The 57,671-nt window shown below is 38.6% G+C and carries 44 protein-coding genes, 1 rRNA gene and 4 pseudogenes (1 of these 49 running past the window's edge); 39 read left to right on the top strand and 10 right to left on the bottom strand.

Translation table 11 applies throughout. The annotated features are described in order from the left end of the window. The 6 genes from ACFFHF_RS08965 to eutH form a co-directional block, all read left to right on the top strand. Positions 1–622, top strand: partial view of a GAF domain-containing sensor histidine kinase gene (locus ACFFHF_RS08965; RefSeq protein WP_377057904.1) — the 3' portion only. 464 nt of this gene lie to the left of the window's left edge; only the last 622 of its 1,086 coding nucleotides appear in the window; its start codon lies off the left edge, out of view; it ends in the stop codon at positions 620–622. After that, the gene (locus tag ACFFHF_RS08960) at positions 619–1,191 is read left to right on the top strand and encodes an ANTAR domain-containing response regulator (RefSeq protein WP_340902508.1); all 573 of its coding nucleotides are present in this window, start codon (positions 619–621) and stop codon (positions 1,189–1,191) included. The genes ACFFHF_RS08965 and ACFFHF_RS08960 overlap by 4 nt, the downstream gene beginning before the upstream one ends. Before the next feature lie 97 nt (positions 1,192–1,288). Beyond that, positions 1,289–2,725: an ethanolamine ammonia-lyase reactivating factor EutA gene (locus ACFFHF_RS08955; RefSeq protein ID WP_340902509.1), complete on the top strand. Its 1,437-nt coding sequence runs from the start codon at positions 1,289–1,291 to the stop codon at positions 2,723–2,725. Positions 2,726–2,741: 16 nt separating this feature from the next. Then, positions 2,742–4,112 carry an ethanolamine ammonia-lyase subunit EutB gene (locus ACFFHF_RS08950; protein ID WP_340902510.1) on the top strand — a complete coding sequence of 457 codons (1,371 nt, stop codon included), beginning with the start codon at positions 2,742–2,744 and terminating at the stop codon, positions 4,110–4,112. A 17-nt stretch (positions 4,113–4,129) separates the two neighbouring features. Next, complete coding sequence (gene eutC, locus ACFFHF_RS08945) at positions 4,130–4,831, top strand: ethanolamine ammonia-lyase subunit EutC (RefSeq protein WP_340902511.1); 702 nt, start codon at positions 4,130–4,132, stop codon at positions 4,829–4,831. A gap of 30 nt (positions 4,832–4,861) precedes the next feature. Beyond that, on the top strand, positions 4,862–6,127 hold the full coding sequence (eutH, locus tag ACFFHF_RS08940) for an ethanolamine utilization protein EutH (protein ID WP_160547325.1): 1,266 nt from the start codon (positions 4,862–4,864) through the stop codon (positions 6,125–6,127). Positions 6,128–6,171: 44 nt separating this feature from the next. Here the strand turns inward: eutH and ACFFHF_RS08935 are convergent, their stop codons facing one another. Beyond that, entirely contained in the window at positions 6,172–6,891 is a 720-nt protein-coding gene (locus ACFFHF_RS08935) for a peptidoglycan recognition protein family protein (RefSeq protein ID WP_340902513.1), read from the bottom strand. Between the two features lie 264 nt (positions 6,892–7,155). Between ACFFHF_RS08935 and ACFFHF_RS08930 the strand changes: the two genes are divergently transcribed. From ACFFHF_RS08930 to ACFFHF_RS08910, 5 genes are all read left to right on the top strand, one after another. After that, positions 7,156–8,361 carry a hypothetical protein gene (locus ACFFHF_RS08930; protein WP_340902516.1) on the top strand — a complete coding sequence of 402 codons (1,206 nt, stop codon included), beginning with the start codon at positions 7,156–7,158 and terminating at the stop codon, positions 8,359–8,361. Positions 8,362–8,383: 22 nt separating this feature from the next. Then, the gene (locus tag ACFFHF_RS08925) at positions 8,384–9,610 is read left to right on the top strand and encodes a Zn-dependent hydrolase (RefSeq protein WP_340902518.1); all 1,227 of its coding nucleotides are present in this window, start codon (positions 8,384–8,386) and stop codon (positions 9,608–9,610) included. Next, the gene (locus tag ACFFHF_RS08920) at positions 9,610–10,788 is read left to right on the top strand and encodes a M20 family metallopeptidase (protein ID WP_340902520.1); all 1,179 of its coding nucleotides are present in this window, start codon (positions 9,610–9,612) and stop codon (positions 10,786–10,788) included. Before ACFFHF_RS08925 ends, ACFFHF_RS08920 begins: the two co-directional genes overlap by 1 nt. Before the next feature lie 147 nt (positions 10,789–10,935). Beyond that, entirely contained in the window at positions 10,936–12,399 is a 1,464-nt protein-coding gene (locus ACFFHF_RS08915) for a protein adenylyltransferase SelO (protein WP_340902521.1), read from the top strand. 195 nt (positions 12,400–12,594) lie between these two features. Then, a complete protein-coding gene (locus ACFFHF_RS08910; RefSeq protein WP_340902524.1) occupies positions 12,595–13,776 on the top strand; it encodes a NupC/NupG family nucleoside CNT transporter in 1,182 nt (393 codons plus the stop codon). A 46-nt stretch (positions 13,777–13,822) separates the two neighbouring features. On the opposite strand, the gene ACFFHF_RS08905 is transcribed toward ACFFHF_RS08910, so the two are convergent. Next, positions 13,823–14,635 (bottom strand): cobalamin-binding protein, encoded by an 813-nt coding sequence (locus tag ACFFHF_RS08905; RefSeq protein ID WP_340902526.1) that lies wholly within the window; start codon positions 14,633–14,635, stop codon positions 13,823–13,825. 87 nt (positions 14,636–14,722) lie between these two features. Between ACFFHF_RS08905 and ACFFHF_RS08900 the strand changes: the two genes are divergently transcribed. The 10 genes and pseudogenes from ACFFHF_RS08900 (at position 14,723) to ACFFHF_RS08855 (ending at position 29,666) form a co-directional block, all read left to right on the top strand. Continuing rightward, positions 14,723–14,893, top strand: a complete 171-nt coding sequence (locus ACFFHF_RS08900) for a hypothetical protein (protein ID WP_340902528.1) — start codon at positions 14,723–14,725, stop codon at positions 14,891–14,893. 484 nt (positions 14,894–15,377) lie between these two features. Beyond that, positions 15,378–16,439: a PQQ-dependent sugar dehydrogenase gene (locus ACFFHF_RS08895; RefSeq protein WP_340902530.1), complete on the top strand. Its 1,062-nt coding sequence runs from the start codon at positions 15,378–15,380 to the stop codon at positions 16,437–16,439. Positions 16,440–16,543: 104 nt separating this feature from the next. Continuing rightward, positions 16,544–19,720: a DEAD/DEAH box helicase gene (locus ACFFHF_RS08890; protein ID WP_340902531.1), complete on the top strand. Its 3,177-nt coding sequence runs from the start codon at positions 16,544–16,546 to the stop codon at positions 19,718–19,720. Positions 19,721–19,832: 112 nt separating this feature from the next. Further along, a complete protein-coding gene (locus ACFFHF_RS08885) occupies positions 19,833–20,444 on the top strand; it encodes a VTT domain-containing protein (protein ID WP_160547332.1) in 612 nt (203 codons plus the stop codon). A 411-nt stretch (positions 20,445–20,855) separates the two neighbouring features. Then, positions 20,856–22,139, top strand: coding sequence for an arabinogalactan oligomer ABC transporter substrate-binding protein GanS (gene ganS / locus ACFFHF_RS08880; protein ID WP_160547333.1), 1,284 nt, complete (start codon positions 20,856–20,858; stop codon positions 22,137–22,139). A gap of 99 nt (positions 22,140–22,238) precedes the next feature. Beyond that, positions 22,239–23,495, top strand: a pseudogene (gene ganP, locus ACFFHF_RS08875) (galactooligosaccharide ABC transporter permease GanP). 3 nt (positions 23,496–23,498) lie between these two features. After that, positions 23,499–24,350, top strand: coding sequence for a galactooligosaccharide ABC transporter permease GanQ (gene ganQ / locus ACFFHF_RS08870; protein ID WP_160547334.1), 852 nt, complete (start codon positions 23,499–23,501; stop codon positions 24,348–24,350). 35 nt (positions 24,351–24,385) lie between these two features. Next, positions 24,386–26,455 carry a beta-galactosidase GanA gene (gene ganA, locus ACFFHF_RS08865; RefSeq protein ID WP_340902535.1) on the top strand — a complete coding sequence of 690 codons (2,070 nt, stop codon included), beginning with the start codon at positions 24,386–24,388 and terminating at the stop codon, positions 26,453–26,455. A 135-nt stretch (positions 26,456–26,590) separates the two neighbouring features. Beyond that, on the top strand, positions 26,591–28,555 hold the full coding sequence (locus ACFFHF_RS08860; protein WP_160547335.1) for a glycosyl hydrolase 53 family protein: 1,965 nt from the start codon (positions 26,591–26,593) through the stop codon (positions 28,553–28,555). A gap of 121 nt (positions 28,556–28,676) precedes the next feature. Continuing rightward, positions 28,677–29,666, top strand: a complete 990-nt coding sequence (locus ACFFHF_RS08855) for a LacI family DNA-binding transcriptional regulator (protein ID WP_340902537.1) — start codon at positions 28,677–28,679, stop codon at positions 29,664–29,666. A gap of 68 nt (positions 29,667–29,734) precedes the next feature. Here ACFFHF_RS08855 and ACFFHF_RS08850 read toward each other — a convergent pair whose 3' ends face one another. Beyond that, positions 29,735–30,139: a MerR family transcriptional regulator gene (locus ACFFHF_RS08850; protein ID WP_340902538.1), complete on the bottom strand. Its 405-nt coding sequence runs from the start codon at positions 30,137–30,139 to the stop codon at positions 29,735–29,737. Between the two features lie 239 nt (positions 30,140–30,378). Here ACFFHF_RS08850 and ACFFHF_RS08845 point away from each other — a divergent pair, with 239 nt between their 5' ends. Continuing rightward, positions 30,379–31,419 (top strand): NAD(P)-dependent alcohol dehydrogenase, encoded by a 1,041-nt coding sequence (locus ACFFHF_RS08845; protein WP_340902539.1) that lies wholly within the window; start codon positions 30,379–30,381, stop codon positions 31,417–31,419. Positions 31,420–31,515: 96 nt separating this feature from the next. On the opposite strand, the gene ACFFHF_RS08840 is transcribed toward ACFFHF_RS08845, so the two are convergent. After that, positions 31,516–32,373: a dimethylarginine dimethylaminohydrolase family protein gene (locus ACFFHF_RS08840; protein WP_340902541.1), complete on the bottom strand. Its 858-nt coding sequence runs from the start codon at positions 32,371–32,373 to the stop codon at positions 31,516–31,518. A 188-nt stretch (positions 32,374–32,561) separates the two neighbouring features. Between ACFFHF_RS08840 and ACFFHF_RS08835 the strand changes: the two genes are divergently transcribed. Then, positions 32,562–33,356 carry a DUF2935 domain-containing protein gene (locus ACFFHF_RS08835; protein WP_340902544.1) on the top strand — a complete coding sequence of 265 codons (795 nt, stop codon included), beginning with the start codon at positions 32,562–32,564 and terminating at the stop codon, positions 33,354–33,356. A gap of 179 nt (positions 33,357–33,535) precedes the next feature. On the opposite strand, the pseudogene ACFFHF_RS08830 reads toward ACFFHF_RS08835, so the two are convergent. Further along, positions 33,536–34,539: pseudogene (locus tag ACFFHF_RS08830) on the bottom strand (DUF3231 family protein). Positions 34,540–34,781: 242 nt separating this feature from the next. On the opposite strand from ACFFHF_RS08830, the gene ACFFHF_RS08825 reads away from it, so the two are divergent. The 9 genes and pseudogenes from ACFFHF_RS08825 (at position 34,782) to ACFFHF_RS08785 (ending at position 45,473) form a co-directional block, all read left to right on the top strand. Then, complete coding sequence (locus ACFFHF_RS08825; RefSeq protein WP_340902548.1) at positions 34,782–35,966, top strand: galactokinase; 1,185 nt, start codon at positions 34,782–34,784, stop codon at positions 35,964–35,966. Then, positions 35,963–36,952, top strand: a complete 990-nt coding sequence (gene galE / locus ACFFHF_RS08820) for a UDP-glucose 4-epimerase GalE (protein ID WP_340902550.1) — start codon at positions 35,963–35,965, stop codon at positions 36,950–36,952. Before ACFFHF_RS08825 ends, galE begins: the two co-directional genes overlap by 4 nt. Positions 36,953–36,970: 18 nt before the next feature. Then, the gene (galT, locus tag ACFFHF_RS08815; RefSeq protein ID WP_340902551.1) at positions 36,971–38,458 is read left to right on the top strand and encodes a UDP-glucose--hexose-1-phosphate uridylyltransferase; all 1,488 of its coding nucleotides are present in this window, start codon (positions 36,971–36,973) and stop codon (positions 38,456–38,458) included. Between the two features lie 14 nt (positions 38,459–38,472). After that, positions 38,473–39,519 carry an aldose epimerase family protein gene (locus ACFFHF_RS08810; RefSeq protein WP_377057903.1) on the top strand — a complete coding sequence of 349 codons (1,047 nt, stop codon included), beginning with the start codon at positions 38,473–38,475 and terminating at the stop codon, positions 39,517–39,519. A gap of 154 nt (positions 39,520–39,673) precedes the next feature. Further along, the gene (locus ACFFHF_RS08805; RefSeq protein ID WP_340902554.1) at positions 39,674–40,651 is read left to right on the top strand and encodes a bile acid:sodium symporter family protein; all 978 of its coding nucleotides are present in this window, start codon (positions 39,674–39,676) and stop codon (positions 40,649–40,651) included. A 148-nt stretch (positions 40,652–40,799) separates the two neighbouring features. Beyond that, positions 40,800–41,226 (top strand): annotated as a pseudogene (locus ACFFHF_RS08800) (VOC family protein). 587 nt (positions 41,227–41,813) lie between these two features. Continuing rightward, positions 41,814–41,926, top strand: a 5S ribosomal RNA gene (gene rrf / locus ACFFHF_RS08795). 702 nt (positions 41,927–42,628) lie between these two features. Further along, positions 42,629–43,471 carry a tyrosine-type recombinase/integrase gene (locus ACFFHF_RS08790; RefSeq protein ID WP_160549929.1) on the top strand — a complete coding sequence of 281 codons (843 nt, stop codon included), beginning with the start codon at positions 42,629–42,631 and terminating at the stop codon, positions 43,469–43,471. A gap of 319 nt (positions 43,472–43,790) precedes the next feature. Then, on the top strand, positions 43,791–45,473 hold the full coding sequence (locus tag ACFFHF_RS08785) for an SWIM zinc finger family protein (protein WP_377057902.1): 1,683 nt from the start codon (positions 43,791–43,793) through the stop codon (positions 45,471–45,473). A gap of 33 nt (positions 45,474–45,506) precedes the next feature. Here ACFFHF_RS08785 and ACFFHF_RS08780 read toward each other — a convergent pair whose 3' ends face one another. Then, the gene (locus ACFFHF_RS08780; protein WP_160547346.1) at positions 45,507–45,806 is read right to left on the bottom strand and encodes a hypothetical protein; all 300 of its coding nucleotides are present in this window, start codon (positions 45,804–45,806) and stop codon (positions 45,507–45,509) included. A 279-nt stretch (positions 45,807–46,085) separates the two neighbouring features. Between ACFFHF_RS08780 and ACFFHF_RS08775 the strand changes: the two genes are divergently transcribed. After that, on the top strand, positions 46,086–48,458 hold the full coding sequence (locus ACFFHF_RS08775; RefSeq protein ID WP_160547347.1) for a polyprenyl synthetase family protein: 2,373 nt from the start codon (positions 46,086–46,088) through the stop codon (positions 48,456–48,458). 264 nt (positions 48,459–48,722) lie between these two features. Next, entirely contained in the window at positions 48,723–49,523 is an 801-nt protein-coding gene (gene zupT, locus ACFFHF_RS08770) for a zinc transporter ZupT (protein ID WP_160547348.1), read from the top strand. 41 nt (positions 49,524–49,564) lie between these two features. Here the strand turns inward: zupT and ACFFHF_RS08765 are convergent, their stop codons facing one another. After that, positions 49,565–49,990, bottom strand: coding sequence for an organic hydroperoxide resistance protein (locus tag ACFFHF_RS08765; RefSeq protein ID WP_119706840.1), 426 nt, complete (start codon positions 49,988–49,990; stop codon positions 49,565–49,567). A gap of 202 nt (positions 49,991–50,192) precedes the next feature. On the opposite strand from ACFFHF_RS08765, the gene ACFFHF_RS08760 reads away from it, so the two are divergent. Next, positions 50,193–50,642 (top strand): MarR family winged helix-turn-helix transcriptional regulator, encoded by a 450-nt coding sequence (locus tag ACFFHF_RS08760; protein ID WP_377057901.1) that lies wholly within the window; start codon positions 50,193–50,195, stop codon positions 50,640–50,642. A 158-nt stretch (positions 50,643–50,800) separates the two neighbouring features. Beyond that, on the top strand, positions 50,801–51,277 hold the full coding sequence (locus ACFFHF_RS08755; RefSeq protein ID WP_377057899.1) for a YhcN/YlaJ family sporulation lipoprotein: 477 nt from the start codon (positions 50,801–50,803) through the stop codon (positions 51,275–51,277). A 45-nt stretch (positions 51,278–51,322) separates the two neighbouring features. Here ACFFHF_RS08755 and ACFFHF_RS08750 read toward each other — a convergent pair whose 3' ends face one another. The 3 genes from ACFFHF_RS08750 to ACFFHF_RS08740 all read right to left on the bottom strand — a co-directional run bounded on the left by ACFFHF_RS08750 (position 51,323) and on the right by ACFFHF_RS08740 (position 53,599). Then, positions 51,323–52,240, bottom strand: a complete 918-nt coding sequence (locus tag ACFFHF_RS08750; protein WP_377057898.1) for an aldo/keto reductase — start codon at positions 52,238–52,240, stop codon at positions 51,323–51,325. A 271-nt stretch (positions 52,241–52,511) separates the two neighbouring features. Then, positions 52,512–53,294: a sensor histidine kinase gene (locus ACFFHF_RS08745; protein ID WP_377057896.1), complete on the bottom strand. Its 783-nt coding sequence runs from the start codon at positions 53,292–53,294 to the stop codon at positions 52,512–52,514. Continuing rightward, positions 53,291–53,599: a hypothetical protein gene (locus tag ACFFHF_RS08740; protein ID WP_377057895.1), complete on the bottom strand. Its 309-nt coding sequence runs from the start codon at positions 53,597–53,599 to the stop codon at positions 53,291–53,293. The genes ACFFHF_RS08745 and ACFFHF_RS08740 overlap by 4 nt, the downstream gene beginning before the upstream one ends. Positions 53,600–53,737: 138 nt before the next feature. Here ACFFHF_RS08740 and ACFFHF_RS08735 point away from each other — a divergent pair. The 3 genes and pseudogenes from ACFFHF_RS08735 (at position 53,738) to ACFFHF_RS08725 (ending at position 57,187) form a co-directional block, all read left to right on the top strand. Continuing rightward, a pseudogene (locus ACFFHF_RS08735) lies at positions 53,738–54,175 on the top strand (methylated-DNA--[protein]-cysteine S-methyltransferase). Between the two features lie 783 nt (positions 54,176–54,958). Next, positions 54,959–56,272, top strand: coding sequence for a S8 family serine peptidase (locus tag ACFFHF_RS08730; protein WP_160547355.1), 1,314 nt, complete (start codon positions 54,959–54,961; stop codon positions 56,270–56,272). Positions 56,273–56,719: 447 nt separating this feature from the next. Next, positions 56,720–57,187, top strand: a complete 468-nt coding sequence (locus tag ACFFHF_RS08725) for a flavodoxin (protein ID WP_340902572.1) — start codon at positions 56,720–56,722, stop codon at positions 57,185–57,187. The last annotated feature ends 484 nt before the right edge of the window (positions 57,188–57,671 follow it).

The following is a 57,671-nucleotide window of genomic DNA, read 5'->3' as shown; positions in this document are numbered from 1 at the left end:
GGTGCAGTCTCTTGTCGTGCAAGAAATTCACCATCGTGTAAAAAATAACTTACAGGTTATCTCAAGTCTACTACGACTACAAATGAGAAGATCTCCTTCACAAGAGGTAAGGGAAGTTTTTGAAGATAGTCTTTCGCGAATTGCAAGTATGGCGCTTGTTCACAATTATTTAGCAAAGGATGGCTTAGATGAAGTAGATGTCAAATTTGTAATGGGGCAAATTGCGACACTACTAGTCTCTTCATCATCTATTCCAGGACAGGATATTCAAGTTTCTGTTCAGGGAGAAACATTATTTTTACCATCAGACAAGGCTACGTCTCTTGCGCTTGTTGTTAATGAATTGATCCAGAATGGGTTAAAACATGCTTTCCATTCTCGTGAAAATGGAAAAATAGACATTTCCATTAATAGTAGAAAGCAAATGGTCTATATCATTGTATCTGATGATGGTTCGGGGATGGCAGAACAGTCCGATGATCAACCTTCATCCTCCTTGGGATTACAGTTGGTAAGAATGCTAGTTGAAGAGGAGTTAGAGGGAGTGATATCTTTCTTTCCTTCAACTCGAGGGACAAAAGTGTCGATTATGTTTCCAATCATAGATAGGGTGATAAAATGATTCAAGAAAAAATACTTGTAGTTGATGATGAACCCATTACGAGGATCGATATTAAAGAAATTCTTCAATGCAAAGGGTACGTGGTGGTTGGAGAAGCAAAAAATGGGGAAGAGGCGGTAGAGAAAGCATATGCTTTGGAACCAGACCTCATAATAATGGATGTGAAAATGCCGAAAATGGATGGAATCAAGGCTTCGTCTATTATAAAAGGATTCTCAAATACCTCCATTCTTCTTCTCACAGCCTTTAGTCATGATGAGCTTATTGATCAGGCGAAAGAGGTTGGCATAAATGCCTATATCGTCAAACCAATCACAGAAAAAGACCTTATCCCTGCTGTTGAAATTGCTCTGTTTCAGCGACAACAAAGCCTTCGCTTACATAACAAGATCGGGAAATTAGAGCAACAAATGAAGGATCGAAAACTGATTGAAAAGGCGAAAGGTAGTTTAATGGCACAATTAGAATGTACCGAGGAGCAAGCTTATCGCCATATGCAAAAAGAGAGCATGGAAAAACATATTCCGTTAGCTAAATTAGCTGAGAGCATGCTAGAGAAAAGTAAATAAACATCCAAAGCAACGGCGCTTTGAATTAATTTCACCATCTTTTTATTGGAGGGGAATTGATTTAAGGCGCTTTTTATTTTTCAGGGGGGTGGAGAAGTTGGGAAATTGGATCACAAGTATCGGACTAGATATTGGAACCAGCACCACAAAATTTATTGTAAGTCATCTATCAATTGCGGAACAAGGTAGTCCTTTTCATTTGCCAACCTCTCAAATTATTGACCGTACAGTTGTGTATGAAAGTTCCATCTACACAACCCCCTTAACATCCAATCAAGATATTGATATGCCAAGTTTGGCGACCATTCTTTCAAAGGAATATGAGCAATCTGGTATTCATTTTAAGGATGTTAAAGCGGGGGCCGTCATTATTACAGGTGAAACCGCGAGAAAAGAAAATGCGGAAAAAATTATTAACTATTTAGCTGACCGAGCGGGGGATTTTGTCGTTGCCACAGCAGGGGCAGACCTAGAAGGCATATTAGCTGGAAAGGGTTCTGGTGCAAAGGAGCGTTCAGAAGAAATTGAAGGAATTGTTGCCAATGTGGATATAGGGGGAGGAACGGCCAATGTTGTTCTGTTTGAAGCTGGTCGAACACTTCAAACCTTCACCTTTCATCTAGGCGGAAGACTAATCCGAATCAATGACCAAGAGGAAGTCGAGTACATTTCGGAATACCTAAGGCCCTGGCTGGAAGCGAACCACTTTTCCACTCAAACAGGTGGAGGCATTACATTTAATGAGCTGAAGAATATTTGTACACGTATGAATCAAAGCTTGATTTCCTTTCTCTCTGGTGAGCCAAAATATCATGCAGGTTTGTTGCTTCTTGAACCAATGAATCAACCACTCCCGCCAATAAATGAGGTGATTTTTTCCGGTGGGGTTGGACATATGATGGCTGAGAAAGAGCCCGTTCAGATGAGTGAGGTGACAACGTTTGGTGATATCGGTCCGTTACTTGCTTCCACACTATGGAAGGAAAGCAAGGTGTCGGGATTAAACATAACTGAGGCGAAGGAAACGACAAGAGCAACTGTCATTGGAGCAGGTATGCAAAATACGGAATTAAGTGGGGCGACGATCTATGTTCATGAAGACCTGTTACCCCTTAAAAATCTTCCAATCGTACGAGTCATGGTAGACACACTAGACTTCAATACCGTAGCTTTTTCCAACCAGCTAGATGATGTAATGAAACAAGCGAGAAAGCTTTATGAAGTGCAGGATCCACCATTAGCTCTAGGTTTATTAGGAAGAGAGTACTGCTCTTATCAAACGATGAAGTCTATGACCAATACCATTTATCAACTCTACCATCACCATTTCCCGAATGCTACTTGCCTTGTCGTCATTTGTGAAAGGGATATAGGAAAGGCGCTCGGTCAATCGTTAAAGAAGACGAGTCATGAAGGAATGCAAATTATTTGTATCGATCAGGTAGATTTTCTACACGGAGATTATATTGATTTGGGATTACGCATAGCGGGGGAAGCGATCTCTCTATCAGTGAAAACTCTAGCTTTTGGATAACGAGGAGGAACCTAGCATGTATAGAAAAACCACTTTATATGGACTCACCTATGAGTTTCATAGCTTAAAAGAAATCATGGCAAAAGCAAATGAGAGCCGCTCAGGGGATGATTTAGCGGGGATTAGTGCTGAAAATATGAAGGAAAGAATGGCTGCCAAGCTCGTGCTAGCTGATATTCTCCTCTCTGATATTCGGAATACACCCTTATTAGATCCTGACACCGATGATGTCTCACAGCTCATTGAAAACAATGTGAATGAAGAAGTTTATCAGTTGGTTAAGAATTGGACCGTAGCTGATTTACGAGAATATATTTTGAGTGATGAGCACACAGGCAAGGATTTGCTCACATTGGGCAGCGGGTTAACTAGTGAAATGATTGCTGCAGTAGCAAAAATCATGTCTAATCTAGATTTGGTTCAAGCGGCATCAAAAATAAAGATTATTACACATTGTCAAACAAAAATTGGCCAACAAGGTGTTCTTGCTTCAAGAGCACAGCCGAATCATCCATCCGATCACTTAAAGGGGATGACAGCATCCTTATATGAGGCTTTAAGCTTTGGGATTGGTGATGCGGTGATTGGAATTAATCCTGTTATTGATACCACGGAAAATATCTCTGCTTTATTACATGAAACAAAGAAAGTGATTGATCAATTTCAGATTCCGACCCAAAACTGTGTTTTATCCCATGTTACTAGTCAAATGCGTGCGATCGAAAAAGGAGCTCCGGCAGATTTAATTTTTCAAAGTCTGGCAGGTACTCAAGCAGGAAATGAGTCTTTTGGAATATCGCTCTCCATGCTAGAAGAGGCCACCACCATGATTAATGAAATAGGAACAGCAACGGGTCCGAACCGCTGGTATTTTGAATCGGGGCAAGGCTCAGAACTTTCGTCTGATGCTCACTTTGATATAGACCAGGTCACATTAGAAGCAAGGTGCTACGGCCTAGCAAGAAAGTTCAACCCTTTTATTGTGAATACAGTGGTTGGGTTCATTGGCCCCGAGTATTTATATGACAGCAAACAGGTGATACGTGCAGGGTTAGAGGATCATTTTATGGGAAAAATGCACGGTCTTCCAATGGGGGTAGACGTCTGCTATACGAACCATATGAATGCAGACCAAAATGATATGGATACATTAAGCACCTTATTAGGAACGGCTGGTGTGAACTTTGTCATTGGTGTTCCAATGGCTGATGATTGCATGCTTAATTACCAGTCCTTAAGCTATCACGATATTGCGACATTGCGAAGCGTTTTACGCTTAGAACCAGCTCCAGCATTTAAGGGATGGCTTGAGAGACTTGGACTAATGGAAAATGGGAGGCTAACCAAATTAGCGGGAGATCCGACCTTCTTCTTACAAAACGTTTAAAAATGAGGTGAACAGAAATGGAAAAACTTCAGCTGGAAGCTTTAAAGAAATTTACCCCTGCTCGTATCGGAGTAGGCCGAACCGGAACAAGGCCGTTAACCAAGGACTTTTTATCGTTTCGAATTGATCATGCGGCTGCTGTTGATGCCGTGTATGGAGAGGTTTCCTCCCAGTTATTAGAAGAATTTAATCTCTTTACAGTAGAAACACGCTATGAAACAAAGGAACAGTATTTAAAAAGGCCTGATAAAGGTAGGATCTTATCAGTAGAAGGGGAACAGCTTATTCGCGAAAGATGTATCCGTAATCCTCAAGTGCAGATCGTGATCTCTGATGGTTTAAGTGCTAGTGCGATCAATGAGAATGTACTAGATGTGTATCCAGCACTATTGGATTCTCTTTCTTTCTATCAAATCGATGTGGGAACCCCGTTTTTTGTAAAAGGGGGGAGGGTTGCTTGTATGGATGCCATAGGAGAAATTCTAAAACCGGAAGCCTTTATTTTATTAATAGGAGAAAGACCAGGCCTTGTATGCGCCCATTCACTTAGCGCATATATGTGCTATCGACCACGAAAAGGAATGAAGGAGTCAGAAAGAATGGTGATTTCCAATATCCATCGAAATGGGACACCACCGATTGAAGCGGCTGCTCATATCGGAACCTTGGTCAATAAAATGCTCGAGCAAAAAGCGAGTGGAGTCAGTCTAGTTGTGTAACTAAAAAACATCCATAAGGGGGAAAAAAGAATGGTCATGGTTGGTGAAATTGTTATTTATATTATTATGGCATGTGCAATATTAGGAGCCTTTGCCGCGATTAAAAACAGTGAGCAAGGATTAGGGCAACAATTTATGGAAGGCTTACATGCAGTTGGACATATTTTTGTCCCAGCAGCTGGTATTATGGCTTCTATACCATACCTTTCTTGGTTTATTAACAAGGTATGTGGTCCATTCTTTGCAACAATAGGAGCAGACCCAGCAATAGCCGCCACTGCGATTCTTGCGACTGACATGGGAGGATATCAATTAGCACAAGAGTTGGCCACTTCTTATGAAGGCTGGATTATGGCCATGATCGTTGGATTTATGGCAGGCGCTACCATTGTATTCTCAATTCCAATGGGCTTAGCTATGTTAGATAAACGTGATCATAAATATATGGCGTTAGGTGTGATGTCTGGGATTTTAACTATTCCGATAGGTGCATTTATATCAAGTGTGTTAGTCGTTGTAACAAATTCTAAAATAAGAGACGTAATTTCAACATCAACTGATTCTAGCTATGAATTTACGATTAGTTACTTAAAAATATTTGCGAACTTATCCCCACTTATTATTTTTGTTTTAGTATTAGCTGCTGGACTATACTTTTTACCAGATGTAATGATTAAAGGATTTATGTGGTTTGGAAAAATCATGGATGCAGGAATTAAACTGGTGTTAGTGTTCTCGATTGTAGAAATCTTTACCGGTCTTTTCTCAAAGTTGTTTGGTTCATGGGGGTTCCATCCCATTATGGCCGATGCAGATGACCAGTTTCGTGCACTTGAGACGGCAGGTTATATTGGTATTATGTTAGCTGGAGCGTTTCCGATGGTTTATTTATTACAAAAATATGCAGGGAAACAGTTGGAAGCAATGGGAAGAAAGATTGGGCTAAGTAAAGAAGGAAGTGCGGGATTGGTTGCGACCATTGCCAATATTTTAGCGATGTTCAAGCTAGTTCGTACGATGTCACCAAAGGACAAAGTCATCAATATATCGTTTGCTGTATGTGCAGCGTTTTTACTGGGAGATCACCTTTCATTCACTGCCAATTTCCAACCAACATTAATTCTCCCGATCATTATAGGGAAGCTAAGTGCAGGTGTAATTAGCATTGGATTAGCGTACTGGTTATCGGTACCGAAAGCTTTGGAATTAGAAAAGAAGGATCGGGAAGCAGGAATTATCGGAAAACATGAGTATAGAGAACAAGATGTAGAAATAAAGGAACAAGCCGTATCCTAAGATAACTAGTAGGTTGGTGGTATTCACCAACCTACTTTTTCTATTTATTTTAGCTCGGCCATTTTTCGTGACACTAAAGGATAAAAATACGTTTTAGCAGCAGTGGTCGTATTTCCTCCGAAAAAATTCGTTCCAGGACAAGGTTTCACTTCATAGCTTTTGGAATTATCTAGCACCCTTTGTTTGGTTTTGTAATTCCACCAGTGATGGTAGGTGATGGTATCTACTGATGGGGTGAGGTTAAATTTTAGGCAAAGCAAGGCGGTAATGTACACAATGGTTTCTTTTTGTTCAGCAGTCATGACATCTTGTCCTTTATCAAAATTACCTACATTTTCGATGGCGATGCCTACGGAATTAGCTTTTGCCCCAATCGAACCTTCAGGAGCCATATCAAATGGGCGAGATACAGCAATTTTTCCATCAGGGAAAGTTGTGATATTTTGTGCGATGGTCTTCCAGTGCATTTGATTTTTATGATAATTTTCCATGCCTTGAAGTAAACGAAAATGATTGGAACCATTGAATCGATTATAAGCTGGAGCCCAAGTATGATGCTGCTGAATAAGACTAATTTTCCGATGAACTTGACTATTTAATAACCAATCCTTGAATTGTTCCCTGGTCATCAGAATATGTTGGCCTTGCTTTTGAAGGGGAGTGCTTGCTTCTTCCACTTTTTCAGTGGCTAGTGCCAGTTGAAAAGTGAAAAACATTCCAATTAAAATCATGTTGAATATTAAAAATAGAACTTTTTTCATCATCCTTTTCCTTTCTGTTGCCTAAATAAATACGTACATAGTTTAATTAGTTTTGACTTAATTAACCCCTTTGAAATAAGAAGAGAGGTTTTTTAATATAATTTGATGCACAAATGTCTTATAAGGTATATATTGACAAAACCAGAATGAGAGCGGTTTTATTAAAATTTTAAATAATTTAAATTGACTGAAAAGTATAATTATACTATTATTAGGTAAATAATTTTCGTTTATCGAAATATAAAAAGAAAAAAGGAGGGAACTGCCGTGTCCCAAATGTTAGCTTTAGTTATTTTAGTACTTATTTTATTTATTGGAGATCTTGTTGCGGTTCGAACAAAGGCATGGGTGCCTTCCGTATTTGTCTGTGCAGTTCTATTTTTAATTGGGTATTGGACATTCTTTCCGCAGGACATAGTTGCTTTGGCAGGTGTGCCGTCCGTTGTAGCTGTAATGATGATGTATTTGTTAATTACGAATATGGGTACGTTGCTTTCAATAAAAGAACTGAAAGCTCAATGGAAAACGATAGTTATTGCTTTATCAGGAATTTTAGGAATTGTTGCTCTACTATTTGCAGTAGGTACATTTATTTTTGGATATGAAACGATTGTTGTTGCTATTCCTCCATTGGTAGGTGGAGTTGTGTCGGCGTTGATCATGTCTGAAGGAGCAAAGGAAGCCGGTTTAGCATCATTATCTGTTTTTGCAATTGTTATCTACGTTATGCAGGGATTTGCTGGATATCCAATTACATCAATTGTATTGAAAAAAGAAGGGAAAAAACTTCTCGAACAGTACCGAAATGGTCAACTTTCTTCGATCGATCAAACACTAGCGAAGGAGGAAACCGCAGCAACGGCAACTGCCCCTGCTCAAGAGCTTAAACTTTTTAAACATATGCCTGAGAAATACAATACGGATTTCTTTAAACTATTTAGATTAGCAGTTGTTTCATACTTGGCTTATCTTGTCTCCACATTATTAGCTTCTGTAGTTAGTGTAAGTCCATTTGTTCTTTGCTTATTGTTTGGGGTTATTGCTAAAAGTATCGGATTCCTTGAAACGCAAGCATTACAAAAAGCAAACGGATTTGGCTTTGCGATTATGGCGCTTATGTTGTTTATATTTGACGGGTTAAAACAGGCCACCCCAAGTATGATGCTAGAAATTATTTGGCCACTTGTTGGAACGATTGGTTTAGCTTTGATTGGAATGTACATTTTCTCATTCATTGCTGGAAAGCTTTTAAAAGTTAGCAAGAACATGGCTTTTGCAGTTTCTTTAACAGCTTTATATGGATTCCCAGCAGACTATATAATTACAAACGAAGTAATTAAGTCTTTAACAGAAAATGAAAAAGAAAGAGAAATGCTTACTAGTCACATGCTTCCACCGATGCTTGTTGGAGGATTTATTACCGTTACAATTGTATCAGTCGTATTAGCCGGGATTTTCGTTGGACTTTTATAGGGAAAGGACGGAAGAGAATAGAATGGTAGAAGTTAAAAGTAGAATTGAAAAGCATATTGATGTGTTAAGTGAATATACGGCAACACCTGGGTTTGGCACGACTCGGCTTACGTATAGCCAAGAGGATTTAAAAGCAAGGGACTATATTAAATTACAAATGAAAGAACTCGGTTTAGAGGTTACTGAAGATGGGTTTGGTAATATTTTTGGCAAACTTGAGGGTGAGTTAGAAGGACCTAGTGTGCTAGTAGGTTCTCATTTCGACTCAGTACCTAATGGTGGTTCGTATGATGGTCCAGCTGGAGTGGTAGCTGGACTTGAAGTGGCAGCTCTATTTGTAAAAAATAAATTAAAACCAAAATACCCGCTTGAAGTGGTTGCTTTAGTCGAAGAGGAAGGGTCAAGGTTTGGCGGCGGACTTTTGGGTTCAAGAGGAATTACTGGTTTGCTAAGTGAAGAAGACTTTTTCCAGCTAAAGGATTCAAACGGTATTTCCACGGTGGATGCGATGAAAAAGATTGGATTGGATCCGACCTTGCCAAAGAAAAGAAATCCAAGAACAATGAAAGCATTTCTTGAATTGCATATTGAACAAGGTCCTATCCTAGAAGAAAAAAAGATTCCAATTGGTATTGTTGAATCTATCGTCGGACTCACTCATTTAGAGGTAACGGTCAAAGGACAAGCCGGTCATGCAGGAACTACACCAATGGACCGACGCGCGGATGCGCTTGTTGTTGCAGCAAAGATTATTGCTCAATTACCTGAACTCGCAAAAGAGGAAGGAAATGGAACGGTGACGACAACAGGCCGTCTAAATGTATTCCCGAACGGAGCGAACGTCATCCCGGATAAGGTGGTATTCTCGGTTGATATTCGTTCAGGTAAGGAAGAACAAGTAGTAAGTGTGGTCGAAAAAGTGAAGGAACTGGTCTCCTCTTATCAAGGTGACGGAATACACATATCGGTGGAAGATCTCCTATATATGAAACCTAAGGCGATGAATCAAGAAATTGTTTCACTTTTAAAAGGGAAGAGTAGTAAATTAGACATTCCTTATTGTTCAATTAACAGTGGAGCAGGCCATGATGCGATGGTATTATCTGATTTTACCAATGTCGGTATGCTCTTTATTCCTAGTAAGGCTGGTTTGAGTCATTGTCCAGAAGAGTGGTCAGATTCAAAGGACATCGAAAAAGCTGTTCATATTTTTTACGAGGTTGCGAAAAAACTGACGGAGGCTCAATGATGATCCACTCTTACTTAAAGGAATTTATTCAAAACAATCAAGAAGAACTGATAGAAATTAGAAGAAGGTTTCATCAGGAACCTGAACTGCCATGGGAAGAAGAAAAAACCACAGCATTTATATGCGCATATTTAGATAATATGGGAGTGTCGTACCGGAGAACAGAACCCACTGGAGTCATTGCAACGATTGAAGGTGGAAAGCCTGGAAAAACAGTGGCTTTACGGGCAGATATGGATGCTTTACCGGTAGAGGAACTTAATAAGGATTTACCTTATGTTTCTAGTGTAAAAGGGAAAATGCATGCTTGTGGTCATGATGCTCACACGGCAATGCTTCTAATTGCGGCTAAAGCTTTAGTGGAAATAAGCCAAGAGCTGTCGGGAAAGGTTCGTCTTATTTTTCAACCGGCTGAAGAGATTGCGGAAGGGGCAAAAGCATTAATAAAGCAAGGAGCAATGGATGGGGTTGACAATGTTTTTGGTATTCATATTTGGTCGCAAATGCCAACTCATAAAATATCCTGTACCCCTGGTCCATCCTTTGCTTCAGCAGATATTTTTAGAGTAATTTTTAAGGGGAAAGGTGGTCACGGGGCCATGCCACATCAATGTGTCGATGCAGCCATTGTAGCTTCATCTTTTGTTATGAATGTTCAGTCGGTTGTCTCACGTACCATTGATCCTCTAAGACCGGCCGTTCTGACAGTCGGGAAGATGGACGTGGGCACAAGATTTAATGTTATCGCTGAAAATGCACGAATTGAAGGAACCGTTCGATGCTTCAATCCTCAAACAAGAGAACATATCCACGCTCAAATTGAGCATTATGCTGAACAGATTGCTTCTTTATATGGAGCAACTGCTGCAGTGGAATATATTCGAGGTACAGATGCTGTAACAAATGAAGAAACTTCTGCTAGGCTCGTACAGCAGGTAGCGAGGGAAGCTTTTGGGGAGCAGGTGATCTACCATGAGGAACCTACGATGGGCGGGGAGGATTTTAGCATGTACCTCGAACATGCCCCTGGAAGCTTTGCGCTAGTTGGAAGTGGGAATTCTGACAAGGATACCGAATGGGCCCATCATCATGGGCGGTTCAATATTGATGAAGATGCCCTTGTAACAGGAGCTGAATTGTATGCACAGTATGCATGGAGCTATTTGAAACAGTCTTAATCAAATTTTGAGCTAAGCAATGTGCTTAGCTCTTTTTGTATGAAAAGGTATAATTAATGAAGCAACGTTGGACTCTAAAAAGGGAAAAAACATGAGTCGATTTTAAGAATGAAAACTATATAAAAGCTGAAAGAAGTGAAAATTACGATGACAATAACAAATGAATTAGGATGGAACTTCGATAACAGCTATACCAGACTTCCAGAGACGTTTTATTCAAGTACCAATCCAACACCAGTACGGTCACCTGAGATAGTTAAGCTTAATGAATCATTGGCGGTGTCGCTTGGATTAGATTTAGAGGCTTTGCAATCTAAGGATGCAGCTCAAACTTTCGCTGGAAATGGCATTCCTGCAGGTGCCTCACCGATCGCTCAGGCGTATGCGGGCCATCAATTTGGTCATTTTACGATGCTAGGAGACGGAAGGGCTATTTTGCTCGGTGAACATATCACCCCTTCTGGTGAGCGATATGATATTCAGCTAAAGGGTCCAGGGAGGACACCATACTCGCGAGGGGGAGATGGTCGTGCGGCATTGGGTCCTATGCTCAGGGAGTATATTATTAGTGAGGCAATGTATGCCCTCGGGATACCTACAACCCGTAGCTTAGCAGTGGTATCAACAGGACAACCGGTTATTCGGGAAACCAACTTACCTGGTGCCATTTTGACCCGTGTGGCTTCCAGTCATATCCGTGTGGGTACTTTCCAGTATGCGGCGAAATGGGGCTCAGTTGAAGATACTCGAGCGTTAGCTGATTACACCATTAACCGACATTATCCGGAAATTGCTGATCAGGAGGATAAATATTTTTCCTTTTTAAAAGCGGTCATTAACCAGCAAGCAAAATTGATTTCCCAGTGGCAGCTTGTTGGATTTATTCATGGTGTAATGAATACAGACAATATGACGATCAGTGGGGAAACGATTGACTACGGTCCTTGTGCATTTATGGACAACTATGATCCGGAAACTGTTTTCAGCTCCATTGATGCGCAGGGGCGGTACGCTTATGGAAACCAACCTGGAATTGGAGGTTGGAACTTAGCTAGGTTTGCTGAAACATTATTGGATCTGCTTCATGACAACGATGAAGAAGCTGTAAAAATAGCTCAAGAGGCCATATCCGAATATCCGGAGCTCTCTCGCGGGTATTGGCTCGAAGGAATGAGAGCAAAACTTGGGATATTTAATGCAGAAGAGCAGGATGAAACGCTGATAAATGATCTTCTAAGCGTGATGAATCAATATAAAGCCGATTATACCAATACTTTTAGAGCATTAACACGTGAAGCGCATGAAGAATCGGTCCTTCAAGGAACAACAGAGTTCAACGACTGGTATAAGAGATGGCAGGAGAGATTCGGCAGGCAGGAACAATCAAAAGAAGATACATTAGAATTAATGAGAAAAAGCAACCCTTCCATCATCCCTAGAAATCATCGAGTGGAAGAAGCCTTGGATGCTGCCCAGCAAGAGGACTTTAGTGTCATGGATAAATTACTTCAAGCACTATCCAATCCATACGATTATACCTCAGTGCAAGAAGAATACTGTCAACTGCCAGAATCAACTGGGCTACCTTATCGAACCTATTGTGGAACATAAAAAAAGAGCAATGCTACCTGAGTTGCATGATTAATAATGCCACCTGAGTAGCATTGTTTTATTTTTGGGAAAATTATAAATACACGTAGGACACTAGAAAAGCAAAACTTAATTAGATAAAATGGAAAAGTTATTGTTTAAAGTAGGCATAATAGTAGAAAGTAACTTTGTACATGCATCTAAGGAGAGAACAGTATGAGTATCATTATCGGCATTTTAGGCATTATCCTTACCCTCGGATTGGCCTACCTTTTATCAAATGATAAGAAGGGGGTTAACTTTCGAGCGATTGTCATTATGTTTGCCCTTCAGCTTACCATTACCATTGTCATGTTTAAGACGGTTGTCGGCTTAAAGATTGTGGAAGTAGTATCCAATTTCGTCACGCAAGTATTAACTTATGGATATGAAGGGATTAACTTTGTCACAGGCGGATTAGTTCCTAAAGATACATCTGTATTTTTTATTAATGTTTTGATGTTGATTATCTTTACATCGACCCTATTATCGATTCTAACGCATATCAAGATTTTACCATTAGCAATCAAATACATAGGTGGGGCTATTTCAAAAATTACCGGCTTATCAAAGGTAGTGACGTTTAACTCCGTCAACTCTATTTTCTTTGGTCAAAGTGAATCATTATTGGCGATTAAAGCCCATTTAGATAAAATGAACGATAATAAATTGTTCATCGTATCTACGAGTGCCATGGCAAGTGTAAGTGCAAGTATTATGGGGGCTTACATGAGCATGATCCCAGCACAGTTTGTCTTAGTAGCCATGATTTTAAATGCTTTTTCGGCTTTAATTATTGCCACCATTGTAGCGCCTATTCGCTCAGGAGAAGATGAAGAAATTAATTTAAAAGAAGTTTCCCAATCAAAATCGATTTTTGAAGCGATCAGTGTGGGTGCAATAGATGGTGGAAGAGTTGCGTTAATTGTTGCGGCGATGTTAGTGGCCTATGTTGGTCTAATGGCTTTAATTAATGCGGCATTCGCAGGATTAATCGGCATTTCTCTAACTGAAATCTTAGGTTATGTGTTTGCACCGGTTGCCTTCATGATGGGAATTCCAGCTAGTGAAATTTTGACTTCAGGCTCTATCATGGGAATAAAACTTGCTACAAATGAGTTCGTTGCCATGCTCGAATTCCAACCATTGATTCCGGACTTGAGTGAACGTACGGTGGGAATTGTATCAACCTTCCTCGTTTCGTTTGCTAACTTTAGTTCGATTGGAATTATCTCTGGTTCCATTCAAGCGATTAATGGCGAAAAAGCGGGAGTTGTGGCTAAGTTTGGACTAAAAATGTTACTCGCGGCAACATTAGCTTCGATCTTAACCGGAACCACGGTTGGATTGTTTCTATAGTTAGTTTTTGTGAGACCATTGTCTGTTTTTAGACAATGGTCTTTTATTATCCTATTAGTTCATTGTTCTCATTGTAAACAGGATAAATGTCTGGATGTAGAAGGGAAGCAATTTTCGCCAAGCCTAGTAGTAACCTCGGGGAAGGTCTGCAAAACAATGGCTCATCCAGTATATATAGTTGCTGATTTTTAAAGGCATCCATCTGATCCCATTCAGGGCGTTTGAGGATAACCTTAAGGTTCACTTTCTCTTTTTGTACCCCGACCCAAACAACTGAGATGACATCAGGGTTTCTTCTACGTACATCTTCCCAATCGGTTTGAACACTCGCTTCCTCGCGGTCAGCAAAAATATTGTGTCCACCAGCAAGCTGACTGATTTCGGTTAGCCAATTGCTTGCCCCTGGGGTAAATACTGGTTTCGCCCACCACTCCCAGTAGATCGTTTTAGGAATTTCAACCTTCTTGCTTAGAGCCTTGTAGTCTCTAATTTTTGAAATGAACATCTCATAAGCTTTGGTTGCTATTTCAATGGAATTTGTAGCTTTTCCAACAAATAATAAAGAATCAGCTACCTCTTGTAGAGTTGTTGGATTAGGAACGATTACATAAGGGATGTTGCGTTTCTCTAACTCTTCAATATTACGTTCCATTCCAGGAACAGTGAGGGAGGCTAATACTAGATCAGGCTGTAATTCTTCGACCTTATCCATATTTATATGAAGATCCGGCCCTAATCTCGGTAACTCTTTAATCTCCTCGGGCCAGTCAGAATAATCATCAACTCCAATTAGTGAAGAAGTTAATCCTAAATAAGCCACAATTTCGGTGTTGCTTGGACAAATAGAAATGAGTTTCAACGGAAAAACACGCTCCTTTCTCTAGGATTCTACTGTAATTACACTTAATATTATAATAAAAGAATCCTTGATTAGGAGGAAAAATATGTGAAGAATTTCCATTGCTGTGCCTCATGTGTGAATTATGAAGTAAAAAAAGAGAATGGGAAAGTGACTTACCGATGCTCCCGACTAGGATTTGATACGAAACCAACCTATCAATTTAACTGTTGGGACCCGAAAGAAGTAGTGAAGAAGCTGATGGGGAAGAATGAATAAAGAGAATTTGTGATTTGGACAGAAACGGCTCGGCCATAGGTAACAGAGTCCGAATGAGCGAATGATTCGGACAGTCCCGGTATTGTGAGTGGGTTCAGAGTCCGAATGAGCGAATGATTCGGACAGCCCTGGTATTGTGAGTGGATACAGAGTCCGAATGAGCGAATGATTCGGACAGCCCCGGTATTGTGAGTGGGTTCAGAGTCCGAATGAGCGAATGATTCGGACAGCCCCGGTATTGTGAGTGGATTCAGAGTCCGAATGAGCGAATGATTCGGACAGCCCCGGTATTGTGAGAGGATACAGAGTCCGAATACGCCTTTGAATCGGACAGTCCCGGATTCAGGAGTCGTTTCAAAGTCCGAAAAAAGTGTAAACAAATGAAACCTTCTTTGAGTATTCTTTTTTTAGTAAGTAAGAATCATTTTATTATTGTAAACAAATGGCTAAACTTCTATCTAGAAAAAAAATCGAGGTGGTATCATTGAAAAAATACCTGATCACGTTAACGGCAATCTTCTTTGTTGCGGGTTGTGCAGGAGATGATGAATTATCGAATGAAAATGAAGCAAGTGAGGTCGTTGCAAGGCAAGCGGAGGTGATTGTGACGGATTTACAGATTCCTTGGAATATTACTAAACACAATCAAACCTTCTATTTGAGTCAACGTACGGGAAGTGTGATTAAAGTGGATGGTGGAAATGGCTCAAAAACGATGCAACAGGTGGATGTGACAAAAGACGTCCTTCATATCGGAGAAGGAGGGCTTTTGGGTTTCATACTTTCTCCAAATTTTGATAGCAATCAGGAAGCATATGCGTACCATACCTATGAAGAAAATGGAGAAGTGTTGAACCGTATTGTCGTTCTCCAACTTAATCAAAATACATGGCGGGAAACTTCCGTTATTCTTGAAGGAATTCCTGGTGGAAGAATTCACAATGGTGGACGAATCAAAATCGGACCTGACGGCAAATTGTATGCTACAGCTGGAGATGCTGGGAATCCTAATCATGCTCAAAACGTCAGTAGCTTAGCGGGTAAAATCTTGCGTTTGGAATTAGACGGCTCCATACCAGATGATAATCCAATTAAAAATTCATATGTGTATTCTTATGGACATAGAAACCCTCAAGGACTAGCATGGGATAATAATGGAAAGCTTTATAGCTCTGAGCATGGACAGTCGGCGCATGATGAGATTAATCAAATTGAAGCTGGGAAGAATTATGGCTGGCCTGTGATTCAGGGTGACGAAAAAGCTTCAAATATGGTAACTCCATTATTCCATACTGGAGAGGAAACTTGGGCTCCATCTGGAATTGAAATAAAAAACGGGAATATCTATGTAGCGACCTTACGTGGCGAAAGTATTCGAGTAGTCGACCTCACGGGTACGAAAGTGGAAACCATATTTGAAGGTGCGGGAAGAATGCGGGATATTCTAATTGAAGAAAATGCGCTATATTCCATCACCAATAATCGTGATGGAAGAGGCAATCCTCGGGAAGGTGACGATCGGTTATTTAAGCTAACTATACAATAGAAGAAAAAATGCCCAACGAGTTAATTGGGCATTTTTTGGTGTCTGCTAGTCTTTTGATGGTAAAATAATTGAGACAAATGATCCTCTAGAAAGGAGAGGCATACGTGAATATACGATTAAATCATAAAATCATAAAAGACATGTGTGGTACAGTCTCCTTTAAACGAGGAGATTCTTTTTATCGTGCGGATCGAGTAACATTCCAGAGTTATCATCCTCAAGGGTGTGAAGCAACGGTTACGGGCGCGGAGGAATTTCAAGTGAAAGTAGCCGTGGATCACGGTGATTTTCAAACGAACTGTAGCTGTCCTTCACTCCCTTCTTTTAAAAATGAATGTCAGCATATTGCTGCTGTGTTATTAGCCATTTATGACTATCAGAAAAAAGGGACGGTCCCTTTTATACCAAGCGAGCATCCTACAGCGAATCAGGAACTAACAGACGGGTTGTTAACCCTGTTTGCCAATCAACCCAAGAGGTCGAGTGGACATCAGCTCCATTTTGAAAATCGGCAAGTCGTAGAGGCTGCAATTACTTGCAAAATCATTTCCGTAATGGATAAAGAGATGCTAGGGGTAGAGCTTACTATTCAATCCATTTTAGTCCAAGATATACGAGATTTCCTAGAGAACATGAAAAAAGGGACACCCATAGCCCTTTCAGATACTTTTACTTTTGATCCGAGTGTTCATTGTTTCCAAAGAGAAACGGACGCGGTGATTTCACAGCTTGTTCAAGTGATCCATGATGAAAAGGTGCATGGTGTTGTACCAAACAGCCAAATGCTACTGATCACGCCAACATCTTGGGAAAGGCTACTCCCTTTTCTTGTAAAAGCACCACAAGTAAGTTTACAGGTTGATGAACTCACTTATAGCGGAATCCGACTTTCTAAAAATACGCTTCCTTTGCAATTTGAAGTAACAGACGTAAAGGGTGGAGGCTATCAACTGAAAGTTCAAGGCTTGGATCAAATCATCGTGATGGATTCATATGGACTTGTTTTGGCTAAAGGGGAGATATACCAAATTCCTTATGAAGATATGGACCGACTGGTTGAAATGAAACAGATGTTAGAAAATACGAAGGCAGGGAGTATTCCCATTCCAAAGGAACAATTTGACTTTTTCTTGGAAAAAGTGGTTCCAGGTTTAAAAAAGTTGGGAACCGTGCAAATATCATCTACCGTCTCCAATCAACTCTTTCACACGCCGCTCATAGCGAAGTTGTACCTTGATCGAGTAAGTAATCGGCTTCTCGCGGGATTGGAATTTCACTATGAAAATATAGTAATTAACCCACTAGAAAGTCATCAACAACAAGCAAGATTTATTGCAGCAAGGGATGTTGGGAAAGAGCAAGCGATCCTGAAGCTAATGGAGGAAAGTTCATTTGCAACGACGGACAGTGGATATGTTCTGCATAATGAGGAATTGGAGTATGAATTTTTATATCATGCTGTTCCGAAGCTAGAGAAGCTCGTGCAAATATATGCAACGACAGCTGTCAGAAACCGGTTGTTCAAGGAAAGTGCCCACCCTAAAATCCGGATTAAAATGAAAAAAGAACGAACCAATTGGCTTGAATTCAAGTTTGAAATGGAGGGCATGGCAGAGAAAGAGATTCGTGCCGTGCTAGCAGCGTTAGAGGAAAAGCGAAAATACTATCGTTTGAAAAATGGATCGCTGCTCTCGTTGGAAACAAGAGAATTTGAAGAAATTGATCGTTTCCTTCATTCACTTCCCATCCAACCAGAAGATTGGGAAAATGAATTAAACATCCCTGTCGTTCGAGGGCTACAGCTTTTAGATGGTGATAGTAAAGTATTTATGTTTGAGGATTCCTTTCGTCAATTTATAAATACCATTCAAAATCCAGGTGAAATGAAGTTTGAAGTACCAAAACCGGTAGAGCCGATTCTCCATGAGTATCAGAAGCAAGGTTACCAATGGATGAAAACGCTCGCCCATTTTGGATTTGGCGGAATTCTAGCAGATGATATGGGACTTGGGAAAACCTTGCAGAGCATTTCCTTCATATTGTCAGAGCTTTCTACCATACGTGAAAAAAAGCTACCTGTTCTTGTTGTCTGTCCATCATCTCTAACGTATAACTGGTTAAGTGAAATGATGAAGTTTGCTCCAGAGCTACAAGCCGTTGTGATGGATGGAACGAAAACGGAAAGGGTAAAACTTCAGAATAACCTGGATGGGTTAGACGTTTTGATCACCTCGTATCCATTGTTATTAAAAGATTTGACCTGGTACCAAAAACAGTCGTTTCGTGTGGTTTTCTTTGATGAAGCACAAGCCTTTAAAAATCCAGTTTCACAAACAGCGAAAGCCGTGCGAAGGATACAAGCTAATTATCGCTTTGCCCTTACAGGGACTCCGGTGGAAAATTCCTTAGAAGAACTCTGGTCTATTTTCCACGTTGTGTTTCCTGAACTTTTTCTCGGATTCAAGGAGTACAGCAATCTAACAAGAAAGCAAATTGCTCGGAGGATTCGCCCGTTTTTACTGCGAAGAATGAAGGAAGAGGTACTTTCTGACATTCCTGGAAAAATGGAGTGGATAGAGACCGTGGAGCTTCTCCCAGATCAGAAGAATTTGTATGCCGCGTATCTTGCCAAACTGAAAGAAGATACGTTAAAGCATTTGGACAAGGACACGATAAGGAAAAATCGGATTAAAATCTTGGCTGGATTAACGCGATTAAGACAGATTTGTTGTCATCCTGGTTTATTTGTAGATGGATATAAAGGAAGTTCGTCAAAATTTGAACAGCTCATGAAGATTGTGGATGAAGCAAAGTTTTCTGGAAGACGGGTGCTGATTTTTTCTCAGTTTACGAAAATGCTCACTCTGATTGGCAGGGAACTAGCTAATCAAGGGATCCCTTTTTTCTACTTGGATGGTCAGACACCTTCGGAAGAACGTCTAGAAAGATGCAATCGATTTAACGATGGTGAACGGGATATTTTTCTTATATCGTTAAAAGCGGGTGGAACGGGACTGAATTTAACAGGGGCGGATACGGTTATTTTATATGACCTTTGGTGGAATCCGGCTGTGGAGGAGCAAGCGGCAGACCGTGCACATCGGATTGGTCAGACGAATGAAGTGCAAGTGATCAAGCTGATTGCACGCGGGACTATCGAGGAGAAAATCAATGAACTGCAGGAGAAAAAGAGAGATCTTGTGTCAGAGATTATTGATTCTAAGCGGAATTCCACTCCTTCTCTTACAGAAGATGATATTCGTGAGATATTAATGATTTAGTTATGGTGAAATCTACATCTCGAGTCTTAGAAGAAGTTACAACCTTGGTTTCTATTTAGATAAGAAAAGTCACTTTATACTTATAGTATCTTAAATAAGATGGAGTGGTTTTATGACGGACTTTCTACTAACACTAATAGATAAATGGGGGATAGGCGGAATTTTGTTTTCCTTATTCATTGAGGGAAGTGCCTTTCCTTTTGTTGGAACTTTTTTTATAGTCACAGTAGGGTTTATTTTAAATTTATCCTGGATTGAAGTAGCATGGATTTCACTAACTGGAAGTTTTTTATATGCTCTCGGGAGCTATATCCCTTATACCATTGGATATAAATTAGGGAATTCTGTTGAAAATAGATTGAACCTGACTCAAAGAGAAAAGTTGGTAAAGGTAAAGAATCGGTTGAACAAGTATGGTGTGTGGAGTATTGCGGTATTAAGTCCCCTTCATTTAGGTAACGTGATTCCTTTTATTGCAGGAATGTCTAATATGAAAGTTCTTCCTTATACGGCACTTACGATGTTAGGAATAGGGCCATCGACTTTCCTTTTGTTAAGTATTGGTCGTTATTATGACGGTGATGCTAAACAAATGATAAATAGGATTACTGAATATCAAACCATGTTACTAGTTATGCTTGGAGCCATGACGATTGGTTATATAAGTTGGAAAGTACTAAAACAGCGTAATCAAAGGAAAAGAATGAATGTAGTTAATAGATAAGGAGAACTTCCTAATAATGGGGAGCTCTCCTTTTTATATTTAATTTGTCAGAGGCTAGTATCGAGCCATATGCAATTGCTCACACTTTTGCATCTAAGGTATTGATTGTTTGCTATATTAAACGGCTATTCAGGTAAAATTTTTTACTAAAAATAAGTATAGTTATTTATGTATATGGCAAAAAAATAGTGGAATACGGTATATTTCGTAGTGAAGATTGAATACTTGGGGTTTGGAATGAAAGGATAAAAAGTACTGTTTGATACCATATAATCGTTAGTAAAATACTTTTCTGAAATTTTTTTACTAGTTTTAGTAAAAATATATTTACAAGTTTTACTGTTAGTGATATATTTTAATTACTGAAGCGCTTTCAATAAAAATGTAAACCAATGTGAGAGGATGTAAGCTATGAAGAAGTTTAAAAAGTATTTTAGCGTTATGAGCGGTATTGCTTTAAGTTTATCTTTAGTAGCGTGTGGACCTCAAGAAAGTAGTACGGAGAGTACTGGTTCGAACGATTCTTCCAAGAACAAAGAGTATGATTTACTAGTTTGGGAGGATATTGAAAAAGGAGCAGGTATTAAAGATGCGATTGCTAAGTTTGAAGAAGAAAATGGAGTAAAGGTGAAAGTAGTTGAAAAAGCCTATGCTCAACAAATAGAAGATTTACGTATGGATGGACCGGGTGGTACAGGACCAGATGTACTTACCATGCCGGGAGACCAAATTGGAACGGCGGTAACCGAAGGATTAATCAAAGAGTTAAATGTAGCTGAAGATGTTCAATCTATTTATACAGAAGTAGCTATGAAGTCGCAAATGGTAGAAAACAAGGTGTATGGTTTACCTAAAGCTGTAGAAACTACCATGCTTTATTACAATAAAGATTTAGTTTCTGAAGCAGAACTTCCAACCACTCTTGACGGATGGTATGACTACTCTAAGAAGGTAACGGATGGAGAAAAATTTGGATTCCTAGCTTTGTTTGACCAAATCTACTATGCACAAAGCATTTTGAGTGGGTATGGTGGATATATTTTCGGAACCGATGACAAAGGCAATTACGATCCTGCCGATATCGGGTTAAATACCAAAGGTGCTCTTGAAGGGGCAGAGTATATTCAAAAGTTCTATAAAGAAGGTCTATTTCCAGCTGGAATCATTGGTGAACAAGGAATTAATGTTCTTGAATCGTTGTTTACGGAAGGAAAAGCTGCTGCTGTCATTTCAGGTCCTTGGAATATTGATCCATTTACAAAAGCAGGAATCAATTTTGGTGTAACCAAATTACCTGAGCTTTCAAATGGTGAGAATATGAGTTCGTTCGTTGGAGTGAAGAGTTATAATGTGAGCTCTTATAGTAAAAATGCTGAACTTGCTGAGAAGTTAGTTGTATTTTTAGCAAATGAAGAAAATTCAAAAGCTCGATATGAAGTGACCAAGGAAGTTCCAGCTGTACAAGCACTTGCTAATGATCCTGTTGTAGCAGAAAGTGAAGCAGCCCAAGCGGTAGCTGAGCAATCGCAATTTGCTGAATTAACTCCAAACATTCCAGAAATGAACGAAGTTTGGACACCAACAGACTCTGCCCTGCAAACCATCGCAACTGGTAAAGCTCAACCTAAAGAAGCGTTGGAGCAAGCCGTTGAAACGATTAAAGGACAGATCGAAGCGAAGCATGGTGGAAAATAATTTGTAAGTAAACAATGGTGTCAAACGGTCCTTATGTTTGACACCATTTATTATAAGGACGGAATCTATCACACGAACGTCTAATAAGAGGTGAAAAAAGTGCAACATCGCAAAACGGCTTTGCTTTTATCAATCATTCCAGGGCTTGGTCAATTTTACAATAAGCAGTGGATAAAAGGGCTTTTATTTCTACTTTTAGCGGTTTCGTTTTTTGCAGTATTTGGTGATTTATTGAATATGGGATTTTGGGGGCTTTTCACACTTGGAACGGAAGTGCCCCGAGATAACTCGATCTTTCTCCTTGCGGAAGGGATTATTGCTGTCATTGTAACGATTTTTGGGCTTGCCTTTTACTATATTAATCTACGAGATGCTTATAAGAACGGGGCTTTGAGAGATAAAAATCAGCGGCTGCATTCTCTTAAGGAGGATTACCGCAATTTAATTGAGCAGGGTTACCCTTATGTGATCAGTGGACCATCACTCTTTATTTTAATATTTGCAGTCATTTTCCCTATTTTATTTAGTTTCGCATTAGCGTTTACGAACTACGATTTATACCATTCTCCACCGGCTAACTTAGCTGATTGGGTCGGGTTAGAAACATTTTTTGAAATCTTCACCGTTGATATTTGGCGTTCTACCTTCTTTGATGTATTAGCTTGGACGGTTATTTGGACGCTTGTGGCTTCTACTTTGCAGGTGAGCCTTGGAGTGTTTCTTGCGGTTTTAGTCAATCAGAAAGATGTGAAATTTACTAAGTTCTATCGAACGGTTCTTGTTCTTCCTTGGGCAGTACCTGGGTTTGTAACGATCTTAATATTTGCAGGATTATTTAATGATAGCTTTGGGGCAATCAATAACGATATACTGGCTGCTTTTGGAATTCAGTCCATTCCGTGGCTAACTGATGAAAATTGGACACGAGTAGCATTAATTCTTATGCAGGGCTGGTTAGGTTTCCCTTATATTTTCTTAGTAACAACAGGTGTCCTTCAGTCCATTCCGGATGACCTTTATGAAGCAGCAACGATTGATGGAGCGTCTGTTTTTGCAAAGTTTCGCCATATTACAATGCCTATGATTTTAATCGCAATGGCTCCGATCATTATTACTTAATACACGTTTAACTTTAATAACTTTAATATTATTTATCTATTTAATGGTGGTGGACCTGCTGTACCAGGATCGACGGCTGGAGGAACGGATATACTCGTTTCATGGATATACAAATTAACGATGCAATCGAGTCAGTATTCACTGGCGGCTGCATTAACCATCTTGCTATCAGTATTTGTTATCGCGATTGCACTATGGCAATTTAGACGTACGAATTCCTTTAAAGAGGGGGCTTAAAGGATGCTGAAAGATATGAAAAAACAAAAATTCTTTCGTCTCCTGTTTACACATTTGATATTAGTTTTTATGACAGTGATCATTATTTATCCATTAATTTGGACCGTTGGTGCGAGCTTTAATCCGGGAAACAGCTTGATTAGCACGTCCATCATTCCTAAAAACCCTACACTTGATCATTATCGCGAATTGTTTGCAGGGAAGGAAAGTTTGCAATATGGAAAATGGTATGCAAATTCCTTGAAAATTAGTGTTTTTACCATGATAGGGACGGTAATAAGTGTTTCTTTTACTGCCTATGCATTTTCTCGGTTTCGCTTTAAGGGAAGACAAAAAGCCTTAACATTGTTTCTATTACTACAAATGATTCCACAATTTTCTGCTCTAATTGCTCTATTTGTATTAGCGCAAATACTAGGCATGATGAATAGTCATTGGCTATTAATCCTTTTATATATTGGTGGACAAATTCCTATGAACACTTATTTGATGAAAGGATATATGGACTCGATTCCCATGGACTTGGATGAAAGCGCGAAAATTGATGGAGCAAGTAATACAAGGATCTTTTTACAAATCCTTATGCCTTTATCACGACCAATGATTGCGGTCGTCGCGATGAATGGTTTTACCGGGCCGCTGGGAGATTTCGTTTTATCATCAACCATTTTACGAACACCTGAGGCGTACACCCTACCGATTGGATTATATAACCTCGTTAATGATGTAATGGGGGCTAGCTACACGACCTTTGCAGCTGGAGCCATACTGATCAGTATTCCGATTGCGATTATATTCATTTTGCTTCAGAAGCACTTTGTATCAGGACTAACAGCTGGTGGAACGAAGGGTTGATTTCATAAAAAAGTCAATAGTAGAAGGAGACGACAATGAAAAATCATCATAAAACCTATACAACAAATGCGAAATTCATGCTTCACGGGGGAGACTATAATCCTGATCAATGGCTGGACCATCCAGAAATCTTAGCAGATGATATTAAATTAATGAAGTTAGCCCATACGAACACATTCTCTGTTGGAATCTTTGCATGGAGTGCATTGGAGCCAGAGGAAGGCAAGTACCACTTTGAATGGTTAGATGATATCTTTGACGATATTCACAGTATCGGTGGAAAAGTCATCTTAGCTACACCAAGTGGAGCACGCCCTGCTTGGATGTCGGAAAAATACCCTGAGGTTCTTCGTGTAAACTCTTCTAGAGTGAAACAATTACATGGAGGACGACATAATCACTGTTTTACAGCTCCTGTTTATCGTGAAAAAACACAGGAAATGAACCGCAAGTTAGCAGAAAGATATGGTAGTCATCCGGCATTATTGATGTGGCATATCTCAAATGAGTATGGTGGAGAGTGTCACTGCGATCAGTGTCAGATAGCTTTTAGACAATGGATAAAAAACAAATATCAAAATGATCTTAAATCATTAAACGATGCTTGGTGGGGACCGTTCTGGAGTCACACCTATAGTGATTGGTCTCAGGTTGAATCACCCTCTCCGATTGGGGAAAGTATGGTTCATGGATTGAACCTGGATTGGCGACGTTTTGTTACCGATCAAACGATTTCCTTCTATGAAAATGAGATTGTTCCAATAAGAGAACTTACGCCAGAAGTGCCAATCACAACGAATTTTATGGCAGACACATTCGATTTAATTCCGTTTCAATCACTAGATTATAGTAAATTTGCGAAGCATGTGGATGTGGTTAGCTGGGATGCGTATCCAGCGTGGCATAATGACTGGGAAAGTACGGCGAATTTAGCGATGAAGGTTGGCTTCATTAATGATCTGTATCGTAGTTTAAAACAACAACCATTCTTGCTAATGGAATCCACTCCGAGCTTGGTAAATTGGCATAGTGTGAACAAAGCAAAAAGACCAGGTATGCATCTTCTATCTTCCATGCAGATGGTAGCTCATGGTTCGGATAGTGTGATGTACTTCCAGTGGAGAAAATCACGTGGATCATCAGAAAAATTCCATGGTGCTGTGGTGGATCATGATAACAGTACGAATAATCGTGTTTTCCAAGAGGTAGCTCAAGTTGGAAAAACATTAGAAAATCTATCTGATATTGTCGGCACGAATCGTCCAGCAGATGTTGCTATTCTTTACGATTGGGAAAGCAACTGGGCTCTAAATGACGCACAAGGATTCGGATTGGACACCAAACGCTATCCTCAAACCTTGCAACAGCACTACAAGGTTTTCTGGGAAAAAGATATTCCTGTAGATGTGATTACAAAGGAGCAAGACTTTTCATCTTATAAACTATTAATTGTCCCGATGCTTTATTTAATGAGTGAAGAAACCATTTTACGTTTAAAATCCTTTGTCGCAGCAGGCGGAACACTTGTCATGACCTATATTAGTGGTCTTGTAAATGAGTATGACTTAACGTACTTAGGTGGATGGCATAAAGATCTACAGGATATCTTTGGCTTAAAACCAGTTGAAACCGATACGTATTATCCAAAAGATCGAAACTATGTGGAGTATAAAGGTCGTACGTATGAATTAAAGGATTATGCTACGATCCTTGAACTAAATACTGCAACAGTAAAGGGTGTATACACAGCTGATTTTTATGCCAATACCCCAGCTGTAACCAGCCACAAATATGAAGAAGGTAAGGCTTACTATATCGGTGGACGATTAGAAGATCAGTTCCAAAGGGACTTTTATGAAGAAATAATGAAAGAGTTGGCTCTAGAATCTGTGTCTTCAGTAAAACATGGAGAGGGGGTCTCAGTACAAGTAAGGAATGCTCCTGAAAGTGACTTCATTTTTGTTATGAATTTCACTGAGGAAAATCAAGTGGTTACCTTTGAGTTACCAGTAACAGATAAGAGTACCGGTGAAGAATTGCTAGGAGACGTATCGTTAGAGAAGTATGAAGTACGAATTGTTGAGAAAAAAAGAACGACAAATTAACGTGAATGCATACATGGGTGGGACCGGGAACCCACCCATGTATTTACGATGTGAATGGAAACGTTTACTACTCGAATACACATCTTAGCATGATTTCCATTAATATAAGAAATTTTTGATAAAGGTGAGGAGAGTATGAGAGAGATGAATAGGATGTTCGCTAGATTGCTAGCATTTACATTAATCATAAGTTCCGTTTTATTTCATCCTAGCGAAGGGGATGCACAGGTAAATCCAGTTGCAAGTGATATTTTCGTAAAAAGAGTAGCAGGAATCGATGAGGACTTTATTAAAGGGGTAGACGTGTCGAGTATTATTGCGTTAGAAGACAGTGGGGTCAAATTTTATAATGAAGCAGGAAAAAAGCAGGACATCTTTAAAACGTTAAATGATGCAGGAGTGAATTATGTTCGTGTACGAGTATGGAATGACCCTTACGATTCAAAGGGCCGTGGGTATGGCGGCGGAAATAATGATATAGAAAAGGCAATTGAAATTGGAAAAAGAGCGACCGCCAATAACATGAAACTATTAGTGGACTTCCATTACTCAGATTTCTGGGCGGACCCAGCGAAACAGCAGGCGCCGAAGGCTTGGAAGAACCTGAACTTGGAGGAAAAGAAGGTAGCGCTCTATGATTATACTAAAGAGAGCTTACAAGCCATGATGGATGAAGGAATCGATATTGGCATGGTGCAAATCGGAAACGAAACAAATGGTGGTCTTGCAGGAGAAAAAAATTGGGAAGCGATGAGCCAATTATTCAATGCGGGAAGCAAAGCCGTAAGAGAACTTGATTCTAACATATTAGTAGCCTTACACTTTACCAATCCAGAGACTTCAGGTAGATACGCTTCTATCGCGAAGACACTTCAAGAAAATGAAGTGGACTATGATGTATTTGCAAGCTCCTACTATCCTTTCTGGCACGGAACTTTAACTAATTTGACCTCTGTTCTAAAGAATGTGGCTAGTGCATATGGAAAGCAAGTGATGGTAGCAGAAACGTCCTATACCTATACAAAAGAGGATGGAGACGGCCATGGAAATACAGCACCAAAGGATTCAGGGCAAACATTAAATTATCCAATCACGGTACAAGGTCAAGCGACTGCTGTTCGGGATGTAATCGAGGCAGTGGCTAATGTAGGTGAAGCGGGAATTGGCGTTTTTTATTGGGAGCCCGCTTGGATTCCAGCTGCCCCAGATAAAAAGCTAAAGAAAAACCAAAAATTATGGGAAAAATATGGATCAGGCTGGGCGACAAGCTATGCGGCAGAATACGATCCGGAAGATGCAGGCCACTGGTATGGAGGAAGCGCGGTTGATAATCAAGCACTGTTTGATTTTTACGGTCGTCCATTATCGTCTCTGAATGTATTTAAATATGTTGATACAGGGTCGGTAGCCCCTTTGAAAATTGACGAAATAAAGGATGTTTCTTTAAGTGTTATTGCAGGAGAAGAGATCACATTGCCAACAACTGTACAGGTTACCTACAATAATGGGACCTCGGGGGTTGTACGTGTCACATGGGATGAAGAAGTTGTGAAACAAGCCATTCAAAATGGTGTGGGTACCTATGAAATAAACGGTGAGGTAGAAGGTGGAGGAACAGTCAAACTACATCTTACAATCTTCCCGGAAAACTTTGTGATGAATTCAGGATTTGAGGAAAATGATCGAAGTATGTGGAACATCCTATATAAGAATGGAACAGCACCACATACCGATTTTCAAAATAAGGCTGCTGATGCCAAGTCTGGGAACTATTCACTACATTTTTATTCTGGAGAAGAAGTGAATTTTTCTGTAGAACAGAAAATTACTGGTCTAGAGCCTGGTTACTATAATCTTTCGATGTTTTTACAAGGGGGAGATGCCAATAACTCGGATATGCATTTGTACGCATTGTCTGGTGATCAAGAATTCAAAATCCAAACCTCTGTTAATGGCTGGGTGAACTGGAGTCAACCGGTAGTGACTGATATTCTTGTGCTAGATGGAACGATTACGATTGGTGCTAGCATAAGAGCAGATGGCGGGGCATGGGGAAGTGTAGATGATTTTTACTTATACAAGGTAAAAGATATCAACTAAACAAGGTCTGACCTCCTTGATAGGGGGGCAGACTTTGTTTCATTTTCTAATTAACCCTTTCTTTTTATATAGGGATATGGAATGATAAATATATGAGATTAGCGAGATAGAGGTGATTGATATGGCCACGATCAAAGATATTGCAGAAAAGGCCGGTGTATCCATTGCTACTGTTTCACGTGTATTGAACTATGATTCTTCGCTTTCGGTTACGGATGAGACAAGGAAAAAGATATTTGAAGTCGCAGAAAAGCTCGAATATAAACGTCGGGTTGTACGAAAGTCTAGCCCTTCAAAGTTTGCGATTGTTCATTGGTATACAGAGAAAGAGGAACTCGAAGATTTATATTATATGTCAATACGGTTTGGAATAGAAACAAGATGTCAGCAGCTGGATGCACAAATCGTAAAGTATTTTTACAATGATATTGAGGAGTTAAAGCAGGAAAATATTCAAGGAATTATCGCCATAGGTAAGTTCAGCGAAAACCAAGTGCGGGCTCTAGCGGAGATTACCGAACACATCGTTTTAGTTGACCATAGTTTGATGGATGATTCGTATGATTCAGTAATTACAGACTTTGATAAGGCTACGAAAAAGATCGTCGATCACCTGTTAGATAAAGGACACCATTCCATTGGGTATATTGGTGGTAGAGAATACTACAGAGATCAATCAGGTGAGATCGCAGACCTTCGGGAAAAGACATTTTATAGTTATATGAATGAAAAGAGACTGTGGAACGAAAGCTTTATTTATACAGGATCTTTCTCAGTGGACGACGGATATCGATTAATGAAACAAGCGATCCTTGAACACCAAGAAGCGTTACCAACGGCCTTTTTTGCGGGAAATGACCTTCTTGCCATCGGAGCCCTCCGAGCATTGCACGAAGAAAATATCGTAGTTCCAGACAGAGTGAATATCATTGGTTTGAATGATATTAGTGTTTCAAAATATATTTATCCATCACTCTCAACATTGAAGGTCCATACCGAAATGATGGGAGAAGTAGCGGTTGATTTAGTCATGGAACGAGTGATGGGACGTAAAGTGTCCAAGAAGGTGCAGCTGGGAACAGAGCTGATTATTCGTGACAGTAGTTTTTAGTGAATTCCCTAACAGTTAGAAATAAATCGAAATGGCATACGAATGGAGTATGCCATTTTTTCGGTTTATTAAAAATTTCCTATTTTATTGATTTTATGAATTTCTTCCGTTCCTGCATTCAAGGCCGTCTTGTAATAATTGCATTTATGATTTATGACCTCCATAGTCTTATTCAGTTCTTCCAACTGTGCTTCCACAATCGCTTTTCTCTCCAAGAACATGTCATATCTTTGTTGTAAGGTGGAATCTCCCTCTGAACACCATTCGATGAATCCTTTAATTTCTTTAATAGGCATCCCCGTAGATTTTAGACATTGAATAATTTTTAGTGCTTCAATATCAGAGTCTTTAAATAAACGAGTTCCACTAGGAGTACGTTCCACAAAAGGCATTAGACCCTCCTTATCGTAGTATCGTAAGGCATATACTGTTAGATCTAATTCTTTTGCAACTTCGCTTATAGAATAGGTCATCGTCAATTATCTCCTTTTATCTATTTATAGACTTCGAGTTAACTCTATGTTTTAGCAAGATTTTATCATTCTGTATACCCAACGTCAAAGTTTAATATATGTCGTATTCTTCACAAACTTATGCTTGACCTAGAGTTAACTATAGGGCCTATTCTAGATTTGCAAGAGAATAAAGGGATGTTACATCTGATCCTAGTCGATTCTCTAGAAAAATCAAAGTATAGTGGAGGTTTATACAAATGACAATAGCTAAAGCGAGAGCAGTCGATGGTCCAGACCAACCGTTTCGAGTGGCTGAAATTAAAAGACGTGACCTTGATTTACACGATGTTCTAATTGAAATTAAATATGCAGGCATATGCCACTCTGACATCCATACTGCACACGGCGAATGGGGTGAAGTGAATTATCCTCTAGTACCCGGACATGAAATTGCAGGAATTGTTACTGATGTAGGAAAAGAGGTGACAAAGTATAAGGTAGGTGACCGGGTAGGGGTCGGATGTATGGTTGATTCTTGTGGCGACTGTGAGAATTGCCGTAAAGGGGAAGAACAATACTGTCTTAAAGGAAATGTTCCTACCTACGCGGGTGTTGACAAATATGGTGAACCTACTCAAGGTGGCTATTCTACTCACATTGTGGTAACGGAGGACTTCGTAGTCAGAATTCCTGATGGTATTGAGCTTGATGTTGCAGCACCATTACTTTGTGCAGGGATTACGACATATTCCCCATTAAATCATTGGGGAGCTGGTCCAGGGAAGAAAGTAGCGGTTGTTGGTCTGGGCGGTCTTGGTCATATGGCTGTCAAGATTGCACACGCCATGGGTGCGGAAGTTACCGTCCTTTCGCAAACTTTGAGTAAAAAGGAAGATGGTTTGCAATTTGGAGCGGACAGCTACTATGCCACAAACGACCCAGAAACATTCAAGGAGCTCGCCGGAACCTTTGACTTAATTATTAACACGGTAAGTGCAAAAATTGACATTAGTGCGTATCTCTCACTGTTAACACTAGATGGTACTTTAGTAAATGTTGGTGCGCCTGCAGAGCCATTGCCAGTAAATGTGTTCTCTCTTATCGGCCACCGTCGCTCTTTTGCAGGTTCAATGATTGGAGGCATTCGTGAGACTCAGGAAATGTTAGACTTCTGCGCAGAACACAACATTGTCCCTTCTATTGAAGTCATTTCGGCAGACCAAATTGATGAAGCCTACGAACGTGTACTAGCTTCAGATGTGAAGTACCGGTTCGTAATTGACACTAGCACAATGTGATTTGTGTAGTTGATAAATTCTATTGGTGATTTTTAGGATGTCCATTATACCTAGCTTTGATGGACATCCTTTTATGAGAAAGTTATTCTTGAACGTTTACCTTGATCTAAGAATAGGCAGCGTACAGCAGCGGAAAGAGCCTCCTGACTTAATAATTTCAGTGATATCAACTTCTATTACTTCGAATCCACGGTCACGAAGCTGCTTATTTACATTTTTATTTACTGGCAAGCTCAAGATTCGCTTGTTTCCTATACCGAGCACATTAGTCCCAAGGGTGAACTGTTCCTCATCAGATACTTCAATCAATTCATATCTTGATCCAAATATGTCAAAATCCTCTTTTGTCAAAGCTTCTGGGAAGATCAGCGCTAGCTCTGGTGATACAACATTAAAGACACAGTCTAAATGTAAATATTCTGCCTTGAACTCGATGCCTTTAACATCAAACTGGGGCAGAAGATGTTTTAAATGATCAACTGCCTGCTGGCTGGTTCGATCACTCAACCCAATGTACACGGTGTCCCTGTCGATAATGACATCTCCGCCTTCAATCTGATCTCCTACAATATTATAGTAGGAAAATCCTTCATCCTCCAGCCACTGCTTTAATACATTATCTTCTCCCTGCCTCACGTCACTTGCCATATCAGCTACAAACACCGTATGTCCAAGTGTAAACCCTATGTCCCTTGTAAAAACCTGTTCCGGGTATTTCTTATGGTAAGGAAGTAAAATAACTTCAATGCCGTGATTCCGCATCGTCTGGACCATTTGATGATGCTGTTCTAATGCAGTTTCTATATGTATTCCTTCGTTTTGAAAGTGCTTTTGGGTCTCATTAATCACATCCCTGATCGTCATGTACTGCGGCTGGCAGCAAATTACTCGTTTTAATTCATCGTATTCACTGAAACAAATCGTTTTATGTTCCATATTGGATTCTAATGCCATATTTAGGTCCTCCTATAAATTGTGACAGTATCAATAATATTCCCTTAATAGGAGGTAATAATGATTAAAGGAGTTTTATTGAGAAGGTGAAAAAGTAGTAAGAAGTGATATCAAATAATAGCAAGAATACGGACAAATACACAAACATATGATGGGGGTGAAGTCAGTCTGCATAAGGGGTGGGTACAATGGCTAATCCTATTGTCGCTAGGTCATTGGACGAAATACAGTTTTGGTCTAGAATCATGAAAGAACATGCTTTATTTTTAAGCTTAGGATTTACTTATGAACAGCAGCAATTAATTACAGAAGCACAACAATTTATTACCTTATTTGAACGAATCGAGGAAAAGTTGGCCAGGTTTTCTGTAAACACAGATGTACGTCAAATTCAAGCTTTTAATAACGAGGTTTATCAAGCAGCAGTTGCGATTTGGAGTTATAAAAGGAAAGTGTTAGGATTAACTCTACGTTGTGAAATTCGGACAAATAATTTTCCATTATTAGTTGACCATGTAAGCAGAGAAGCAGCTTATTTTGCGAATAGACTGAAGGAACTAAACGAAGGAAAACTCGCCCCCCAACCAGATACGATTATTCAAGAAAACCTATTCTTTTTAAAGATAATGGCTGATCATGCAAAATTTATTGGGCATCTTTTAGATCCTTCCGAAAGAAAACTGGTAGAACAAGCTAACGAGTTTAGCCATGATTTCGACCAATTAGTATTCCAGGCAGTTGATTTAGACTCCATGAGACCACAGTCTGAAACGGTGCCCATTTTAGATCAATTCTTGGACCAAAATAGAGTCTCAGTTTTATCTTTAAGAGACTTTAAGAAGACAGCAAGAGAGTTAATTGAAGCCTGCCGAATTAAAAGCAATATTCACCCACTCTTAGCAGACCATACATTTAGAGAAGCCGAGAGATTTTTAGAAATTATAGACTTATTTGAGGCTCATCTTACAAGACCAAAGCTGTAAAAACCATTTAGTTTAGCTGCTATATAGAGCAGCATTTTTTATTTTTAGAAATTATATTGAATAGTATTAGCCGATTGGAATAAAAAAAGGATCTAAAGAGCATAAATAATCTTGCTCAACAATCCTTTTTAATAGATTCAATAGAATGTCTGATACAGTAGTTTAATTTGAGAAGCAGATTATTTATCTTGTGCCAGTTCTTTTCTATTGGGAGCAAGTGGTGGCTGTTCTAACCATTTGTTCTTCACCATCATATCAAACCAGTTTTTAGTAAGGGCTAATGTTTTTAGAATGGCTTTTTCATATACGGCACCTAAGTCTGTTCGCATGGCCGTTGCTAGGCCTGTCCCGTAATATACTTGTGCAGCCTGAGCCAAGAACCCCATATGGTATAGCATTAATTTATCTGAAAAAGGAGATTCTTTTGACATGGTTACCTCTGATTCCCACGACATTGGAACTGGCAAATTATCTTTGTTCATTATTTTTGAAAGAGCTTGTATGTTCCCATCTGTCGCTTCTTCTAGTTCCTCGAAAAACTTTCTTACTTCCTTTGAACCTGTGACTTGACTGAATCCAATGGAAAGGGATTTTGCCATAATGCTCTTTTTAATGTTAAGAGAAAGACTAATTAATTCTGAAGCAGATAATTGCCTTCCTTTTCCGAAGAATCCATCTATAAAATCATTAGTAGAAATAAACTCAGGGCTCTCGCTAGGATAGAAATACGGGTCTCTTTGAAATTTTCCTTTGTTAAGCAATAGCTCAATGGTTAAATCGTACATTCTTTTTGCATCATCATCACATGAGTTGTAAAATTCCCGAAGATCTTTTCTGACAGAAACACTTAAAGCAGTTGTATGACCCCACAAACCATTTATCGTCATAATATGTAGATAATTTAAGCAGAATGTATCAGAAAATAATCTCTCTACACCTTTATTAAGGTCGGACTCTTAAAACCAATAGGAACGGGAAAACCCTCTTTCTCAATGAAGGAAACAATCTGCTTCTTTTGCTTTTCCCATGTCTCGATAGCCATTTCAAAAACCTTTTTTATTGATTCATCCTCCAAAATAGAAAGCATATACCTATTTACTACTTCAATCATTGTTCCGTTTACATACTCACCCCAAAGTGTTCCGATCTCGGAAGCTGTAAGTTTTAAATGATCATTTTCCACTTGTTCTCACCTCTGTCTTATTTTTTACTGCTACAGAAGTAGATATGCATTCCTTTGGACATGCCTTGCAAAAAGTGTATGTAAAGGCGTCTTTTTAATGATAAAAATTTTACTAAAACATTGACTAAAATTTACTTAAAGAATAAAATGGATAGTGTAGACGTTTTCATTTATCTGATATTTAACCTATTTTTAAAGATATTGATTAGATTCTTACTTGAGAAAGTGGAAGGATGATAACCATGGAAAAACACGAATTATTTAATAAGTTTGTAGAGATATTTAAAGTAGAAGATCAGGTTCGCCTCTTTTTTTCACCAGGGCGAATTAATCTTATTGGGGAGCACACGGATTACAATGGAGGAAATGTGTTTCCGGCTGCCATCACCTTCGGAACGTATGGAGTGGTAAGGGAAAGGGAAGATCGTTTGGTGCGACTGTATTCAGAGAACTTCCCGGACAAGGGAATCATTGAATTCTCACTTGACGCTTTGGAATATGATACCGCTCATAATTGGGCCAATTATCCAAAAGGAATGATTCGCTACGTCCAGGAGAGCTTCGGTGCTCTTCGAAACGGATTTGAACTTTTGATCCATGGGAACATTCCAAATGGTGCGGGTCTGTCGTCTTCTGCGTCACTAGAAATGTTGATGGGAGTCATACTTGATGAGGTATACAATCTGAAAATCGCCCGAGTAGAGCTGGTGAAGCTTGGACAGAAGGTAGAAAACAAGTTTATTGGTGTCAACAGTGGCATCATGGATCAGTTTGCGATTGGCATGGGGAAAGAAAACTGTGGAATATTACTAGACTGTCAGACTCTTACTTACGAATATGCGCCTCTTAATCTAGAAAACCACAAAATTATTATTATGAATACGAATAAGCGTCGAGAATTAGCCGACTCGAAGTACAACGAGCGCCGAGCACAATGTGAAGAAGCCCTTCATCGTTTACAAGCTAAATTGAACATCGAGGCATTAGGTAGTTTAACGGAAGAACAATTTGAGGCCAATCGTGAGTTGATTGGAGATGAACTTCTAGAAAAACGAGCAAAGCATGCCGTGTATGAAAATGCTCGTACGATTAAGGCGTTGACAGCTCTAAAAGATGAAAATCTTGCTTACTTTGGAGAACTGATGAATGCTTCTCATACTTCTCTTAAAGATGATTACGAAGTAACAGGAATTGAACTAGATACACTTGTAAGTGCGGCTTGGAGTCAAGAAGGGACAATAGGTGCCAGAATGACGGGGGCAGGGTTTGGAGGCTGTGCCATTGCTCTTGTAGACAAGAATTGTGTTGATTTGTTTATTAAAGAAGTCGGTGAAAGCTATAAAGAGAGAATTGGATATGAAGCAACCTTCTATGTAGCGAGTATTGGGGACGGAACGAAAGAACTTAAGGGAGAGTTGATACGATGAGCGTATTAGTATTAGGAGGGGCAGGATATATTGGTTCGCACGCAGTACACCAGCTAATCGATCAAGGATACAAGGTGGTTGTGATTGATAATCTTCAAACCGGGCATGAACAGGCCGTTCATCCTCAAGCTATTTTTTATAAAGGTGATATAAGAGAGAAAGAATTTTTAACCTCTGTTTTTCAAAAGGAAAAAATTGAAGGGGTTCTCCATTTTGCAGCCAATTCCCTTGTTGGTGAATCGATGGAAAAGCCACTACTGTATTTTGATAATAATGTATATGGGACGCAAGTGTTACTGGAAGTAATGAATGCATTCGATGTGAAGAATATTGTCTTCTCATCAACTGCAGCCACGTATGGTGATCAAAAAATCATGCCGATTACAGAGGATACTCCAACACTTCCGACCAATGCCTATGGAGAGACGAAGTTAACCATGGAAAAAATGCTGAAATGGTGCAATGGTGCTTACGATATGAAGTTTGTTGCGCTTCGCTACTTTAATGTGGCGGGAGCAAGAGCTACTGGAGAAGTGGGAGAAGACCATACACCAGAAACTCATCTCATTCCGTTAGTGTTACAAGTGGCTCTTGAACAAAGAGAGTTCATCTCTGTGTTCGGGGATGACTACGATACACCCGATGGAACGTGTATCCGTGATTATGTTCATGTAGAGGATTTAATTGCTGCCCATATTCTTGCTTTAAAGTATTTAGAAAATGGTGGAGAAAGCAATGTATTTAATCTTGGCAGTAACCAAGGATTCTCCGTGTTGGAAATTATTGAGACAGCAAGGAAAATTACAGGGCATGCTATCCCTGAAAAAATCGTGGCAAGAAGAGCAGGTGATCCAGCAACGTTAATTGCTTCTTCTGAAAAAGCAAAACAGATTCTAGGTTGGAGCCCTATGCGTACAAATATTGATCAAATTATTGAGGACGCATGGAGCTGGCATCAGTCACATCCAAATGGGTACGAAAAGTAACGGAAGGAGAAACACTTCATGGAAATACATGCTTTGATTCAATCACTACTTGATCAATCAATGGAATGTGAAATGATTGATCGAGAAGATGAAATATATGCAAGAAACCAACTCATGTCTCTTTTACAACTAGCTGAATTTCCTGAGAAAATGGATGGGATAAAGGGAGTAAGTATTCCAGAGATATTAGAGCAAATGGTTCAGTATGCTTTTGAAAAAAGAATGGTTGGAATCCTCGATGCAGATAAAGAAATCTTTTCAAGCAAGCTCATGAATGTTCTAGTTCAAAGACCTTCGGATGTGAATCGCCGTTTTTATCGAAATTATGAAAAAGATCCAACCTGCGCAACAGAGTACTTTTATCAATTAAGTCAAAACAGCAATTATATCCAAACAAAAAGTATTGCAAAGAACATTAGTTATAAAACAGACACGCCATACGGAGAATTAGATATTACCATCAATCTGTCGAAGCCAGAAAAGGATCCAAAGCAAATTGCCCTGGAAAAAGAGAAAAAGCAGGATGTGCAGTATCCGAAATGTCTTCTATGTGAGGAGAACGAGGGCTACGAGGGTCGAATTGGACACCCAGCTCGCTCCAATCATCGAATGATTCGACTAGAGTTAGAGGGTGAGCCCTGGTATCTTCAGTATTCACCATATGTGTATTATAACGAACATTGTATCGTGCTCTCCAAAGAGCATCGAGATATGAAAATATCCCGAAAAGGATTTGAAAGATTACTATCGTTCGTAGAAAAGTTTCCACATTATTTCGTCGGATCAAACGCGGATCTTCCCATTGTAGGTGGATCGATTTTAACTCATGATCACTACCAAGGAGGGAATTATGAGTTTGCGATGGCACGAGCCGACGAAGAGTATTCTTTTCAGATGAAGAAATTCTTAAATGTATCTGCGGCAACGGTCAAGTGGCCGATGTCGGTTATTCGCTTACGATCACGAATGAAAGAAGAACTCATTCAAGCAGCGGATTATATTTTGACTAGCTGGAAGGGTTACTCAGATGAAAAGGTGGATATTCATGCCTTTTCCGGAGACACGCCGCATAATACGATTACTCCAATTGCTAGGATGAGAGAAGGGCAATTTGAGATAGATTTAGTGTTAAGAAATAACCGAACGAGTGAAAAGCATCCGTTAGGAATCTTCCATCCGCACAGCGATGTTCATCACATAAAGAAAGAGAATATTGGATTAATAGAGGTCATGGGTCTTGCGGTTCTCCCTGCTAGATTGAAGGAAGAATTAGAGGAAGTAAAAGCGTATTTATTAGGAAGGTCTGAACGAGTAAAAGACTATCATCTCTCATGGGCTCAGGAATTAAAGAGTAAGTACGGAACAGAATGGTCGGATGATACGGCAGAAGAAATGCTAAGAAGAGAAGTAGGCTTGAAATTCCAACGAGTGCTTGAGGATGCGGGAGTATTTAAAAGAGATACAAATGGTCAAGTGGCCTTTCGATGTTTCTGCGAGAGTTTATAAATGGAGGCAATCCTATGAAAATATCAGAGTCAGTAGTTGGCAGGCACGATGGTCAAACCATCGTAGCACATACGATTGAAAATGCGGCAGGCATGCAAGTCACCTCTCTCAACTATGGGTGTACCATTACGAGAATTGTGGTACCAGACAAGAGAGGGAACCTTGAAAACGTTGTGTTAGGGTTTGATACAGTCGAAGAGTATCAAGCGAATTCAGCTTATTTTGGTTCTGTCATTGGAAGACATGCTGGCAGGATTGCTGGAGGTTGTTTTGAACTCGACGGAATCACCTATGAACTAGCCAAAAATAACAATGGAAATCATCTGCATGGTGGATTAAAAGGGTTTGATCAAAAGGTCTGGGATGTTGAAGTAGTGCAAGAAAAGGATTCAGTCAGTCTTTGTTATCGATACGAAAGCAAGGAAGGAGAAGAAGGCTATCCTGGAAATGTACGTGTATCAGTCACATATACAGTAACAAATGCGAATGAGATTCTTCTTAGCTATGAAGGAATTAGTGATGCACGAACCGTCCTTAATATGACAAATCATACGTATTTTAACTTGAGTGGTGACTTAAAACGAACCGCCTTGGATCACACACTGAAGATAAAGAGTGATCACTTTCTTGAATTAAATGATTCTTTAATTCCAACTGGCGAATTGATACATGTCGATCATACAGTATTTGATTTTCGTGACGGTAGGAAGATTCAAGAAGGAGTGGTTTCAGAACATCCTCAAAACGTACTCGTTGGCAATGGCTATGATCATCCCTTTATGTTAAGAAGTAACCAGTCAGAACCAATCACATTATATGATGAAGAGAGTGGCCGTCTATTAGTTGTTGAAACGAATGAACCGGCCGTTGTCCTCTATACTGGCACACAGCTAGGAAACGATTATGACATTCGTGGTAGAAAGTCAGAAAAATACTTAGGATTATGTTTGGAGACACAAGGAGTTCCTGATGCTATTCATCATTCACACTTTCCGAGTACAGTGATAGAGAAAGATCAAGTGTACTGTTCGGAAACAAAATGGTCGTTTAAAATAAAATAATTTTTCATAGGGAAAATGAGAGCCAATAAGCATGTAAGGGTTCTCATTTTTTTATTATAAAATTTTACTAAAAAAATTTGTCAAAAAATATTACAAAATTATAAATGTTTGGAGTATAATGAAAACTATATTTTTTCACAGGGGGTATACAACTATGAAAGCATTAGAAAAAGCAGGAATCTTTGCAGGTAATACCTTTGCTTATTGGGTGCTACTTTTTGCAGGGTTGGCATTATTATTTCCTACAGGTTTTACTTGGATTGGTCCTCATATCCCATTATTATTGGGAGTGATCATGTTTGGAATGGGTATGACATTATCGGTTAATGATTTTAAAGAGGTTTTCAGGCATCCCAAATCCGTATTTATCGGCGTATTGGCACAGTATTTAATCATGCCATTACTAGCATTTGGACTGGCATATGGACTTGGTTTACCTCCTGAAGTTGCTGTAGGTGTGATTCTAGTTGGAGCTTGTCCAGGCGGAACATCTTCTAACGTTATGACTTATTTAGCAAGAGGGAACACGGCCTTATCTGTATCGATTACATCTGTTTCAACCTTATTAGCACCGTTATTAACTCCGGCTATCACTCTTTTATTAGCAAGTAAATGGTTACCAGTGTCACTAAGCGCTATGTTTATATCTGTTGTCAAAATCGTTCTTGTACCGATTATCTTAGGATTAATTGTGAAAACTTTGTTCCGCACTCAAGTTGAGAAAAGCGTTAAAGCTCTTCCATTAGTGTCTGTTATCGGAATCGTGGCCATTGTGGCAGCGGTTGTTAGCGGGAGCAAAGAGAAGATTCTTGAAAGTGGGTTATTGATTTTAGCAGTTGTTATTTTACACAATGCATTAGGGTATCTATTAGGTTTCCTAGCAGCTAAAGTGTTGAAAATGGATTACAGTGACCAAAAAGCGGTTTCTATTGAAGTGGGAATGCAAAACTCTGGACTTGCTGCCGCATTGGCTGCTGCACACTTCTCTCCACTCGCAGCTGTACCAGGAGCAATCTTCAGCGTATGGCACAATGTATCAGGCTCACTTCTTGCAAATTATTGGGGAAAGAAAGCTGAAAAAGCAAATAATAGTCAAAATGCAACTGGAGACTCAGTAGAAATTCAAAAATAGAATGAATCCCGTACGCTTTGAAAAGTGTACGGGTTTTTTATTTGAGAAAATGGAAATTCTAGTTATAGAAAATATTGAATAAGTAGGTTTATTCTGGTATTCTATTATAGAACAAGTGTTCTGTAAAATAAAACAAAAGAGGTGTCTTATGATTTTAGGAATTCATCCGTATTTAGTGCTGAATGGAAACGGGCAAGAAGCGGTAAAGTTTTATGAAGAGGCAATAGATGCAAAGGTTGTTTCTGTACAGACGTTTGGGGATATGCCAGATAATCCGGAATACCCTACACCCTGAAGCAAAAAAACGAGTGCTAAATGCACATTTAAAGATAGGAAACTCAGATCTCATGCTTTCCGATACATTCCCTGGGCAGCCGTATCCGATTGGAGCTCAAGTAACCATTGCCATTATCATTAATAGCGTGGAAAAAACAAAAGCGGTTTTCGAAAAATTACAAGATGGCGGAGAGGTATTAATGCCACTACAAGAAACCTTCTGGAGTCCAGCTTATGGACAGGTAACCGATAAATTCAATATGACTTGGCAGGTTTCAACAGAGATTAAAAACGATTAATCATTAATCGCTTAGAATCAATCATTTTTTACTAGACAGCTGGGTAGTACCTAGCTGTTTTTGTTTAAAAGATAAGAAAGTATAAAATTTGTTACTACCACAGTATTAAGGACTGTGGTATTTTTCGGTTATGGAGACTAACATTTTAAAATGAATCATTTTTGATGAAAATCAACACTGGGATAGATTTAAAACTAAATATGGAAAAAAGGTACGATCAATTGGCCAAGGTACTGTTATAAAACAGAAGTTGATTTCACTGTTTTTGGAAAATAACCGGAAAAATTCCTCTTAAATTGGGAAATACCCATATTTCCTTAAGAATAAGCGGAGTTTTTCCGCCTTTGTGATCCAAATCTTTGAATTTTGGCTTATTTAGAGCAGTTAACCGGAATTCCTCCTCTTATCTCTTCTTCTTAAGCTTCCTTTATACACATTAGCCGGAAATTCTCCGCCTATTAATTCTCTTCCCTATACAAAATCAAATTGGACTACCGTTTCACGGCATTTTTTTAATGATTCGCGTTAAATCAATAAAAAACGACCACCATATTCACATACAAATGGATGGTCATGTTAATATATATTTTGGATTTTCGTAACAGGTAAGNCCCGTTCCCATACCGAACACGGAAGTTAAGCTTTTCAGCGCCAATGGTAGTTGAGGGTTTCCCTCTGTGAGAGTAGGACGTCGCCAGGCACCTATAAAGAGAGTAGTCATGTGACTACTCTCTTTGTTAAAAGATAAGAAAGTATAAAATTTGTTAATACCACAGTATTAAGGACTGTGGTATTTTTCGGTTATGGAGACTAACATTTTAAAATGAATCATTTTTGATAAAAACCAACACTGGAATAGATTTAAAACTAAATATGGAAAAAAGGTACGATCAATTGGCCAAGGTACTGTTATAAAACAGAAGTTGATTTCACTGTGTTTGGAAAATAACCGGAAAAATTCCTCTTAAATTGGGAAATACCCATATTTCCTTAAGAATAAGCGGAGTTTTTCCGCTTATGTGATCCAAATCTTTGAATTTCGGCTTATTTAGAGCAGTTAACCGGAATTCCTCCTCTTATTTCTTCTTCTTAAGCTTCCTCTATATACATTAGACGGAAATTCTCCGCCTATTAATTCTCTTCCCTATACAAAATCAAATTGGACTACCGTTTCACGGCATTTTTTTAATGATTCGCGTTAAATCAATAAAAAACGACCACCATATTCACATACAAATGGATGGTCATTTTAATATATATTTTGGATTTTTGTAACAGGTAACAGAACCCGCTACGGTTTTTGTCCGGTTTTTCTTATAATTTTTTTCGCGGAAGTTTACTTCTTTAGTCATTTCCTATAAGATGTAAGTAATACCAAGTCTGATTGATTGGAGTGATATAGTTGCAAGAAACTAATGTTCTAGATCAGTTTACAGAATGGCTTAAACAAGTAGGGAAATCTCCTAGCACGGTCTCAACATATCAACGTGAAATTCAAAAATATCAAGACTGGCTTCAGCAATATTCGATTTATTTAGAGGACATATCACAAAAGGATGTACAATCATATGTTTCCTTTTTAGAGCAGCAGGGGAAAAGTCCAGTAACTATTGATAAAATACTTGGAGCGATTCGTACCTTTGCAAAATTCTTAAAGAAACCTGATATCATTATTGATATAGCTGTGGTTCCCGTAGAGAAAAAAGAAGAAATTGAAGTGCTTACTCCCTTAGAATGTGAGCAACTTTTTCGTGAAGTGAAAAAAGATGGTCATAATAGGAATATTGCAATTGTCTATCTACTACTTCATACGGGTATTAGAGTGTCAGAACTATGTTCTCTAAATAAGTCTGATATTGACTTCGAAAGAAATCTAGTGTTAGTAAAGCATAACTCTACTGGTGAAGAAAGAGCGATACCTTTATCTGATGATTCTAGGACTTACTTGCAAAGGCATATTGAATTAAATCGTATCGAAGATGCTTTGTTTGTTTCTAAATCCAACGAACGACTTTCTGAGAGATCGGTTCAATATATGCTTAAAAAATATCAAGTGAATCCGCATAAATTAAGGCATACTTTTTGTCAGTTACTTGTTGATAAAGGAGTAGCGTTAGAAATAGTATCTGAACTAGCAGGTCATAAAGATATTAATGTTACAAAAAGATACGCAAAGTCTAGAATGAAGCAACTAGAGTTAGAAAAGGCCATTCAGAATACTTTTTCTAATGACACACTAGGTTAGGTTGTTTAAATATCGGTTCTGTAACTATCAGCCATGTACACTTGTACATGGCTTTATAAATTATTATCAAAAAGTTGTTGTATTATGTATTAGAATTATGTAAGATATTCTTTGGCTTCAAAATTTGAAGTCTCTATTAAAATTAATTTGNTTGAAGTGCTTACTCCCTTAGAATGTGAGCAACTTTTTCGTGAAGTGAAAAAAGATGGTCATAATAGGAATATTGCAATTGTCTATCTACTACTTCATACGGGTATTAGAGTGTCAGAACTATGTTCTAATACAAATAAATACTAAGAGGGAAGGGGGAATAGTATCAATGAACCTTCAAAACTTTGAAGAGAATATAAATGAAGTGATCTTAGCTCGTGGAAAAAAATACTATGACCAGGATCACATCGAGAAGTTGGAAGAAGTGAATAGTAACCATTATATTTTTCAAGTTTCGGGAACCTATGACTATACGGTTCATATTTTTCTAACGGATACAGGAGAGATGAAAGATACATATTGTGATTGTCCATATGACCAGGGAGAGTTCTGTAAGCACCAAGTAGCTGCGTTTTATGCCTTACGATATGAGAAGGGAAGAAAAGAAGAAAAAACAGAGTCTACTCAACTAGTTATACAAGAAAACAAATCAGAATTAGAATCGATTCTTTCGAGATTAAATAAACAAGAGTTATTAAAAATTATCATAGATATTGCAGATGAACACGCTTTAATTGAGAAGAGACTTTTGGCTAGATATACACCTGTAAAGGATGAAGTTGAATCTAGTAAAAAGTTAATAAAGGAGTACATTAAACAATACAAGCGACGTGGATTTATACAGTGGAATGAGGTGTATGAAGCACTACAGGGAGCTAATATAACCCTAGAAAAAGCAGAAGAAAAGAAAGTTGAATCTGATGCATTAAGAGCTGTTCAGCTAAGTATGATTGTTTTATCGAGTGTAGTAGAAATGCTTCAATTTTGTGATGATTCGAATGGCTATGTAGGAGATGTCATCAGGGGAAGTTTGAATATAATACATCAGGCAGTAGATATTCATGCTAATAGTTTGGATGAGAAACAAAAAGAAAATTTATATTTAAGCATTATGAAAGAAGCAATGCGACCTTATTATGACGATTGGAGCGAGTGGAGAATCGATCTCTTAAGAAGCTGTATACCTCTGTGTGATACGGATAAGAGAAGGATAAAGCTTAATAAACTGTTGGAGGATATGTTAAAAACAGTAAAAAGTGATGCCTGGAGTGATAGATATGAAACACAAGCTATTAAACTTCTTCAGCTTCAACTCATTGAACAATTAGAGGGAAAGGAAAAAGGATTGAAGTTCATTTATTCTAACTTGCAGTATAGTGATTTTAGAGAAAGAGCTATTTTGCACTTGTTAGAAGAAAAAAAATTCAAAGAAGTGGTCCAGCTTTGCGAAGAAGGGATAAAAATTGATAGACAATATAGAGGAATTATTTATGAGTGGAAAAAGTATCAGCTTGAAGCCTATGAAGGTCTCGGTGATATAGATAAACAAAAAGAAATCATGGTAAGTTTTTTATATGATAATAGGTATGAATATTATTCAAGGTTAAAACAACTTTTTTCAGCAAATGAGTGGCCTGAAATTCTTGAAGAAATAGTCAAGACTTTTAAGGAGGATAGATATGCACCATCTGCTTATGTTGAAATATTAAAAGAAGAGAAAATGAGTAGTCATCTTCTTGAATATTGTTCTAAGAACTTAAATTCAATAAAACAGTTATATCCATTTCTAGTCGATGAGTACTTCGATGAGGTAAATAAACTATTCATAAAATATATTGAGCTTCAGTCAGAACAATCAGGTGATCGAAAAAAATATAGAAATATTTGCAGCCTTATTAAGCTTTATAAAAAGGTATGTGGTACGACCCATTTTCAAATGCTAATCGATCATTTAAAAGAAGAGTATAAAAGAAGACCTACATTTATTGATGAACTTAATAAGATAAGTTAATAACGCCCTAAGTCCAACCTTAGGGCGTATCTATCAACTTAAATATGAAAAGTTGATTCTTGGTTCAGATACGATGAACAGCTGTCCATTCTTTTCTTCAAGACCTACTCGAAAGGTGTTTGGGTTTCCTGGTATGGTAATATCAACAAATTCGGGTGTGTCATTGTGTTTATCCAATTTAAATTCTACATAAGTGTGCGTACCAACATGAAAACGCCGAAGTATTTTTTGATGCTTAACTTCACAAAAGATCGCCTCGTGTACATTTATGCTTGTAAGCTCCTTCCCTAATAGGGAGCGTAACCGTTCTATCACATCTGCCTTACTGATCATTTTCTTCTTTCCTTTCACAAATAAATCCATATTGCTTGGTTCAAAGGTTAGCTTTGTTATACATTCATTGTATACATCAAACTCAAAGAAGCAAACATTGTTTCATGACAAAAGTCGAGAGAATCCTATTGATAAACAGGTTTAATAAAATTTAAGGTAATTTTATGGCTAATAAATATATAATGATAGAATAAAATGACACCATAAAAATCGGAATATTTTTATGGAAACTACGATAATAAATAGATATAGAAGATCCTTATAGAGGGAATGTGCAGAATGACTGTTGAATTAATGATAAATGCAGAGCTTTGTTACCGGCAGGCCGAGGAAAAGGCCGAACAATATTTTCAAACACTTAATAATGAGATTGAAAAAAAAACCTATGCGAAAGCCTTAATGGAAGATATTCATTCGTGGAAACACAATCATATTCGTCATCATTCTCTATTATCCATGTTCTCTAATCGAGAGAAACGTGCAAGTTCAAAAGGGTATCAAAGCTACCTTCAATGGCTAGAGCATACTGGTAAACTGGAGAACTACTTGGACCGAAGTATTTCTTATCTGTATATGCGAGACCTCGGAAAATCTCTGAACTCTGTCGAAACGCAAGCTAGTATTAGCCGCACGGTAAATAGTTGGAAGGAAAGTATTCTTTTAAATGGGGAAAACGAGAATGACCTATTAGGTATGGCGGTCTTGTACCGTAAGGCCAGGGAGGAAGGTATTGAGTTAACCATGATCTGGTTAATAGGAAAGTTGAAGACCGTTTCAGAGAATATTCCAGAGGGGATGGAAGCTGAGCATGCTCAAAGGAAGCTGATCAAAATAATTGCTGGTGTCCTTATGCATGTTCTTGAAGAGATGGATGACAAGCAACCTTCTAAAGAAAGGTCTAGAAAGCTGGTTGAAGCGATCAGGCTAGGATATTGCTATGGTTTAACCTATCCGTTTATCGACGATCTTCTTGATGCGAAGCTGTTATCGGATGAAGAGACGAAGAGGTATACGGATTTGATTCGCACGACACTAACGACAGGGACTGTGCCAGAACTAGGTGTGTGGCCAGGAAAGCACGAACCATTAATTCGTTTTATTCATCAAGAATTGGGCGATGCTTTTGAGTATATTAAAGCTCATCAACGACCTGAATCCCTGACTGTATTTTTCGAGCAATCGTATGTTTTTTTCCAATCTCAAGAAGTAGATCGGCTGAGAGAGTTATCTTATGCAGCTTATACAAATAAAGATTTGTATGTACCAGTCATTTTAAAATCATCTTCCTCACGTTTAATTGCTCGGTCCGTCCTTGATGCTCCTCAAGATGAAGGGTTTTCGGATCGAACGTTCTATTATGGTATCTATAATCAGTTAGCGGATGATTTTGCAGATATATTTGATGATTTGAAGGATGGGGCAGTCACTCCTTATACCTACTATATGAAGTATAAGGGTGTGCGTAGTGATTTAATCAATCCTTTTGAAATGTACTGGACCGTTATCTACTACCTTATACATAAGGTCTTTCAGTCAGATAAGAAAACATGTGAGGTCATTTTGGATCGGGCTATCAATGGCTTAAAACGCTTTAAAGAAAAAATGGGTACGAAGAAATACAAGGAAGTAATGGAGATGTTTGCAACAGAAAATCAAATGTTTAATCGTCTCATACAAAAGATGGTTAGAAAAGCGGATGATGTGGATTTCTTTGATAAGCTACTTCGAGATCATATCATTACGTCACTGAGAAACGAGAGGAAAGAGCAAGAGGAATTTTTGAATACCATTGATGAGTTCCGGGATGAAATCAATCACATCTTACCTATAGCTCCTAACAAGGATATAGCTGTATCAAATCAATCCATTATTGAAGCAGCTAATTACAGCCTTAAGGGCGATGGGAAACGGCTTCGGTCCATCATGGCTTTGGTCATGGGGGTACAAGGCTTTGGTTTAAGTAAGGAATCCATTGTTCCTTTATTAAAATCATTGGAATATTTGCATACTGCTTCTCTTATTTTCGATGATCTTCCTTCTCAAGACAATTCAGATACTCGAAGAGGGCGGCCAACCCTTCACCACGTATATGATATGGCTGTAGCAGAAATAACGGGTTTATTTTTGACACAAAAAGCGATAGAAGAGCAAGCATCTCTATATGCTTATAAACCCCAAACCGTGTTAAAGCTAATCCATTACTCAGCACAAATGACAGAAATTATGTGCCAAGGGCAGGCGATGGACCTTGGATCCAAAGGAAAGTATTTAAGCTTAGATGACCTGAATCATCTGAGTATGTATAAAACAGGATTAGCGTTTGAAGCTTCCTTAATTATGCCAGCCATTCTTGCGGAGGCAAAAGAACCAGAAATGGTAGCTTTGAAAAAATACGCTCACCATGCCGGCATTGCCTTTCAAATCAAAGATGATCTCCTTGATGTAGAAGGAGATGTGAACCTGCTTGGAAAGCCTACAGGACAAGATACAGGAAATAATAATTCTACATTTGTCTCTATCTTAGGTAAAGATAATGCAAAAAGGGAAATGTGGGAGCACTACTGTCAGGCAACGGAAGCTTTACAGGAGATTCCAAGAAATATTCCTTTTTTAAAGCATTTATTGAATTATATCGTGAACCGTGATCATTAATGATTCCTAAAAAAGGGGTCATTTTTTTACCTATGAAAATATTGATTGCCCTACAGCTGGTAAAAATATATAATAAAAGTTGTATTAGGGAAACAATTGTTTATGGGTGAAATTTTTAAAGTTTATGGCACATTTTTTATATGAGCACATATCCTTTATAAAGATTAGTGAAATATATAAAATTTTTTATTGAAAAAGTTTGATTAAGGAAACATATTGTCTTTAATCCAAATACCTTTAACTATAATTAAGGAGGAAAATACAATGACGGAGAATCTGTTGTTTGCTTTTGGTTTAACATTAATGGCAGGGTTGGCCACGGGGATTGGTAGTATATTAGCGTTTTTTACTTCTACAACAAACACAAAGTTTCTTTCTGTTACTCTAGGTTTCTCGGCAGGTGTGATGATCTATGTATCTATGATTGAAATTTTCGTAAAAGCGAAAGATGCACTTGTAGGTTCTATGGGAAATGTGTTAGGTAACTGGATGACCGTGGCGGGTTTTTTCGGAGGGATGTTGTTAATTACATTAATTGATAAATTTATCCCTAAACAAGGAAATCCACATGAGTTGAAAAAAGTTGAGGATATGAAAGAAAAACCAAACAATCAGGCCCTGTTAAAAATGGGAACTTTTACCGCGCTGGCGATTGCCATTCATAACTTTCCAGAGGGAATAGCGACGTTTACTTCGGCTTTGCAGGACCCTGGTTTAGGGATAGCGATTGCCGTAGCCATTGCCATTCACAATATACCAGAGGGAATTGCTGTTTCGGTGCCTGTTTATTTTGCCACTGGTGATAAGAAAAAGGCATTCAAACTGTCATTTTTATCCGGACTATCAGAACCAGTTGGTGCGTTAGTTGCTTATTTATTTTTGATGCCTTTCTTAAACGATGTAATGTTCGGCATCATCTTTGCCGCTGTGGCAGGAATTATGGTCTTTATTTCACTTGATGAATTATTACCTGCCGCGAAAAGATATGATGAAACTCACCTATCCATCTATGGGTTAATCGGTGGAATGGCGGTAATGGCACTCAGTTTGTTATTATTCATTTAGTAAAAAGGCTTTCGACATTTGGTCGAAAGCCTTTTTTATGCTTATTCTACAATTTCTAAGGTTACTTCGATATTTCCCCTAGTTGCTTTTGAGTACGGACAGAAATGATGAGCTTTTTGAACTAAGTCTTCTAATACAGCTCTTTCAATTCCAGTACCTTTTACTTGGAGTGTTACACCAAGCTTAAAGCCTTGGTCGGTTTCATCTTTTATAAGGCTAACGTTTGCTGTTACTTGTGATTCAAATTTTACACGTTCTGATCTTGCCATAAATTGAAGGGCTCCGTCAAAGCAAGCAGCATATCCTGCAGCAAATAACTGTTCAGGATTGGTAGCGCTTGGCAAGGATTTCGCTCTTGGTGTTCCTGGCATTGCGATATCAAGATTAATGGCACCTTCAGGGGATTGAACTTTTCCTTCTCTACCTCCAACTGCAGTTACACTAGAAGTGAATAATACGTTTGACATAGAAATCATCCTTTTAAATGTATTTTTTAAAATTAGATTGTGCAAAATTAAATAACCTATGTGTTTATGATAATAGATGAGATATTAGTTGTCAATAATATAATTGTGCAAAATTAATTGAATTGACGATAAGGAATGGGTGCGATATGATTTTATAAAATTAAATTTATGATCAGTTTATGAAAAAGTTGAGGGATGAATCATGAAGTATGACGATGAACTTGTGAAACTTGAAGACCATTTATGTTTCTCTTTATATGCTTGTTCAAGAGCAATTTTTCGTTTGTATCGACCGTTTTTAGACGAATTGAATGTAACCTACCCACAATATTTGGTGTTGCTCGTGTTATGGGAAAGGAAGCAAAGTACAGTGAAAGAATTAGGAGAACTTCTAGGCCTTGATTCTGGAACATTAACTCCTATGCTAAAAAGAATGGAAGCAGCGGGTCTCGTCGAACGCAAAAGATCGGCTGAAGATGAGAGGGTTGTGATGATTACTATTACGGTGGAAGGAAATCTCCTTAAAGAGAAGGCAGTTTGTATCCCCCGTTCACTTTTAGAATCAACAGGAATGACAGAGGAAGAAGTTATTACAATAAATAATGTGATAAAAAAACTACTTCAAAAGGTGAATACAGCTAGTATGAAATGAATGGTCATACCGACGAGGCTTAGAGAAAAATAATTAATTGTTCAATGAGAAGTCCTTCCGTTCGGTTGGGCTTTTTGAATGTCACTGCCTCATATCCTGAATATATCTATCATTTTTAGCCAACATATAGGTTGAAAGAATGATCAGGAGTGAGTGCTTTGAACAGATTTCGGTTGTTTTTAGTTGTAACGGTAATGTCATTTTTTCTATCTGGCTGTGTATTTAATGAAACGGAGAATCAGCAAGTTCAAACAAGCCAAGCTAAGGCTAGAATCTTAAATGATGAAACAGAAAAGGTAGATCACACGATCAGGGTCTCACAACTTGCAGAACAATATGTCGAGAAATTAGAAGAAGTAGAACGGGCTAATGTTATTTACTCCAACAATAATGCGTATGTTGCAATTAAACAAAACCAATATAATAGTCTGTCAGATGTGTTAAATCAGAAGATAGCTGACCAGGTACGAAAAGCAGATAATAAAATTCATAAAGTGTACGTTTCTGTAAATCCTGATTTTTATACGACGATGAACAATTATGCGAAAGATATAAGGTCCGGAAGAGACAAAATTAGCTTATACCGAGATTTTTCTAATACAGTTATGAACTTTTTTGGAATCGAAAGTGAATAAAAAACACACTCGTCTTTGTGGAGATGAGTGTGTTTGTCTAGTATTTTATGGAAGGATATTTCCAGCTGCACGATAAATACTATACCATTCTTCACGAGTTAGTTGGACCTCGCTAGCTTGGATGCAATCCTTTAATCTATCTAAATTCGTTGTACCCACAACAGGTTGCATCTTTGCAGGATGACGTAAAATCCATGCAATCGCAATCGTTGTATTGCTTACATTGTATTTTTCTGCAAGTTGATTAATTTGTTGGTTCAATTCAGGGAATTTTTCATTCCCTAAGAAAGTTCCTTCAAAGAAACCGTATTGGAATGGAGACCATGGTTGAACCGTAATGTCATTTAGACGACAGAAATCAAGAATGCTGCCATCGCGATTAATGGCTGATTCATTTTCCATATTGACATTAATTCCACTAGAAACCATCGTGGCATTTGTGATACTAAATTGTAGTTGGTTGGCGACAATCGGTTGCTTTACGTACTTTTTCAGAAGTTGAATTTGCATCGGATTTTGGTTAGATACACCGAAATGACGGACCTTTCCTGATTCTTCAAGGATATCAAAAGCTTCGGCTACTTCTTCAGGCTCAACGAGTGCATCTGGTCGGTGTAGAAGAAGCGTATCTAGATAATCCGTTTGTAGGCGCTTTAAAATGCCATCCACTGACTCTAAAATGTATTCTTTAGAGAAATCAAACATCCCTTTTCTTATGCCACATTTGGATTGAAGAATCATTTTTTCACGAATATCATCATTCATGTTGATAGCATCGGCAAATATTTCTTCACAAGCACCACCACCATATATATCGGCATGATCAAAGAAGTTTGCTCCTTCTTCTAATGCTGTTTTTATGAAACGCTCCACCTCTGATTTTTCAAGTGCACTTATTCGCATACAGCCTACTGCAACAACTGGTACCTCTAATGTGCTATTTCCTAGTCTAATCGTTCTCAAGTGTGTTTCCTCCCAAATGTACGATAGGGTAATTGTTGAATGAATAGTTCCCAATTCTCCTATTATCAACTATTAACCAATCATAAGCATAATGTGCACGCTTTCACGAGTGTGTACAAGCATATTTTGCCATACCTTAAGGCTATATTCAACTTTTACCTCTCATTTGGGAGAAAACAAAAAAGACCCTCTATTTTTAATAAGAGAATCTTCTATGTTGCCACTTTTTTGGGGAAAACAATGGTAAAACAAACTAGATCTTTATCAATTTTTACTTGTAAGTCACCATTGTATTTTTGTGTAATTTCTTAATAATCGAAAGTCCAAACCCTCTACTTCTACTTTGTTCTTTCGGTTTAGTGGATTGCTCAATCTGAAAAAACGTTTCGTCAAATTGCCTTAAAGTACTCGAATTTTTTACTTCTATGACAAACGTCCGTTGTAGCTCTTGCATTTCAACAGAGATTTTACGTTGGTCTTCTGGTAATTCCATTGTGGCGTCATAGCCAATATCTAACAAGTTACTCATTAAGCGAATAAAGTCGGTTGAGGAAATCAATTTCATAATCTCCTCGCTTGAAATGTTTAGCGAAAACGCAATGTGATCTCTTTTGAACTTTTCCATTTTCGTAAAAAGAACAGAGGCAAGGATCGGATTATTAATTTTTAATACGTGATTGTTTACTTGAATGTCACCAATTAATTCTTTCACGTAGTTTTCCGTTTCGGTGTAATTCCCGATTTTTAACAATCCAGAAATAACGGTCAAATGATTATTCAGGTCGTGGCGATCTGACCGGACTGAGGCAACTAACGAATGAAACTCCTTTTCATGTGTAGTCTCAGTTAGTTGAACCTTTTGTTTGGTCTCTCTTTGATAGATCGTGCCTATGATAAATAAGGAAGCAATGTTTAATAAGATAACGATAAACATGCTAGCAGGAACACCTAGGATAAACGTGGTTTCCTTCATAATATATAAAGAACCAATAGACATAAAGGTCAAAAATATTTGAAGCAGTACAACAAAAATTAATGGAACAATTCCTTTCATTGGAACCTACTAGCTAGAAACGGGATTTTTATGTTCTTTTTATAGAAGACATATGCAGCCAATGCCATTGGAAGATTCGATGCATTCGCAATTAATATACGTTTCCATGGACTTGCCAATATGGTTTCAATATTTAAAGAAAATAATTGCGAGTACAAAAGAATAAAGGCTGTTTGAAATGTGAAAATGGAGATATAAAAGATTAAAGCAAATAAGAATCCTTGAGTGATTTTCCGTTTTAAGAATAGAGTGACCAAAAGAGCAACAACAACAAATAGTAAGTATACCTTAAACGAAAAGGTCATATACTGATCTGCATAAAATGCTATTGCAGAATATAAAACGGATAATAATAGATATGATTTTCTATTTGCTTTTATAGGAATCCCAAGTAGGACAAAAGTTAGTGCAACTGCGGCTAGTCTCCAATAGGAGTATTAGAAATGATCGGATCAATGGATGAGATTTATTCTATCATGTTTGTAGATAGGGATTAGATTCAACATACCATTGGAGAGGAAACCCCTAAAGTATTAGTAGATTGTTTAAAGCAAATCGATGAATATTTTAAGGGAACTCGCCAAGTATTCACTTTTCCTTATAAATTAGAGGGAACAGAATTTCAGCAAACAGTGTGGAAGTCATTAGCCAATATCCCGTTTGGTGAAACAGGAACTTATAAGGAACTTGCTATTAAGATTAACAATGAAAAAGCAATTAGAGCAGTTGGTCATGCAAATGGTAGAAACAAGCTAAGTATTGTCATCCCCTGCCATCGAATCATTGGATCCAGTGGAAAGCTTACAGGCTATGCGGGAGGCTTGTGGCGGAAGGAATGGTTGCTTCAGCATGAACATGAAGCATTTATGGGGAAAAATTAATCGGAATCTCTTATCACAAAGGTGATAGAGCTTTTTTGTTTTCTATTAATAGAATTTAAAGAGGGATGAGTGGAGGGGATGATTCAGACAGTCTAAGCATTGCAAGGAATGGCGGAGTCCGAATGCGAGGCTGATTCGGACAGCAAAAGCATTGCAAGGGGTTACGCAGTCCGAATGCGAGGTTGATTCAGACAGTCCAAGCATTGTAAGGAATGGCGGAGTCCGAATGCGAGGTTGATTCGGACAGTCCAAGCATTGTAAGGGATTACAGAGTCCGAATGAGGAGTTGATTCAGACAGCAAAAGTATTGTAAGGGAATACCGAGTCCGAATGCGAGGTTGATTCGGACAGTAAAAGCATTGCAAGGGAATACGGAGTCCGAATGCCGGGGTGATTCGGACAGCAAAAGCATTGTAAGGGAATACCGAGTCCGAATGCGGGGTTGATTCGGACAGCAAAAGCATTGTAAGGGAATACCGAGTCCGAATGCGGGATTGATTCAGACAGCAAAAGCATTGTAAGTGAATACAGAGTCCGAATAAGGGATTAATTCGGACATTCGAAGCAATATATGGAATTTCGTACAGCCCAAGCAACGGCAGGAATTATCGAGTGTGACTCTAGTATTCCGCCAGCGGATCTTCTTTTTCTACTCTATCGGTAACAATTGAATGGGGCTCCCATTATACGCCTTATTTTTACTAACTTGGACAAGCGCCGATGCAAACTCTCTCTCATCTTCATATATCTGTAAAAGAATGATTATGATAGGAGGGAATTTGATTGTTCGGGTATTCAATGGTCCAAATGGTAAGAACTCATGCGGATAAATTGGAGCGACCATTAAGGGAACAAATATTAAACTTGTATAAACCCTTTAAATGGACGCCTTGCTTTTTGCATAACATGTTTGAAGGGATGTTAAAGATAGGTAGAAAGTACTCGGTGATTATTGAATTTCAGGAAGGGTGTTACGACGCTGGGTGTAAAGAAGTAGATGAAGTGATGAATCATCATATGAGAAATAAAATTAAGAGTCATTTTCCTAGAGTTTCCTGCTGTAGTGCTGATATAACTCCTAGTGGTTTAGACGAAATGCTCAATAGTTGTCATCATATTAAAAGAGTGTATCTCAATAGTGAGGTAAAGGCTTTTCTTAATGTAGCAGTACCCTCTGCCAATGCTCAAAATATTGTTAGAAACGGTACAATATTAACTGGTAATGGGGTGAAAATTGCCATCATCGATACAGGAATCTATCCACATCCAGATCTTTCAGGTCGAATTACAGACTTTGTTGACCTTATCAATAATCGAACAGAAGCGTATGACGATAATGGACATGGTACGCACTGTGCAGGAGATGCTGCTTCTGCATCTGTCAATTATCCGGGACCTGCTCCAAGGGCCGATTTGGTAGGAGTAAAGGTGCTAGATAAATTGGGGTCAGGTTCACTTGAAACCGTGATGCAAGGGGTGGACTGGTGTATTCAATATAACGAAAATAACCCAAATAATAAGATCGATATCATCAGTATGTCGTTAGGAAGTACCGCGCAAAAATACCGTTCTGAAGATGATGATCCAATGGTTAAGATGGTAGAGGCAGCGTGGGCATCTGGAATCGTTGTTTGTGTGGCGGCTGGGAATGAAGGGCCAGAAAAAGGTACGATTGCTAGTCCAGGATTAAGTGACAAAGTGATAACGGTAGGTGCGCTTGATGATCGGAATACGGTAGAGAGAAACCACGATGATGTTGCGAGCTTCTCCAGTCGTGGACCAACCATCTATGGTGGAGTAAAACCAGATATATTAGCACCTGGAGTCAATATCGTTTCATTGCGATCGCCAAATTCCTATTTAGATAAATTGCAAAAAAGCAGTCGAGTAGAAAATGACTACACTACTTTATCGGGTACTTCGATGGCCACGCCCATTTGTGCAGGGGTTGTTGCGTTAATGAAAGAAGCAAATCCAAGTCTAACACCTGATAAAATCAAAGAATTATTAATGACTAACACAGATGTTTGGCGAGATCGAGATAAGAATATTTATGGTTACGGTTATATTAATGCAGAAAGATCTATTCCAGAGTAATGGTCGATAAATAGCTGCCGATTCCTGCATCTAGGATCAAGAGAGTCCGTACTTCTTGATTGGGAGGTCAGGTTAAGCATCCGTGCTGATAAATAGAAGGAAAAATTCCGCTTATATAATAATTTTTATTAAAAATTGGTTAAATAGACGGAGAAATTCCGTCTATTGACTCTAAAAGTTCAAAAATGAGAGAGTTTGCAGTGCATAACCGGAAAATCTTCCCTTATTCACCCCGAAACGGGCCTTCATTCTGCAACTAACCGGAAAACCTCCGCTTATTTCTTTAAGGCTTTGTATTCCTAACGAAGGAAAGCTCCACTTCCGTCAGTGGAGCTTTTTTGTATTAAAAGATATTCAACCAAAAAATATAATTGACAATGAGAATCATTATCGATTATATTAAAGTTATTAATAATGATAATCATTTTCAATTAGAGGGGGAAAACAGTGAAAATATTTATTGGCTATGTAAGTATGTCCGGTAATACAGAGGATATGGCGAATATTTTGAAGGAACCTCTTCTTGAATGTGGATGTGAGGTAGATCTACTTGATTTAGAAACAGTAGATATACATTCTTTAAAAAGCTTCGATTGCATCTTTCTTGGTGCGTACACCTGGGGAGATGGGGATCTGCCATACGAGGTCGAAGAGTTTTTCGACGAACTCAAAAAACTACATTTAAATGGAATAAAGGCTGCATGCTTCGGCTCAGGTGATACACTCTATCCTAAGTTTTGTATGGCCGTGGATATAATGGCATCAATACTTAAGGAACAGGGCTGTGATGTATTTGAGGAAAGGTTAAAGATAGAACTAAGTCCTGAAACAGACGAGGAAGTAGAAGAATGCAGACAATTTGCGAAGTCATTTTATCAATGGGCTAACAAGGGGGAAAAGCTTACATATGTTTGAAAAAGGTGAATGGTTCTTGCAGTATCCCCTTTCACACAGTATTTATAAGCTAGTATGTATTTCCCCATTTATATTTGGAATAGGGGACAATGGGTTAATTGTTTGATATAACCCTTATAACAATAAATGGACACATACCTTCTTCCCAACACCCCAACGACTTTGGGTCTAGCTGGTCTTGTTTACATCCTTTTAAAGAGTTGTCGATTAAACCATTCATCCGTTCCCTATTTTTATATAAAAATCACTTATATATTGGTACTCAAATTAATAAAGAATCAGGTGGTTTGTGGAGTTTCTCTTAGTTAAAAGCTTTAAGGAGTGGGTCTGGGTTAACCAGATCCACTCTTTTTGTACAAAGATAAGAAAGTATAAAAATTTGGGTCTACCACAGTCATTTAAGCTGTGGTATTTTCATTTTATGGAGACCAATATATTGAGAAGAATATTTTTTGATAAACACCAACATTGGGAAGCTTTCAAA

This window comes from Robertmurraya beringensis (assembly GCF_042433785.1).
In the GTDB taxonomy this organism is placed as follows: Bacteria; Bacillota; Bacilli; order Bacillales; family Cytobacillaceae; genus Robertmurraya_A; species Robertmurraya_A beringensis.
The sequence above is the reverse complement of the archived record's forward strand: the minus strand, read 5'-3'. Positions and strand labels throughout refer to the sequence as shown.

Bases quoted from the DNA above. Each gene is read 5' to 3' on its own strand.
- ACFFHF_RS08840 (WP_340902541.1), bottom strand. From the start codon at position 32,373: ATGGCATTAGAATCCAATATGGAACATAAAACGATTTGTTTCAGTGAA.
- zupT (WP_160547348.1), top strand. From the start codon at position 48,723: ATGACGGAGAATCTGTTGTTTGCTTTTGGTTTAACATTAATGGCAGGG.
- ACFFHF_RS08950 (WP_340902510.1), top strand. From the start codon at position 2,742: ATGTATAGAAAAACCACTTTATATGGACTCACCTATGAGTTTCATAGC.
- ACFFHF_RS08850 (WP_340902538.1), bottom strand. From the start codon at position 30,139: ATGACCTATTCTATAAGCGAAGTTGCAAAAGAATTAGATCTAACAGTA.
- ganA (WP_340902535.1), top strand. From the start codon at position 24,386: ATGAAAAATCATCATAAAACCTATACAACAAATGCGAAATTCATGCTT.
- ACFFHF_RS08915 (WP_340902521.1), top strand. From the start codon at position 10,936: ATGACAATAACAAATGAATTAGGATGGAACTTCGATAACAGCTATACC.
- ACFFHF_RS08885 (WP_160547332.1), top strand. From the start codon at position 19,833: ATGACGGACTTTCTACTAACACTAATAGATAAATGGGGGATAGGCGGA.
- ACFFHF_RS08775 (WP_160547347.1), top strand. From the start codon at position 46,086: ATGACTGTTGAATTAATGATAAATGCAGAGCTTTGTTACCGGCAGGCC.
- ACFFHF_RS08835 (WP_340902544.1), top strand. From the start codon at position 32,562: ATGGCTAATCCTATTGTCGCTAGGTCATTGGACGAAATACAGTTTTGG.
- eutH (WP_160547325.1), top strand. From the start codon at position 4,862: ATGGTCATGGTTGGTGAAATTGTTATTTATATTATTATGGCATGTGCA.
- galE (WP_340902550.1), top strand. From the start codon at position 35,963: ATGAGCGTATTAGTATTAGGAGGGGCAGGATATATTGGTTCGCACGCA.
- ACFFHF_RS08785 (WP_377057902.1), top strand. From the start codon at position 43,791: ATGAACCTTCAAAACTTTGAAGAGAATATAAATGAAGTGATCTTAGCT.
- ACFFHF_RS08745 (WP_377057896.1), bottom strand. From the start codon at position 53,294: ATGAAAGGAATTGTTCCATTAATTTTTGTTGTACTGCTTCAAATATTT.
- galT (WP_340902551.1), top strand. From the start codon at position 36,971: ATGGAAATACATGCTTTGATTCAATCACTACTTGATCAATCAATGGAA.
- ACFFHF_RS08810 (WP_377057903.1), top strand. From the start codon at position 38,473: ATGAAAATATCAGAGTCAGTAGTTGGCAGGCACGATGGTCAAACCATC.
- ganQ (WP_160547334.1), top strand. From the start codon at position 23,499: ATGCTGAAAGATATGAAAAAACAAAAATTCTTTCGTCTCCTGTTTACA.
- eutC (WP_340902511.1), top strand. From the start codon at position 4,130: ATGGAAAAACTTCAGCTGGAAGCTTTAAAGAAATTTACCCCTGCTCGT.
- ACFFHF_RS08920 (WP_340902520.1), top strand. From the start codon at position 9,610: ATGATCCACTCTTACTTAAAGGAATTTATTCAAAACAATCAAGAAGAA.
- ACFFHF_RS08760 (WP_377057901.1), top strand. From the start codon at position 50,193: ATGAAGTATGACGATGAACTTGTGAAACTTGAAGACCATTTATGTTTC.
- ACFFHF_RS08780 (WP_160547346.1), bottom strand. From the start codon at position 45,806: ATGATCAGTAAGGCAGATGTGATAGAACGGTTACGCTCCCTATTAGGG.
- ACFFHF_RS08860 (WP_160547335.1), top strand. From the start codon at position 26,591: ATGAGAGAGATGAATAGGATGTTCGCTAGATTGCTAGCATTTACATTA.
- ganS (WP_160547333.1), top strand. From the start codon at position 20,856: ATGAAGAAGTTTAAAAAGTATTTTAGCGTTATGAGCGGTATTGCTTTA.
- ACFFHF_RS08935 (WP_340902513.1), bottom strand. From the start codon at position 6,891: ATGATGAAAAAAGTTCTATTTTTAATATTCAACATGATTTTAATTGGA.
- ACFFHF_RS08765 (WP_119706840.1), bottom strand. From the start codon at position 49,990: ATGTCAAACGTATTATTCACTTCTAGTGTAACTGCAGTTGGAGGTAGA.
- ACFFHF_RS08825 (WP_340902548.1), top strand. From the start codon at position 34,782: ATGGAAAAACACGAATTATTTAATAAGTTTGTAGAGATATTTAAAGTA.
- ACFFHF_RS08740 (WP_377057895.1), bottom strand. From the start codon at position 53,599: ATGACCTTTTCGTTTAAGGTATACTTACTATTTGTTGTTGTTGCTCTT.
- ACFFHF_RS08925 (WP_340902518.1), top strand. From the start codon at position 8,384: ATGGTAGAAGTTAAAAGTAGAATTGAAAAGCATATTGATGTGTTAAGT.
- ACFFHF_RS08960 (WP_340902508.1), top strand. From the start codon at position 619: ATGATTCAAGAAAAAATACTTGTAGTTGATGATGAACCCATTACGAGG.
- ACFFHF_RS08805 (WP_340902554.1), top strand. From the start codon at position 39,674: ATGAAAGCATTAGAAAAAGCAGGAATCTTTGCAGGTAATACCTTTGCT.
- ACFFHF_RS08910 (WP_340902524.1), top strand. From the start codon at position 12,595: ATGAGTATCATTATCGGCATTTTAGGCATTATCCTTACCCTCGGATTG.
- ACFFHF_RS08855 (WP_340902537.1), top strand. From the start codon at position 28,677: ATGGCCACGATCAAAGATATTGCAGAAAAGGCCGGTGTATCCATTGCT.
- ACFFHF_RS08845 (WP_340902539.1), top strand. From the start codon at position 30,379: ATGACAATAGCTAAAGCGAGAGCAGTCGATGGTCCAGACCAACCGTTT.